The 52357-nt window shown below is 72.7% G+C and carries 50 protein-coding genes and 1 pseudogene; 15 read left to right on the top strand and 36 right to left on the bottom strand.

What is annotated here, in order from left to right; genetic code table 11:
• Positions 1 to 60: 60 nt before the first annotated feature.
• Together FRAQA3DRAFT_RS07255 and mftD are read right to left on the bottom strand one after the other, a co-directional pair.
• A complete protein-coding gene (locus tag FRAQA3DRAFT_RS07255; protein WP_009738421.1) occupies positions 61 to 1290 on the bottom strand; it encodes an ABC transporter substrate-binding protein in 1230 nt (409 codons plus the stop codon).
• A 479-nt stretch (positions 1291 to 1769) separates the two neighbouring features.
• Complete coding sequence (gene mftD, locus FRAQA3DRAFT_RS07250) at positions 1770 to 2948, bottom strand: pre-mycofactocin synthase MftD (RefSeq protein WP_009738420.1); 1179 nt, start codon at positions 2946 to 2948, stop codon at positions 1770 to 1772.
• A gap of 192 nt (positions 2949 to 3140) precedes the next feature.
• On the opposite strand from mftD, the gene FRAQA3DRAFT_RS07245 reads away from it, so the two are divergent.
• Together FRAQA3DRAFT_RS07245 and FRAQA3DRAFT_RS07240 are read left to right on the top strand one after the other, a co-directional pair.
• Entirely contained in the window at positions 3141 to 3548 is a 408-nt protein-coding gene (locus FRAQA3DRAFT_RS07245) for a hypothetical protein (RefSeq protein ID WP_232291948.1), read from the top strand.
• Positions 3549 to 4386: 838 nt separating this feature from the next.
• On the top strand, positions 4387 to 4950 hold the full coding sequence (locus tag FRAQA3DRAFT_RS07240) for a YceI family protein (RefSeq protein WP_009738418.1): 564 nt from the start codon (positions 4387 to 4389) through the stop codon (positions 4948 to 4950).
• A 195-nt stretch (positions 4951 to 5145) separates the two neighbouring features.
• Here the strand turns inward: FRAQA3DRAFT_RS07240 and FRAQA3DRAFT_RS07235 are convergent, their stop codons facing one another.
• The 10 genes from FRAQA3DRAFT_RS07235 to FRAQA3DRAFT_RS07195 form a co-directional block, all read right to left on the bottom strand.
• Positions 5146 to 5502: a helix-turn-helix domain-containing protein gene (locus FRAQA3DRAFT_RS07235; RefSeq protein ID WP_009738417.1), complete on the bottom strand. Its 357-nt coding sequence runs from the start codon at positions 5500 to 5502 to the stop codon at positions 5146 to 5148.
• Between the two features lie 53 nt (positions 5503 to 5555).
• On the bottom strand, positions 5556 to 6803 hold the full coding sequence (gene mftC / locus FRAQA3DRAFT_RS07230; RefSeq protein WP_009738416.1) for a mycofactocin radical SAM maturase: 1248 nt from the start codon (positions 6801 to 6803) through the stop codon (positions 5556 to 5558).
• Positions 6800 to 7117 (bottom strand): mycofactocin biosynthesis chaperone MftB, encoded by a 318-nt coding sequence (mftB, locus tag FRAQA3DRAFT_RS07225; RefSeq protein WP_009738415.1) that lies wholly within the window; start codon positions 7115 to 7117, stop codon positions 6800 to 6802. Before mftB ends, mftC begins: the two co-directional genes overlap by 4 nt.
• A gap of 8 nt (positions 7118 to 7125) precedes the next feature.
• Positions 7126 to 7242: a mycofactocin precursor MftA gene (gene mftA, locus FRAQA3DRAFT_RS07220; RefSeq protein WP_009738414.1), complete on the bottom strand. Its 117-nt coding sequence runs from the start codon at positions 7240 to 7242 to the stop codon at positions 7126 to 7128.
• A gap of 119 nt (positions 7243 to 7361) precedes the next feature.
• Positions 7362 to 8633 (bottom strand): LLM class flavin-dependent oxidoreductase, encoded by a 1272-nt coding sequence (locus FRAQA3DRAFT_RS07215; protein WP_009738413.1) that lies wholly within the window; start codon positions 8631 to 8633, stop codon positions 7362 to 7364.
• The gene (locus tag FRAQA3DRAFT_RS07210; RefSeq protein ID WP_009738412.1) at positions 8630 to 9454 is read right to left on the bottom strand and encodes a DUF1684 domain-containing protein; all 825 of its coding nucleotides are present in this window, start codon (positions 9452 to 9454) and stop codon (positions 8630 to 8632) included. The genes FRAQA3DRAFT_RS07215 and FRAQA3DRAFT_RS07210 overlap by 4 nt, the downstream gene beginning before the upstream one ends.
• Positions 9384 to 9701, bottom strand: a complete 318-nt coding sequence (locus FRAQA3DRAFT_RS32565) for a hypothetical protein (protein ID WP_035920647.1) — start codon at positions 9699 to 9701, stop codon at positions 9384 to 9386. Before FRAQA3DRAFT_RS32565 ends, FRAQA3DRAFT_RS07210 begins: the two co-directional genes overlap by 71 nt.
• Before the next feature lie 314 nt (positions 9702 to 10015).
• The gene (locus FRAQA3DRAFT_RS34685; RefSeq protein WP_009738411.1) at positions 10016 to 10156 is read right to left on the bottom strand and encodes a putative leader peptide; all 141 of its coding nucleotides are present in this window, start codon (positions 10154 to 10156) and stop codon (positions 10016 to 10018) included.
• A 382-nt stretch (positions 10157 to 10538) separates the two neighbouring features.
• A complete protein-coding gene (gene uppS / locus FRAQA3DRAFT_RS07200) occupies positions 10539 to 11315 on the bottom strand; it encodes a polyprenyl diphosphate synthase (RefSeq protein WP_009738410.1) in 777 nt (258 codons plus the stop codon).
• A 127-nt stretch (positions 11316 to 11442) separates the two neighbouring features.
• A complete protein-coding gene (locus FRAQA3DRAFT_RS07195; protein WP_009738409.1) occupies positions 11443 to 12066 on the bottom strand; it encodes a TetR/AcrR family transcriptional regulator in 624 nt (207 codons plus the stop codon).
• Positions 12067 to 12359: 293 nt separating this feature from the next.
• Between FRAQA3DRAFT_RS07195 and FRAQA3DRAFT_RS07190 the strand changes: the two genes are divergently transcribed.
• A complete protein-coding gene (locus FRAQA3DRAFT_RS07190) occupies positions 12360 to 13037 on the top strand; it encodes a TetR/AcrR family transcriptional regulator (protein ID WP_009738408.1) in 678 nt (225 codons plus the stop codon).
• 90 nt (positions 13038 to 13127) lie between these two features.
• On the opposite strand, the gene FRAQA3DRAFT_RS07185 is transcribed toward FRAQA3DRAFT_RS07190, so the two are convergent.
• The 3 genes from FRAQA3DRAFT_RS07185 to FRAQA3DRAFT_RS07175 all read right to left on the bottom strand — a co-directional run bounded on the left by FRAQA3DRAFT_RS07185 (position 13128) and on the right by FRAQA3DRAFT_RS07175 (position 16404).
• Positions 13128 to 14444 (bottom strand): acyl-CoA dehydrogenase family protein, encoded by a 1317-nt coding sequence (locus tag FRAQA3DRAFT_RS07185; protein ID WP_009738407.1) that lies wholly within the window; start codon positions 14442 to 14444, stop codon positions 13128 to 13130.
• A gap of 104 nt (positions 14445 to 14548) precedes the next feature.
• Positions 14549 to 15310, bottom strand: a complete 762-nt coding sequence (locus FRAQA3DRAFT_RS07180; RefSeq protein WP_009738406.1) for an SDR family NAD(P)-dependent oxidoreductase — start codon at positions 15308 to 15310, stop codon at positions 14549 to 14551.
• 2 nt (positions 15311 to 15312) lie between these two features.
• Complete coding sequence (locus FRAQA3DRAFT_RS07175; protein WP_009738405.1) at positions 15313 to 16404, bottom strand: phosphotransferase family protein; 1092 nt, start codon at positions 16402 to 16404, stop codon at positions 15313 to 15315.
• 78 nt (positions 16405 to 16482) lie between these two features.
• On the opposite strand from FRAQA3DRAFT_RS07175, the gene FRAQA3DRAFT_RS07170 reads away from it, so the two are divergent.
• Positions 16483 to 17175, top strand: a complete 693-nt coding sequence (locus FRAQA3DRAFT_RS07170; RefSeq protein WP_009738404.1) for a TetR/AcrR family transcriptional regulator — start codon at positions 16483 to 16485, stop codon at positions 17173 to 17175.
• A gap of 28 nt (positions 17176 to 17203) precedes the next feature.
• On the opposite strand, the gene FRAQA3DRAFT_RS07165 is transcribed toward FRAQA3DRAFT_RS07170, so the two are convergent.
• From FRAQA3DRAFT_RS07165 to FRAQA3DRAFT_RS07150, 4 genes are all read right to left on the bottom strand, one after another.
• Entirely contained in the window at positions 17204 to 18616 is a 1413-nt protein-coding gene (locus FRAQA3DRAFT_RS07165) for a TetR/AcrR family transcriptional regulator (RefSeq protein ID WP_009738403.1), read from the bottom strand.
• A gap of 153 nt (positions 18617 to 18769) precedes the next feature.
• Entirely contained in the window at positions 18770 to 19678 is a 909-nt protein-coding gene (locus FRAQA3DRAFT_RS07160; protein ID WP_009738402.1) for an NAD(P)-dependent oxidoreductase, read from the bottom strand.
• Positions 19679 to 19747: 69 nt separating this feature from the next.
• Positions 19748 to 20563, bottom strand: coding sequence for a mycofactocin-coupled SDR family oxidoreductase (locus FRAQA3DRAFT_RS07155; protein WP_009738401.1), 816 nt, complete (start codon positions 20561 to 20563; stop codon positions 19748 to 19750).
• Positions 20564 to 20606: 43 nt separating this feature from the next.
• Positions 20607 to 21866 carry a cytochrome P450 gene (locus FRAQA3DRAFT_RS07150; RefSeq protein ID WP_009738400.1) on the bottom strand — a complete coding sequence of 420 codons (1260 nt, stop codon included), beginning with the start codon at positions 21864 to 21866 and terminating at the stop codon, positions 20607 to 20609.
• Positions 21867 to 22973: 1107 nt separating this feature from the next.
• Between FRAQA3DRAFT_RS07150 and FRAQA3DRAFT_RS07145 the strand changes: the two genes are divergently transcribed.
• Positions 22974 to 23783 (top strand): DUF3050 domain-containing protein, encoded by an 810-nt coding sequence (locus tag FRAQA3DRAFT_RS07145; RefSeq protein WP_009738399.1) that lies wholly within the window; start codon positions 22974 to 22976, stop codon positions 23781 to 23783.
• A 124-nt stretch (positions 23784 to 23907) separates the two neighbouring features.
• Here FRAQA3DRAFT_RS07145 and FRAQA3DRAFT_RS07140 read toward each other — a convergent pair whose 3' ends face one another.
• A complete protein-coding gene (locus FRAQA3DRAFT_RS07140) occupies positions 23908 to 24828 on the bottom strand; it encodes an AraC family transcriptional regulator (protein ID WP_009738398.1) in 921 nt (306 codons plus the stop codon).
• 380 nt (positions 24829 to 25208) lie between these two features.
• Between FRAQA3DRAFT_RS07140 and FRAQA3DRAFT_RS07135 the strand changes: the two genes are divergently transcribed.
• From FRAQA3DRAFT_RS07135 to FRAQA3DRAFT_RS07120, 4 genes are read left to right on the top strand one after another with little or no spacing between them, the layout of a single operon-like run.
• Positions 25209 to 26048 (top strand): PAS domain-containing protein, encoded by an 840-nt coding sequence (locus FRAQA3DRAFT_RS07135; protein WP_009738397.1) that lies wholly within the window; start codon positions 25209 to 25211, stop codon positions 26046 to 26048.
• Positions 26049 to 26060: 12 nt separating this feature from the next.
• Positions 26061 to 26789 carry a carboxymuconolactone decarboxylase family protein gene (locus FRAQA3DRAFT_RS07130; RefSeq protein WP_009738396.1) on the top strand — a complete coding sequence of 243 codons (729 nt, stop codon included), beginning with the start codon at positions 26061 to 26063 and terminating at the stop codon, positions 26787 to 26789.
• A gap of 35 nt (positions 26790 to 26824) precedes the next feature.
• Entirely contained in the window at positions 26825 to 28024 is a 1200-nt protein-coding gene (locus FRAQA3DRAFT_RS07125) for an SDR family oxidoreductase (protein WP_198287042.1), read from the top strand.
• A 53-nt stretch (positions 28025 to 28077) separates the two neighbouring features.
• Positions 28078 to 30015, top strand: coding sequence for a class I adenylate-forming enzyme family protein (locus tag FRAQA3DRAFT_RS07120; RefSeq protein WP_009738394.1), 1938 nt, complete (start codon positions 28078 to 28080; stop codon positions 30013 to 30015).
• A 75-nt stretch (positions 30016 to 30090) separates the two neighbouring features.
• Here FRAQA3DRAFT_RS07120 and FRAQA3DRAFT_RS07115 read toward each other — a convergent pair whose 3' ends face one another.
• The gene (locus FRAQA3DRAFT_RS07115; protein ID WP_009738393.1) at positions 30091 to 30771 is read right to left on the bottom strand and encodes a TetR/AcrR family transcriptional regulator; all 681 of its coding nucleotides are present in this window, start codon (positions 30769 to 30771) and stop codon (positions 30091 to 30093) included.
• Positions 30772 to 30871: 100 nt separating this feature from the next.
• Between FRAQA3DRAFT_RS07115 and FRAQA3DRAFT_RS07110 the strand changes: the two genes are divergently transcribed.
• The 5 genes from FRAQA3DRAFT_RS07110 (at position 30872) to FRAQA3DRAFT_RS07090 (ending at position 36000) form a co-directional block, all read left to right on the top strand.
• A complete protein-coding gene (locus FRAQA3DRAFT_RS07110; protein WP_009738392.1) occupies positions 30872 to 31873 on the top strand; it encodes a daunorubicin resistance protein DrrA family ABC transporter ATP-binding protein in 1002 nt (333 codons plus the stop codon).
• Positions 31870 to 32715 (top strand): ABC transporter permease, encoded by an 846-nt coding sequence (locus tag FRAQA3DRAFT_RS07105; protein ID WP_009738391.1) that lies wholly within the window; start codon positions 31870 to 31872, stop codon positions 32713 to 32715. The genes FRAQA3DRAFT_RS07110 and FRAQA3DRAFT_RS07105 overlap by 4 nt, the downstream gene beginning before the upstream one ends.
• Positions 32716 to 33072: 357 nt before the next feature.
• Complete coding sequence (locus FRAQA3DRAFT_RS07100; RefSeq protein WP_009738390.1) at positions 33073 to 34155, top strand: Gfo/Idh/MocA family protein; 1083 nt, start codon at positions 33073 to 33075, stop codon at positions 34153 to 34155.
• A gap of 135 nt (positions 34156 to 34290) precedes the next feature.
• Positions 34291 to 34587 (top strand): hypothetical protein, encoded by a 297-nt coding sequence (locus FRAQA3DRAFT_RS07095; RefSeq protein ID WP_009738389.1) that lies wholly within the window; start codon positions 34291 to 34293, stop codon positions 34585 to 34587.
• A 177-nt stretch (positions 34588 to 34764) separates the two neighbouring features.
• A complete protein-coding gene (locus FRAQA3DRAFT_RS07090) occupies positions 34765 to 36000 on the top strand; it encodes an ABC transporter substrate-binding protein (protein WP_009738388.1) in 1236 nt (411 codons plus the stop codon).
• Positions 36001 to 36029: 29 nt separating this feature from the next.
• Here FRAQA3DRAFT_RS07090 and FRAQA3DRAFT_RS07085 read toward each other — a convergent pair whose 3' ends face one another.
• The 3 genes from FRAQA3DRAFT_RS07085 to FRAQA3DRAFT_RS07075 all read right to left on the bottom strand — a co-directional run bounded on the left by FRAQA3DRAFT_RS07085 (position 36030) and on the right by FRAQA3DRAFT_RS07075 (position 39927).
• Positions 36030 to 37505, bottom strand: a complete 1476-nt coding sequence (locus tag FRAQA3DRAFT_RS07085; RefSeq protein WP_009738387.1) for a class I adenylate-forming enzyme family protein — start codon at positions 37503 to 37505, stop codon at positions 36030 to 36032.
• Complete coding sequence (locus FRAQA3DRAFT_RS07080; RefSeq protein ID WP_009738386.1) at positions 37498 to 39012, bottom strand: aldehyde dehydrogenase family protein; 1515 nt, start codon at positions 39010 to 39012, stop codon at positions 37498 to 37500. The genes FRAQA3DRAFT_RS07085 and FRAQA3DRAFT_RS07080 overlap by 8 nt, the downstream gene beginning before the upstream one ends.
• A gap of 87 nt (positions 39013 to 39099) precedes the next feature.
• Positions 39100 to 39927 carry a mycofactocin-coupled SDR family oxidoreductase gene (locus FRAQA3DRAFT_RS07075; RefSeq protein ID WP_009738385.1) on the bottom strand — a complete coding sequence of 276 codons (828 nt, stop codon included), beginning with the start codon at positions 39925 to 39927 and terminating at the stop codon, positions 39100 to 39102.
• Between the two features lie 319 nt (positions 39928 to 40246).
• Between FRAQA3DRAFT_RS07075 and FRAQA3DRAFT_RS38215 the strand changes: the two genes are divergently transcribed.
• On the top strand, positions 40247 to 41866 hold the full coding sequence (locus FRAQA3DRAFT_RS38215) for a TetR/AcrR family transcriptional regulator (protein ID WP_009738384.1): 1620 nt from the start codon (positions 40247 to 40249) through the stop codon (positions 41864 to 41866).
• 91 nt (positions 41867 to 41957) lie between these two features.
• Here the strand turns inward: FRAQA3DRAFT_RS38215 and FRAQA3DRAFT_RS07065 are convergent, their stop codons facing one another.
• From FRAQA3DRAFT_RS07065 to FRAQA3DRAFT_RS35805, 12 genes and pseudogenes are all read right to left on the bottom strand, one after another.
• Positions 41958 to 42920 carry a thiopeptide-type bacteriocin biosynthesis protein gene (locus tag FRAQA3DRAFT_RS07065; RefSeq protein WP_009738383.1) on the bottom strand — a complete coding sequence of 321 codons (963 nt, stop codon included), beginning with the start codon at positions 42918 to 42920 and terminating at the stop codon, positions 41958 to 41960.
• Positions 42902 to 44068 carry a lanthionine synthetase C family protein gene (locus tag FRAQA3DRAFT_RS07060; protein WP_009738382.1) on the bottom strand — a complete coding sequence of 389 codons (1167 nt, stop codon included), beginning with the start codon at positions 44066 to 44068 and terminating at the stop codon, positions 42902 to 42904. Before FRAQA3DRAFT_RS07060 ends, FRAQA3DRAFT_RS07065 begins: the two co-directional genes overlap by 19 nt.
• Complete coding sequence (locus tag FRAQA3DRAFT_RS07055; protein ID WP_009738381.1) at positions 44065 to 47139, bottom strand: lantibiotic dehydratase; 3075 nt, start codon at positions 47137 to 47139, stop codon at positions 44065 to 44067. Before FRAQA3DRAFT_RS07055 ends, FRAQA3DRAFT_RS07060 begins: the two co-directional genes overlap by 4 nt.
• A gap of 84 nt (positions 47140 to 47223) precedes the next feature.
• Positions 47224 to 47415, bottom strand: coding sequence for an FxLD family lanthipeptide (locus FRAQA3DRAFT_RS07050; protein ID WP_009738380.1), 192 nt, complete (start codon positions 47413 to 47415; stop codon positions 47224 to 47226).
• Between the two features lie 75 nt (positions 47416 to 47490).
• Positions 47491 to 48744: a methyltransferase, FxLD system gene (gene fxlM, locus FRAQA3DRAFT_RS07045; protein ID WP_009738379.1), complete on the bottom strand. Its 1254-nt coding sequence runs from the start codon at positions 48742 to 48744 to the stop codon at positions 47491 to 47493.
• A gap of 94 nt (positions 48745 to 48838) precedes the next feature.
• A complete protein-coding gene (locus tag FRAQA3DRAFT_RS07040; protein ID WP_009738378.1) occupies positions 48839 to 49684 on the bottom strand; it encodes a helix-turn-helix transcriptional regulator in 846 nt (281 codons plus the stop codon).
• A gap of 37 nt (positions 49685 to 49721) precedes the next feature.
• The gene (locus FRAQA3DRAFT_RS07035) at positions 49722 to 50243 is read right to left on the bottom strand and encodes a DUF6879 family protein (RefSeq protein WP_009738377.1); all 522 of its coding nucleotides are present in this window, start codon (positions 50241 to 50243) and stop codon (positions 49722 to 49724) included.
• Positions 50236 to 50508, bottom strand: coding sequence for a hypothetical protein (locus FRAQA3DRAFT_RS07030; protein ID WP_009738376.1), 273 nt, complete (start codon positions 50506 to 50508; stop codon positions 50236 to 50238). Before FRAQA3DRAFT_RS07030 ends, FRAQA3DRAFT_RS07035 begins: the two co-directional genes overlap by 8 nt.
• Positions 50509 to 50684: 176 nt before the next feature.
• Positions 50685 to 51287, bottom strand: coding sequence for a hypothetical protein (locus FRAQA3DRAFT_RS07025; RefSeq protein ID WP_051054184.1), 603 nt, complete (start codon positions 51285 to 51287; stop codon positions 50685 to 50687).
• Positions 51232 to 51372 carry a hypothetical protein gene (locus FRAQA3DRAFT_RS38470; protein WP_157467176.1) on the bottom strand — a complete coding sequence of 47 codons (141 nt, stop codon included), beginning with the start codon at positions 51370 to 51372 and terminating at the stop codon, positions 51232 to 51234. The genes FRAQA3DRAFT_RS07025 and FRAQA3DRAFT_RS38470 overlap by 56 nt, the downstream gene beginning before the upstream one ends.
• Positions 51373 to 51494: 122 nt before the next feature.
• A complete protein-coding gene (locus tag FRAQA3DRAFT_RS31310; protein WP_009738375.1) occupies positions 51495 to 51899 on the bottom strand; it encodes a hypothetical protein in 405 nt (134 codons plus the stop codon).
• A gap of 88 nt (positions 51900 to 51987) precedes the next feature.
• A pseudogene (locus FRAQA3DRAFT_RS35805) lies at positions 51988 to 52357 on the bottom strand (IS701 family transposase); the annotation flags it as partial.

The following is a 52357-nucleotide window of genomic DNA, read 5'->3' as shown; positions in this document are numbered from 1 at the left end:
CCCCCCGCCGGACGGGGGTGGCCCGCGCGGCGGCCGGGGCCGGGCCGCCGCGCGGGGCCGTCAGAGGGCCGGGCCGAGCTCCCGGCCGCACAGGTTGTTCTGGGCGACTCCGAAGGCGCTGCCCGACGGGTCGACCTGCATCAGCGCCAAGCAGGTCGGCTGGCGGCCCTGGCTCGCGCCGATGTTGGTCGGTTGGATGAGCCCGCCGGCGTCGTAGTGGGTCAGGGTGCGCATCCCGGCGAGGAACGACTGCCGGGTGGGGCAGGGCCCCGCGGCCTGCAACCCGCGCAGGAACAGATCGGTGTCGATGTAGCTGATCAGGCCGAACTCCTGCTCGGGGCTGTCAGTCTGCGGCGAGTAGCGCGCCATCGCGTCGAGGTAGTGCGCGATCGGGGCGCCGCCGGCCTCGAACGGCCGGTAGAACACCGGGATGAACACCCCGGCCAGGTCCGGGCCGTAGCGACGCAGCAGGCTGTGGTCGTAGCCGCTCATCGACAGCACCACCTTCGGGCTCCCCCCGGCCTCGCGGATCGCGCGCAGCACCGGCGGCAGGGCCGCGGGGGTGAGCATGGTGACGATGGTGTCCGCGCCGGAGTCGACGATCTGGCGGGCGACGTCGCTCACGCTGTCCGCGTCGGGTGTGTAGGCGAGGCTGCCGACGACCTGGACGCCGAGGGCCTGCATGCTCTGCCCGACCCGCAGGGTCGCACCGGAGACCCCCGCGGACATCGCGTTGCGCAGCAGGAAGGCCGACGTGCCGCCGCGTTCATGGACGAACCGGCCGTAGGTGTCGATCGGCGCGGCGAGGGTGTTGGAGAACGAGAACATGTTCCGGTATCTCGTCCAGACGTCCTCGGCGGCGAGGCCCACCGTGGGGATCCCCCGGTCGGCGAGGTACTGCGCGCTGCCGGCGGCGGCAACGGTGAACTCCAGCATGCCGAACACGCCGCGCTGCTCGACCAGCTCCCGGGCGCCGTTCAGGTTCGCCTCGGCGGTCCCGGCGTCGTCGCGCCATTCGTAGACGACTTTCCGCCCGTGTATCCCGCCGGCGGCGTTGGCCTCGCCGAGGCGTGCGTCGACGCCGGCCCGCAGCGCCGGAAACGCGCCGGCGAGCAGGCCCGAGTCGGGGTAGAGCAGACCGACTCTGACCTCGTCGGGCGTCACCCCCGGTGCCGCCCTTCCGCCGGTGCAGGACGCAGCCGACGCGGTCGTCCCGGAGCATCCCCCGGTCCCGACGACCAGTCCCAGCAGGATCGTCGACATTCCCAGTTTCACGGCACAGCGACGCATTCGAAGGTGACCCCCATGCTGACGCGGCGCACCGCCGCCACAAACGGCTCCGCAAAACGGTTCGGAATCATTCAGCCGGGATAATCACTGCGGCCGGGCGCTATCGGCGCGGCACCACTGACAGCGCCCCGAGAACGCCGCCGGGGGGCAGTCCGACCCGGCCCGGAGAAGACGACCACCGAACGCGTTTCCCTGTCCAGGCTGCCCGGCACGTCTCGGTCGGGCCGCCGCCGGCCGGAACCTGATTCGGTTTCCGGTCGGTGAAACAACAGTACTCAGCCATCCAGCACAAGGGGTCACATTGCGATGACGACACGGCATGGCACGATGGTGCACGCCACCGGTGGCCCAAAGCAATATGCAAGAGAAACGCGGTTCGGGGTGCAATCAGAAGTTGCACCCCGAACCGCGTTATCGGTATTCCGTTTCCAGTTTGTATCCGGAGGGTTTCTTTGCCCCGTCCGACCGACCGTGGACGGTCAGACTTTCTGATCGATCGCGAAGCCGGCCGGGACGAGGATGTCCTCGGGCGACAGTTCGTGGACCGACGAATGACCGAGCCCCAGCAGCGTCTCGCTCACGCCCTGGCGGAGGATCTCCAGCACGTTCGTCACCCCGTGCTCGCCGCCGGCGGCCATGCCGAACAGGTAGGCCCGGCCGATCATCACCGCGCGGGCGCCGAGCGCGAGCGCCTTGACGACGTCGCTGCCGCGACGGATCCCGCCGTCGAGCAGCACCTCGACCTGGTCGCCCACCGCGTCGACGACGCCGGGCAGGCAGCGGATCGCCGCCGGGGTGGAGTCGAGGTTGTTGCCGCCGTGGTTGGACACCGAGATCGCGCTCGCCCCGACGTCCACCGCCCGGCGGGCGTCGTCCGGCCGGGTGATCCCCTTGATCATGAAGGGGCCGTCCCACTGCTCACGCAGCCAGGCCAGGTCCGCCCAGCTCGGCGGGGGCGTCCCGATCCACTGGCCGTAGGCGCCGAAGAAGGTCGGGGGCGTCGCCTCACGCGGGCCGAGGTTGGGCACGCCGAGGTCGGGCAGCGAGCGGCTGCGCAGCCAGCGGGCGAGGTAGCCCGGGCGCAGGGCGACCTGCGGGGCATAGCGGGCCATCGCCTTGAGGTTCAGCTTCTCCGGGATGAACGGGCTGCCCCAGTCGCGGCGCGAATCGAACACCCAGTCCAGCGTCACGATCAGACCCTTGGCACCCGCCGCCCGGGCGCGCTCGGCGCGGGCGAGGATCTCCTCGCGCGACCCCACCCAGTAGGTCTGGAACAGCAGCTTGTCGGTGACTGCGCCGACCTCCTCCACCGGCTTGGAGGCGAACGAGGACAGACTCATCGCCGTGCCCGCGCCGGCGGCGGCCCGGGCAACGGCGACCTCGCCGTCGGGATGCACCGCCTGCACCCCGGTCGGCGAGATGAGCACGGGGAAGCTGATCTGCTGCCCCATCACCGTCGTGGACAGGTCACGGGTCGCCGGCAGGTCGGCCACCCGGGGCCGGACCTTCAGCTCGCCGAACGCGTCGACGTTGTCGTTCATCGTCACCCCGGCCTCGGCCCCGGCGACGAGCGCCTGGTACACCCCCCGCGGCAGCCGCCGGCGCGCCCTGCGCTGGGCCTCGGCGATCGTCTCGAACCACGTCCTCGTGCTGGCCATCGCACTCCCACCTCGTCGTGTCCGCCCGCCACCGACCGACGATCGGCGGGCCCCGGATGCCTCGCCCGGCCGGGCGCCGGCCGCACGCCACAGGTAACGGACGGCCAGGTCGGGCACGATTTGGCACCGAGTGCCACTATAGCGATGCCGGTGACTGTGTGCACCGGTCGCCCGGCCGGCATAATCCGGAATGTGCGCCGGCCGTTCGCCCACGAGTTCGTCCTGGTCCTGGCGCCCGGCGGCGACGAGCGCGCGCCGGGCGCGGCGATCACGGCGGCGCTGTGCGGGCACTGGGAGCATCCGCCGCCCTGCCCGCTGGCGGCCCATCACACCGCGACCGCACGCGAGCGCGGGATGCTGCGGCTGCGCACCCTGTTCGCCACCGAACCGGACCGGGCCGGCGAGGTCCGCGCGCGCATGGCGGTCGCCCTGACCGCGGGTCACCTGCCCGGCGAGCCGCCCGCTCCGGCCCCCTTGACGCCGGACCTCGCAGCGCCGGCTCCCCCGGCGCCGGGCACGCGGTGGCGGCTTGTGTCGAGCCGGCCCGACGAGGTCCGCCCGGACGAAGCCGAGCATGCCCGACGCCTCGCCGCCGGCTGACCGCCGCGGGCTCCGGGATGACCGCGGCGAGGTGGCGTTTTCCGCCGGTAGGTGCGGTCACCGCGGGACGGGTACGCCAGCCTCGGCCCGGTGCCGGCGACGCAGGGGGAAAGCGCGTGTCTGACGGCGCGATGGCTGACCCATGCTCGCCGGGCGGGCCTCCGCGTGGCGAGCACGGAACCGCCCCACGCGCCCGAGCCCCGACCCTGACGATCACGGTGTTCCGCGGAACCGCACCGCACGCCCTGCGTCCGGCTCCGGCTCCGGCTCCGGCGATCATGGTGTTCCGCGGAACCGCGCCATACCGCCCGACCCCAGCGGAACAGGTCGACGACGGCCTCGACGGAGCCGATCTCGGCCCAGGGGCGGGCTGCACCGAAGGAGGCGTTCCAGAAGCCGGCGGGCAGGCTCGGTGGCGGCAGCGGCGGGCCGACGTAGGCGTAGGGAGCCGCGACCGCCTCGTCCCCCGGCGACACCCCGTAGTTGATCTGCCCGGCGCGGATCGCGATGTCGAAGTGCTCCGGCCACAAGGTGGGCGCGCTCGGCGCGTCGGCGGCGGTCTCGGCCGACCAGCGGCGCAGCGCCGCGTCGCCCAGGGCGTACCAGTCGGCGAGGCGGCGGGCGGCGGCGGGGTCGATGTCCAGCGGCTCGTCCGGACGGCAGGGGTGCTCAGCCGGTAGACCGCCGCGGGGCCGCCCGGGGCGTGGCGAACCGCCGGGGGTGACGGCCAGGCCAGGCCAGGCCCCCCGGTGACTTGCATTTCGTTAGCCACTATCGTTTCGTACGCCCACCGTTGCAGCCGCAACGGTGTCCCGGCCCGACCGCCCCTGGAGGTCCCGTGACCGCCCCCTCGTCCGAGCTCGCACCGCTGCCGCTCGTCCCCGGTACCTGGACGCTCGACACGGCCCACTCCGGTGTCAACTTCCAGATCCGCCACCTCGGCGTCACCAACGTCCGCGGCCGCTTCGACACGTTCTCGGCGACCCTCGCCGTCGGCGAGACGCTCCAGTCCGTCGCCGTCGAGGCCAACGTCGACCTGGCCTCGATCAACACCAACCAGGCCGACCGGGACGCGCACCTGCGCTCCACCGACTTCTTCGACCTGGCCGCGCACCCCGCGATGACCTTCGTGTCGAGCTCCATCTCCGGCAGCGGCGAGGAGTACGAGCTCGCCGGCGACCTGACCATCAACGGCGTGACCAAGCCGGTGACGTTCGCGGTGGAGTTCTACGGCGTCGACACCCACCCGGCCGACGGGCGGGTCCGCTCCGGGTTCTCGGCGACCGGCGAGATCCGCCGCAGCGACTACGGCATCAACTTCAACCTGCCGCTGGGCGCCGGCAAGCTCGCCCTGGCCGACAAGGTGAAGGTCGAGCTCGACCTGCAGTTCATCGCTCCCTGACCCACCGCACAGCCACGCACCACAGCTCCACTGCGCGAAGCGGCCTCACGACACGGCCGCACCGCACGCCATGCGCGCGCCGTCGGGGCGGGCCGGGACGTCCTGGCCCGCCCCCCGGTGTTCGCACCCTCGGCGTGCCGTCGCCATCACCGACGCACCGACCGCCGCCTGCGTGACCCGCGGCCGGTGTGGCGCTCAGCCACAGCCGGAGCCCGCCCGCGGGTCGGCGGGGGCGAGATGCTCCTGCGCCCACAGCTCCAGGGCGTGCAGCGCCGGGCGCAGCGCCTCGCCGCAGGAGGTCAGCCGGTAGCGGGTGGCCAGCGGCGGGCCGTCGAGGACCTCCCGCTCAACCAGCCCGGCCTGGGACAGCTCGGCCAGGCGCCCGGACAGCATCCGCTCGCTCACCCCGGGCACCAGCTTCGCGATCTCGGAGAAGCGGGCCGGGCCGGCCAGCAACGTGCCGATGATCAGCCCGCTCCACCGCTTGCCCAGCAGGGCGAAGACCGGGGTGAGTGCCTGGCAGCTCACCCCGTCCGGCGGCGTCGGGACCATCTGGTCATGCTAACGAGCCGGGCGCCGGCGGCCACCCGTTCGGTCAATACCCCTCAACGGCCGACGGCCGCCGGGTCGAAGCCGGCGAGCGGGTTCTCCTGGCAGGCGCTGACCGGCGGCAGGGCCGGGGACAACACGCTCGGCGCGCGGCCGATCGTCACCGGCACAGGTCCGCTCCCGCGGCGTCCCGCGGCCCTGACCGGGCGGGAGTGGTCGACCGACGGCTTCGGCGGGGCGGCGTCCCCGCGGGCGAGCAGCGCGTCGACGCCGTGGCCCACCACGCACTCCGGGTCGGGGCCGTCGAGCGGCAGGCCGGTGAAGAACTTCGCCGCCATGCACCCGCCCTGGCAGGCGTCGAAGTGCCCGCAGGACGCGCACGCCCCGGCGGACTGCGGCTCGCGCAGCGCCGCGAACAGCTCCGAGGAGCGCCACACCCCGGTGAAGCCGCCGGTGTCGCGCACGTTGCCGGCGAGGAACTCGTCGTGGATGGCGAACGGGCAGGCGTAGACGTCGCCGACCGGGTCGATGAGGCAGACCACCCGCCCGGCGCCGCACAGGTTCAGCCCCGGCAGCGCCTGACCGTAGGCGGACAGGTGGAAGAAGGAGTCGCCGGTCAGCACGTTCTCGCCGGCGGCGACGAGCCAGTCGTAGAGTTCGCGCTGCTGGGCGGCGGTCGGGTGCAGCTCGTCCCACACGTCGGCGCCACGCCCGGACGGGCGCAGCCGGGTCAGCCGCAGCTGGGCGCCGTAGCGGTCGGCCAGCGCGGCGAAGGCGTCGAGCTGGCCGACGTTCTGGCGGGTGACGACGACGGACAGCTTGAACCCGCGGAAACCCGCTTCGGCCAGGTTCGTCATCGCGCGCACCGCGGTGTCGTACGAGCCGGCCCCGCGCACCGCGTCGTTGACCTCGGCGGTCGCCCCGTCGAGGGAGATCTGCACGTCGACGTAGTCGCTGGCGGCGAGCCGGGCGGCCACCTCCGGGGTGATCCGCACCCCGTTGGTGGAGAACTTCACCCCGACGTGGTGGGCGGTGGCGTAGTCGACGAGCTCCCAGAAGTCGGCGCGCACGGTCGGCTCGCCGCCGCCGATGTTGACGTAGAAGACCTGCAGCCGCTCCAGCTCGTCGATGACCGCGCGGCACTCGGCGGTCGTCAGCTCGCGGGGGTCGCGCCGCCCGGAGCTGGACAGGCAGTGCCGGCAGGCCAGGTTGCAGGCGTAGGTCAGCTCCCACGTCAGACAGATCGGGGCGGCGAGCCCGCGGGCGAAGTGGTCGACGAGACGCGCCGGGGCGGTGGTGGTCACAGGGGACTCCCCTCGACGATCATGGAGGACGCGGCGAGGGTCGCCAGCGCCTGCTGGTAGCGGCCGAGCGACGCTGCGGGCAGCCCGACGGCGGCCGCCGCGGCCCGCGCGCTGGCATGCGCCGGCAGCGCCTCCACCAGCGCCAGCAGCGCCGGCTCCTTGAGGAACGACAGCTTGCGGGTGCCGAAGTGGTAGAGCAGCGCCCCGAACGACTCCGGCCGCACGGACACCTGGGGATGCAGCCGCCAGGGGCGGTCCAGGTCGAACCCGGCGACGGCCGGCACCAGGCCGGCCGCGCCGCGCTCGTCCGGCACGTCGGCGCTCAGTAGACGCCGCACATGCCGTCGATGGAGACCTCCTCGACGAGCAGGTCCGCCACGACCGGCTCCGCGGGCGCCTCGACGGCCTGGTCGACCTGCACGAGCCCTGACTCCTCCATGAGCACTCCCGATCGCTAGAGCTGACTGGGTCCGGAACCGGTCGTGCCTGGTCCCGCTGCGGGAACGACTGTAGTGGCACCGAGTGCCAAAGGGAAGATGTCAGGCCGGAACGGGCAGGTCAGGCCGGCGGTGCCGGTTGGGTCGGTTGGGTCGGCTGGGTCGGCGCGGGACGCCAGCCCAGGGCCGGGGCGATGGTGTGCGCCACGTCGCGCAGGATCTGCTCGTAGTCGCGGCGGTCGAACTCGTACGGCAGCTCCACCCGCAGCTCGCTCACCTCCCCCACCGCCGCGTCGGCCCGTAGCCCGTCGAGGATCTGCTGCGCATCGCCGACGAGGTCGGGGGCGAACAGGGTCCGCCGCTCGCCATGCGGGCGCAGGGTACGCTCGTGGCGGGAGGCGGCGTACACCCGGTAGCGCTCCCGGGTGGCCCGATCGGCACTGTCGAAGGGCACGATGACCCGGCCGAGGGCCACCCGCGCGGGCCGGTCGGGGCCGATCAGGCGGCGGTACTCGCGGATGAGGGCGCGCTGCGCGGTCACGAAGTCGGCGATCCCCTCCCCCGCGGCGATCCCCTCCCCGGCGGCGATCCCCTCCCCGGCGGCGATCCCCTCCCCTGAGACGATGTTGCCCGTGAGCAGGTTCAGGCCGTTCTCGCCGGTCCAGCGCACCGAGCGCAGGCTGCCCCCGCCGTACCAGAGCCGGTCGGCGAGGCCGGCCGAGTGCGGCTGCAGGCGGGGGCGCTGGGTGTTGCCCGGCGAGTGGATGACGGTGTCGGCGTCGCCGAGGTAGTCGCCGAGCAGGTTGTCGCGCAGCCGGGCGATGCGGCCGTAGGACAGGTCGAAGCTGCGCCAGTCGCCGTCGAAGACGAGGTCGCCGAGCAGCTCGGCGTGCGGCGGGGTGCCCGCGCTGAGCCCCACCTGCAGCCGCCCGCCGGACAGCACGTCGGCGACGGAGAGGTCCTCGGCCAGCCGGAACGGGCTTTCGTACCCGATGGGGATGACCGCGGTGCCGAGCTGGATCCGCCGGGTCCGCTGGCCGGCGGCGGCGAGGAACACCGCCGCCGAGGACACCCCGTGCTCCAGGTGCCGCTGGCGGATCCATGCACCGTCGAAACCGAGCCGCTCGCCGAGCTCGAACAGCCGCAGGGTGTCCTCCAGCCCCGTGAGCGGGTCGGCGTCGGGATAGTTGCCCGGCGTGAGGAACGACAGCGACGTGATGGTGGGGCCGTCGCCGGGCGCGGCGGTCGGGGCGGGTGCCGGCCGCGGGGACTGCGGCGCGGTCTGAGCCGGCGCGGTCTGAGCCGGCCCGGTCTGAGCCGGCCCGGTCTGAGCCGGCCCGGTCTGGGTCAGGGCGGTCTGGGCCGGTGCGGGCGGAGATGGCGGGGCGCTCATGGACGCGGGCCGCGCTCGTGCGGGATGCGGTGACCGGCCTCGACCGCGACGGGCAGCCGGTTCTCCGCCGGCGGCAGCGGGCAGGTCGCCAGGTCCGTGTACGCGCAGGGCAGGTTGCCGGCCCGGTTGAAGTCCAGGGTCACGGTGCCGTCAGCGGCAGGCGCGTCGACGGCCAGCGCCCGGTTCGCCGCGTACGTCGTCACCCCGCTGGTCGCGTCGGTGAACAGCAGCAGCAGGCCGCCCGCGGCGTGGCCGGGGAAGGCGGTCAGCGCCAGCGGCTGTCCGTCGACGGTGAACTCGACGCGCCCGGGTGCGTCGTAGACGTGGGCGAGGCCCTCCACGGCGGCGCCGACCGTGACGGGCCGCGGCGCGTCGAACGGCACGTACCGTCCGGTGAGCACCCAGCGGGGATCCGGCGGGTAGGCCGGGGTCGGGGCGTGGTCCAGGCGCAGCCGGTTGCCGGGATGGCGGGGGCGGACGATGTCCTGCCCGCCGCGGCGGGCGACCTCGACGACCGCGTCGCCGGCGGTGGCGTACACGCTGCCCCGCTCCGCGATGGGCGCGAAGGTGTATCGGCCGGCGCGACGCTCGCCGCCGACGGTGAGCTCCTCGCCGTCGGCGAGCTCGACCGTCACCCCCGCCTCGCCCGTCGACCAGGCGCCGGGGGCGTCGTCGAAGCGGGTCGGCTCGGCGTCGAGCCAGTGCAGGGCGGTGACGGCGAGGAAGCCGTGCGGCTCGGTGAGCGACCGCTCACGCCCTTCGTACCACTCCCGCCACCGTTGCTCGAACGTCGCGCGGTCTTCGATCTGCTGCTTCGTCATGAGGACTCCTTGTCGGCTGGTCGTCGGTGGGATGGGCGAACAGGTCCGCGGTCGGCGCCGTCTCGACGATCCGCCCGCCGTGCAGCACCACGACGCGGTGGGCGATTCGGCGGACCACGGCCAGGTCGGGCGAGATGAACGGGTAGGCCACGCCGGTGTCGGCCTGCAGCTCGGCGAGCAGGTCGAGCACCTGGGCCTGCACGGACCCGTCGAGGGCGGGGGCCCGGGCCTGGTCGACGCCGCGCATCCGACGCCGCGCATCCGACGCCGCCACCCGGCGAAGCCCACCCGGCGCGCGGCGTTCGGGCGTAGGACCCGGGGCATCGCCGAGGCGCGGCAGGACATCCCGGCCGGCCGGGCCCACGAGGAGCCTGGCCGCACCTGGCTCGACGGGCTGGTTCCGGCCGCGGCCGCGAAGGCGGGTGCGGTTCGGCGGAGGCAGGGCAGCGGAGGCAGGGCGGGGGAGGCAGGGCGGGGGACGCAGAGGGGGTGGCGGGAGGGGTGGCGCGGGAAGGGTGGCCGGCGGATCCGGGACGGCCGTCACGAGGACGGCCGGTCGGCTCAGGCGCCGGGCCGCTCCTCGCGACACCCGCCGGGACACAGGCAGCTCGTGACCCGTTGCAGGTCGATGTGCCGGCGCGAGAACGTCATGAGCGTGCGGCGGCGTGCGGTGGCGAGGGGGCGGCGGGACGGCTGCGCCACGCTGCCTCCTTCACCGCGATCAGGGGCCCGGCCCTTCGGATGGACGCCGCAAGGGCACGCAGAGACAACCATGGGCCCCGGAAGCCTGTCAACGGCTCGAACGTCGCACGGTCCGCCGTCGCGGCCCGCGGCCCGTCCTGGCCTGCGGCCCGGCTTGTTACCGTCGCTGCCTACCAGGCACGGTCGCCGCCCACCGCGCGATGACGACCCGAACGCCGCCCGACGAGCCGGTACCGACCTCGCTGGTGCGCGTCTGGGCCAGTTCCTGGGCGGCCACCCATGTGGAACAGCTACGGAAGCTGTACCGGATCCTGCGGGAGTCGGAGGGTTTCCGGGCTCAACGGCCTTCGCCGCGGCGCCGCTCGCCGGCGCGGCCGATTGCTCAGGCGCCGTGGCGCCGCCCGCGCGCGGCGAAACTGCGCAGGGCGCGCAGGAAGTCGATCTCGCGGAACGCGGGCCAGTAGGCCTCGCAGAAGTACAGCTCCGAGTAGGCGCTCTGCCAGAGCAGGAAGTTCGACATCCGCTGCTCGCCGGAGGTCCGGATCACCAGGTCCGGGTCGGGCTGCCCGGCGGTGTAGAGGTGGCGGGCGATGTCGTCCATGGTCAGCGAGGCGGCGGTGTCGGCGAGGGAGTCGCCGGCCTCGGCACGTTCGTACAGGTGCTCGCGCAGCGCCTCGATGACCTCCTGCCGCCCGCCGTAGCCGACGGCGAGGGTGACGTGGAAGCCGGTCGTGACGGTGCGGGTCGTCTCGACCGCGTCCTTGAGGACCCGCGCGGTGCTGTCGGGCAGCGCGTCGAGCATGCCGGCGAGGTGGACCTGCCAGCGGGCGTCGGGCCGGGCGAGCCGGTCGCTGACGACCTGCTCGATGACCTGCATCAGGAAGGCGACCTCGGCGTCGCCGCGGCGCTGCAGGTTCTCGGTCGAGCAGACGAACACGGTGACGTGGCGGATGCCGACGGCCTCACACCAGGACAGCACGTCCTCGGCATGCTCGGCGCCGTAGCGGTGGCCGAGGCTGGGGTTGGCCAAGCCCATCTCGCGGGCCCAGCGGCGGTTGCCGTCCATGACCAGGCCGACGTGCGCCGGCAGCGGACCGGCCATGACCTGCCGGCGCAGCCGCCGGGTGTAGAGCGCGTAGAGAAGAGGACCCGGCGTCATGATGTGCTCCCCTACGGTCGACGCCCGCGCGCGGCGCGGCTCGACTCCCGGCCGGTACCGACCGGGATGGTGACGATACCCGCCCAACGTGACCATCGTCCGAGCCGGGTTCGCGACCAGTAGATGATCAGCCCGGCCCCGCCGGGGGGAGGAACCGGCGGACGACGTCGTCCACCACCGCGGCGTAGGGCCGATCGAGTCGCCCGCGCGCCCGCATCTCCAGGTAGCGCACGACGACGGCGTGGATGGCCAGCGCGTCCCACTCCGGCTGCGCGGCGGGCAGGCTGCCGTCGGTGCGCCCGGCGGCGAGGACCTCCGCGAGGATGCCCCGGTGCTCGGCGTAGATGTCCTCCAGGGCATCGGCGATGCCGACGACGAGACCGACCTCCGGGGTCATGAACGTCCGCCCGTCCCGGCTGGCGCGCTCGTCCCAGCCGATCGCGAGCAGCTCCTCGATCCACGCCACGGCGGCGGCCCGGGCGTCGCCGGCCTGGCGCACCACCGCCCGCAGGCTGTCGCGCACCCCGGCGGCGGCCTCCCGCTGCATGGTCAGGACCAGCGCGTCCTTGGACGGGAAGTGCCGGTAGAAGGTGCGCCTGTTCACCCCGGCGCCGCGCAGGATGTCCTCCAGCGGCGTCGCCACGCGACCCTCCCGGCCGATCAGCCGGTGGGCGGCGCGGATGATCGCGCGACGCTCCCGCTCGGCGCGGTCCGGGTCGTCGGCGGCAAGCCGCAGCGACGCCTCAGCCACTGGGGCCCATCCCGCCGACACACCCCTTCGCGCTCGCCCTGACCGGATGCCCGCACCGGCCACCGCACGACGGCGTCGACGGGTCGGCGGCGCAGCCCGCTCAGGTCGGATGATACGGGAGCACCGGACTCGCTGATCGCCGGCCGGGCGCCGGACCGCGCACCCGAGCGCGTCTGTGCCCAACCCACGCGTGTGTGCCCAACCCACGCGTGTGTGCCCAACCCGCGTGTGTGAGCAACCTCTGACGCGTCCGTCACTGTTGCGCCGGCCCGCTCTCCTACACTGGGCTGACGATGGGCGACTCCACCTCCGCGGAGATCGTCGACGAGGGCTCGGCTCCCGACGGCGGTCACCGGGTCCTGCAGGTCGAGCCGGCCGGCACCGAGACCGCGGCCGGCCGGTTGGGTTGGCGCGCGGCGCGCACCCGTAACGCGATCCTCGACGCCTCCAAGAAGCTCTTCCTGGAACGCGGGTACGCCGGCACCCGCATCAACAACATCACCGACGCCTGCGGCATCTCCCGCGCCGGCTTCTACACCTACTTCCGCGACAAGCGGGAGATCTTCGACACCCTGGGCCAGGCCACCTTCCAGGAGATCCTCCAGGTCGTAGCGGAGTGGGAGTCCATCCCGCGGCCCTGCACGCAGGCCGACGTCGTGGCCTGGGTGTGGAGGTACTTCGCGTTCATGGACCAGCACGGCGCGTTCATCCTCTCGGCGCAGTCCGGCCCGGCCGACGAGAGCGTCGGCGCGGCGAGCAACAAGATGCAGATGCGGGTGGCCTGGCTGCTCGGTGTGCACCTGCGGGGTCGCCAGCGCACGCCCACCGACGCGCCCGAGGCGCTGGGCCTGGCGGTGCAGTCGATGATGGACCGCACCTGGTACCACTGCCACGCCCAGCACCTGCCGGTCGAGGATGCCGACGTCGTCAACACGATCGGGGGGTTCATCACCGCGGTGCTCGACGCCTGAGCCGGCACGCCCTTCCGATCGGCGGTCTGCCCGGCCGGCGTCCGCGCGGCCCGGATCTCCCCGGGCGGCGAGCGGACGCCGGCCCCGTTGTCACCCCCCCGGCGGCCCGGCGGGCACCGACGGGACGGCGGTGACGAGGTCGCCGTACTTCTCGCGGACCGCGGCGAGGCGGCGGCCGAGGAACTCCTCGGGCCACGCCGGGTCGTCGGCCTCGTAGTGCCGCAGGAGCTGGCGGGCCAGGTTGACCTTGTGCGCCTCGGTGGGCCCGTCGGCGAGGCCCAGGGCGAGCCCCGTGGTGAACATGTCGACGAGGGGAAGCTGCTCGGTGATGCCGAGCCCGCCGTGGACCTGGATCGCCCGCAGCACGATGGACTGGATGACCTTCGGGGTGAGCACCTTCAGGGCCGCGATCTCGGTGCGGGCGGCGTGCTCGCCTTGCGTGTCGATGAGCCAGGCGGCGTGCAGCACGGCGAGGCGGAACGGCATCAGCTCGGTGTAGGAGTCGGCGATGAACCCCTGCACGAACTGCTTGTCGGCCAGTGAGCTGCCCTGGGTGAATCGGCTCCTGGCGCGCTGTCCCATCATGTCGATGGCTCGCTGGGCGACGCCGATCGCGCGCATGGCGTGGTGCAGCCGGCCGCCGGCCAAGCGGGACTGGGCCACCTCGAAGCCGCGCCCCTCCTGGCCGAGCAGCGCGTCCGCCGGCACCCGCACCCCCTCGTAGCGGACGAGGGAGTGGCCCGGCTCGTGGCGGTGCGCGCCGAACACGTGGTGGCTGTCCTCGATCACCACCCCGGGGGTGTCCCGCGGCACGAGGAAGGTCGACGCGCCGTGGTGCACCGGGACGTCGGGGTTGGTGATCGCGACGATGATGAGGAACGAGGCCACCGCGGCGTTGGACGACCAGTACTTACGGCCGTCGATCACCCACTCGTCGCCCTCGCGCCGCGCCCGGGTGGTGAACACCCGCGGGTCGGCGCCGCCCTGCGGCTCCGTCATCGAGAAACAGGAGAAGATCTCGCCGGCCAGCAGGGGCGCCAGGTAGCGCTCCTTCTGTTCCGGGGTGCCGAAACGGGCGATGATCTCGGCGTTGCCGGTGTCGGGCGCCTGGGTGCCGAACACGATCGGCCCCCAGTCCGTGCGGCCGAGGATCTCGTTGAGCAGGGTCAGCTTCACCGCGCCGAAGCCCTGCCCGCCAAGCTCCGGACCCAGGTGCGGCGCCCACAGGCCGGCGTCGCGCACCCGCTGCTTGAGCGGGTCGACGATCTTGCGGCGCTCGTCGTCGAGGGGCAGGTACTCGCAGCCGGGGAACAGCACGTCGAGCGGTGCCACCTCGTCGCGCACGAACGCGCGGACCCAGTCCAGCTTGGCCTCGAACTCGGCATCGGTCGAGAAGTCCCATGCCATGGTTTTTCTCCTCCCAGCACTCGTGCCGGTGTCGACCCAGGGGCGGTGTCGACCCAGGGGCGGTGTCGACTCAGGGGCGGTGTCGACCCAGGGGCGGTGTCGACTCAGGGGATGCCGCCGTCGACCCGCAGGGTCGCGCCGGAGGTGTAGCTGGACGCATCCGAGATCAGGTACAGCGCGGAACCGACGATCTCGGGCGGGTCACCGGCGCGCTGCAGCGCGTGCGACTTCGCCGCCTCGGCGACGGCGTCGAGGTCCCAGTGCCGGCTGACGTCGGTGTAGAACGGGCCGGACATGAGGGTGTTGACGCGCACCTGCGGGCCGAGGGCGAGCGCGAGGCCCTCGGTGAGCGCGTTGAGACCGGCCTTGGCCGCGGCGTACGGCAGGATCGCCGGCGTCGGCCGGATGGAGCCGGTGGAGCTGACGTTGACGATGGCGCCGCGGCCCGCGGCCACCATGCGCTCCCCGACCAGCACCGACAGCCGGAAGGGACCCTTGAGGTTCAGGTTGACGACCGCGTCGAACAGCTTCTCGTTGACGCTGCCGAGCGTGTCGTACAACGGCGACATCCCGGCGTTGTTGATCAGTGCGTCGACCTTGCCGAAACGATCGTAGGCGGCGTCGACGAGGCCGGGCAGCTCGTCCCAGCGCCCGACGTGCACCGCGTACGGCAGGGCCTTGCGGCCGGTCTCGGCCTCGATCTCCGCGGCGGTGGCCGTGCAGGAGTCGAGGTCCCGGCTGGCGATGACGACGTCGGCCCCGCAGCGCGCCGCGCCGAAGGCCATCTCCCGGCCGAGCCCGCGGCTGCCGCCGGTGACGATCACGACGCGGTCGGTCAGGTCGAACAGGGTGTCCGCGTATCCCATGGTCAGCCTCTCCGGGCCGGCAGCGAGCGGGCGAGGTCGGCGGCGGTGGCCAGCAGCTGCAGCACCAGCGGCCCGAACGTCTCGACCTTGGGGTCGACCGTCCCACCGCTGGTGAAGGCCGCGTAGCTCTTCTCCAGCACCACGCCGAGCTTCCAGTTGGCCAGCACCAGGTAGTAGTCGATGTCCGCGGTCGAGCGTCCGCTCACCCGCTCGTAGTGCTCCAGCAGTTCGGCGCGGCGCGGCATGCCGGAGACGTCGAGGTAGAAGCCCTCGGTGCGGGGTTCCTCCCCGTCCCAGCCGAGCAGCGCCCAGCCCAGGTCGAGCAGCGGGTCGCCGATCGTGGTCATCTCCCAGTCGATGATGGCGGCGAGCCGGGCCGGGGTGCCGTGGCGGAACATCACGTTGGCGAACTGGTAGTCGCCGTGCATGATCCCCGGTTCGAAGCTGGCCGGCCGGTTCGCCCGCAGCCAGGCGGCCGCGGAGTCGAGGCCGGGCAGCTCGCGGAAGCGGTAGGCGCCGAGGAAGTTCAGCCAGCGGTCGACCTGGCGGTCGTGGAAGTTCTCCGGGCGGCCGAACCCCTCCAGCCCGCGGGCCCGCCAGTCGACCCGGGACAGCTTCGCGATGCCGTCGACGAGCTCGAACGCCAGCCCGCGGCGGGCGGCCGGGTCGGTGTCGAACGGGGCCGGCCAGGTGGCGGTCGGGCTCCAGCCGTCGATGGCGCGCATGACGTAGAACGGCATTCCCAGCACGTCGCCGGTGGGGTCGCCGGCGACGAGCTCGGCGTGCGGCACGTCCGTTCCGCGCAGCGCGCGCAGCAGCCGCAGTTCCCGGCGCAGCCCGTCGACGCGGGACGTGCTCGCGGCCGCCGGGGGCATCCGCAGCACCGTGCGCTCGCCGCCCCGGGTCAGCGAGTACAGCTCGTTCTGCGAGCCGCCGGTGAGCCGGTCGATGACGGGCAGCTCGCCGGCGCCGGGCACCTGCTCGGCGTCGAGCCAGCGGGCCAGGCGGGCGGCGTCGAGCCCCACGCCCGGCGCTGCCGCGCCCGCGCTCACCGCGGGCCCCGGCTCAGGTTGGCTGGCTGGATCGGGTTCCACATCCGGACCTCCTCGTCGACGGGAGCGGGACGAGGGAGAGAATAGCATTCTGCCCAATTCAGAACCAGATTCTGCGCCATGGCCGGATCCGGCCCCGCTCCGCCCGCCCCGCACGGCACACTGGCATCCATGGAGTCGACCCGCCTGGAGTGGGACGCAGCGCCCGCGTCCGTACGCGCCGCAGTCGATCGAGCGCTGCGTCGTCACCAGCGCGACGCCCTCGACGAACTCGAGCAGATCCTCGACGCCGCCCTGCGGGTGGCGGTGCGGGTGGCGCCGGCGGAGCCACGGGTGAGCGACATCGTCGCCGAAGCCGGCTCCTCGAACCAGACCTTCTACCGCTACTTCGCCGGCAAGAGCGAGCTGCTGCACGCCGTGATGGAGCGCGGCGTCCTGCGGGTCCGCTCCTACCTGGGCCACCAGATGGCCAAGCAGACCAGCCCCGCCGATCAGGTCGCCGCCTGGGTACAGGGCCTGCTGACGCAGCTCACCCGCCCCGAGATCGCCACCCAGAGCATCGCGATCAGCCGGCTCACGCTGCGCTCGGGCGGCCCCGAACCGGGGCGCTCCACCCTCGACAACCAGCTCGGCGAGCTGCTGGTCGCGCCCCTGGCCGCGGCCGGGCGCCCCCACCCGGAGCTGGACGCCCGCGCGATCCTGGACGTGGTGCTCGGCGCGCTCGAACGTCACGTCGCCACCGGCACGGGGCCCGACGCCGTGGAACGCGAGCACCTCGTCACGTTCTGCACGGCCGTCGCCGGGCCGACCTGACCCCACCCCGCCGCCGCGCCGCGCCCTCTCAGTGCGGCGGGCCGCCGGTGGGCAGGGGTGTGCGCGCGCCGAGCAGACCTCCGACGAGCAGGAGCGCGAGCGAACGGCGCACGTCGTCGCGGTCGAGGACCGGATGGCGCTGCCAGGCGTGGTAGGGAAACTCGCCGATCAGCACCCACAGCACCACGGCGGCCGCCGACGGGTCCAGCGACCGTTCCGGCGCCCAGCGCGCCAGCAGCCGCGCGGTGACCGCGTCGAGGTGGCCGCGCAACTGGCGGCTCAGCCGCTGCACCGGGGTGCTCGGCAGCACCTCGGTCGTCCACACGTGCAAGGTGGGGCCGCGCTGTCGCAGGACGTCCAGCCAGCGGTCGATCCAGGCCAGGATGGCGGCGTCGTCCTCGGCACGCAGCAGGTCGTCAAGGTGAATGCAGATGTCGACCGCCGCCTGGTGGGCCAGCGTCGCGAAGATCGCGTAGCGATCCTCCCAGTACTGGTAGAACGTGCCGTGGGCGACGCCGGCCTCGGTGGTGATGTCGTCGACGCTCGTGCCGGCCAGCCCGCCGCGCTCGAACGCCTGGTTCGCGGCGGCGAGGATGCGCCGGATCGTCGGTTCGGACCGCCGGGTGACGCGGCGGCGCAGACCGAGCGGGGCCGTCTCGCGCCAGGCGCCGAGCGGATCCCCGCGATCCGTGCTGCTGTCCAGCAGAAGCTCCGGCCAGGGCGGGGGATCGGCGTCGACGTCCCGGGGGACCGCCGCGCCCGGCGGGCCGGCCTCCCGCGGGAACAGCGAGGAGTGGATGATCGTCGCGAGGGTGGCATGCACGGAGGACTCGGGCGGCAGGACGCCGGGGCGGCGTGGATCCAGCACGACGTGCGTCCACTGCATGAGACTGATGATCGCGATGGCGAGGACGCGGGTGTCCACCGGACCGGTGCCGGCGAGCGCCAGCCGCGGTCGCATCTCCTCGGCGAGCACATGCAGGTACTGCTCGGAGGGGTCCTCCGGCAGCAGGGCGTCGTCCGCGACCAGCGGCCAGGCGGCGAAGACGGGCGAGTGCCGGCGCAGGACCTCGTCGAGGCCCTCGAGCCAGACGCGGAACTCCGCCAGCCCGGCCGGGCCGGGCTCGATGACCCGCTGGCGGCGGAAGTGGCGCACGAGGTCCCGGCCGAGCTGCTCGTAGAAGAGGGCGAATAGTTTGATCTTGCTCTGGAAGTACTGGTAGAAGGCTGTGTCCGAGCGGCCGGTGGCCTCGGTGATCGCCAGGATGCTGGTGTCGTGGTAGCCGCGCCGGGCGAACAGGTCGCGGGCCGCCTCCACGATCTCGGCGCAGGCCCGCTCGCCTTCCGGGCCGATCACGGGGCTGAGCGGATACGGGTCGCGCCGCCGCGACGGCAGGACCGGTTCGCGCTCGGGCTCGACCGACACCCGCCGCCCCCTCACCTGCCCGCGCTCCTCCACCGGCCCCGGCGGGGCGTTCCGCAGGTAAGTCTAGGGCGCCGGTCGGGCAGGCGGCACGCTGCCACGATCCCGCCGCCCGATCGTGTCCGCCGGCCTGTCCCGCCCGTCGGCCTGTCCTGCCGGGGTCGCGACCGTTCAGGTGGCGACGAGCGTGGCGGGCCCCGTGTTCACGATCTCGCCGAGCAGCCCCGTGTCCAGGCCCAGGTCGGCGGCGAGCCGGACGATCAGCGCGGTGTCCTTGCGCATGTACGGCAGCGCCTTCTCGGTGAACACCTCGACGTCACCGACGGTGCGCAGCAGTTCCACGACGTAGCTGTTCCCGACGCCGGCGGCCAGCGCGTTGAGCAGTCCCGTGCCCTCCAACCCGAGAGACGCTCCCAGGTTGATCGCCTCGATCGCCGTCTGCACATGCGCCGCGAACAGCAGGTTGTTGATGAGCTTCGTGGCCGACGCGGAGCCGACGTCGCCGGTGCGGAGCACCGTCGCGGCGTAGGTGCGCAGCAGCGGCTCGACCCTGTCCGCCGCAGCCTCGTCGCCACCGATCAGGACGGCCAGCCGGCCGGCCCGCGTCGCGTCGGAGGTGCCGTTGATCGGGGCGTCGAGCACCTCGACCCCCCGCTCCCGGCCCCGCGCGGTCAGCTCCCGGATCGCCGACGGGGCGATGGTCGCGTGCTGGACGAGGACCGCCGAGGAGGGCAGATGACGCAGCGCGCCGTCCGGCCCGTCGGTGATCTCGGCAAGCTGGTCCTGGGAGAACGGGCAGAGGATCAGCGTGTCGGCCCGGGCGGCCACCGCCGCGACCGAGGGCTCGAGCGTCGCGCCCAGGGCCGAGAGGGACTCGGCGACCGCCGGGCGCCGGGCGAACAGGTGCACGGTGTGCCCGGCCGCCAGCAGCCGCTCGACCATCGGCCCACCCATCGAACCGGCACCGACGAACCCGACGACGGGCCCCGGGTCCGCGGCGCTTCGCGTCCCGCTCGGCCGGGGCACGCCCGCCGCGTCGGCGCCGGGCCCGTGCTGGCCGGGGGATGACTGGTTTTCCATGATCAGCCTCGATTCACAATGAGAGGACGACAGGACGGCGGGTGCCGACCGCACCTGAGCCGACGGGGCTCAGAACTCCGAGACGCCCGCGTCGGGGGCGATCTCGTGGGCCGTGATGTAGCGGGACTCGTCGCTCGCCAGGAAGAGCACGGCCTGCGCGACGTCCTCCGCCTCGGTCCAGGTCACCGGCAGCAGGCTGGTGAACATCGGCGCCAGCCGGTCATAGCGGGAGATGGCCGCGCCGATGGCGTCGGCCATGTCGCCGCCGCCCATCGGCGTGTTCACCGTCCCCGGGTGGACGCTGTTCACCCGGATGTGGTGCTGGCCGAGTTCGGCGGCGAACGCCTTCGCCATGCCGCGCACCGCGAACTTGCTCGCCGAGTAGGGCACCATGAACGGTTTGACCTTCAGCCCGGCGGACGAGCTGACCAGGATGATCGAGCCGCCGCCGCGGCGCACCAGGTGGGGGGCGCCGACGATCACCGTGTTCCAGACCCCGGTCACATTCGTGCTCATGGTGTCGTCGAAGATCTGCGGGGTCACCTCGTCCCACGGCGCGGGGATGCAGATGCCGGCGTTCGCCACCACGATGTCCAGGCCGCCGAGCTGGGCTACGGCGTCGTCGACGAAGCCGCGCAGGCGCTCCGCGTCGCGCACGTCGGCGATCCCGCCGATCGCCCGCCGGCCGGTCTTCTCGACCAGGCGCTCGGTCTCCTGGAGATCCTCCGGCGTCGCCGACTCGTACAGGACCCCCGGCAGTGGGGCGCAGACGTCGACGAGGATCACGTCGGCGCCCTCGCCGGCCAGGCGCACCGCATCCGCCCGGCCCTGTCCGCGGGCGGCCCCCGTGATCAGTGCCACCTTGTTCTCGACCCGACCGCTCACGGTCGTGACCTCCCGTTTTCGACGTTGTCAGGATGTGGCGGCGTCAGGATGTGGCGGTGGGGCCGGGCGACGGCGCGCCGGACGAGCCGGACGGCCTGCCGGGGGTGAAGGCGATCGGCAGACGCCGCACCGCGCGCAGCTCCCCCGCCTCCTCGAACAGCTCCGGCTCGCCCGCCAGCCGGAAGTCGGGCAGCCTGGTGAGGATCTCGTCGATCATCACGCCGAACATCCGGCGGGCCAGGGTGGAGCCCAGGCACCGGTGCGCGCCGACACCGAACGCCATGTGCCGCCGTTCGGCCCGGTCGATGTCGATCGTGTCGGGGTCGTCGAACATCGCCGGGTCCCGGTTCGCGGCCGTCCACATCAGCAGCGCGCGGTCGCCCTCGCGGAGCTGATGGCCGAAGAACTCCGCGTCCCGGCTGACGGTGCGGGCCAGGCCCAGGGTGGGCGAGTCGTGGCGCAGGAACTCCTCGGTGGCGGCCGGCAGCAGGGATCGGTCCTCGACGAGCCGGCGACGCAGCCCGTCGTCGTGCAGAAGCTGGAGCAGGGTGTTGCCGGTGAGCCCGCTGGTCGTGTCGAGCCCGCCGATCACCATGACCAGGCCGTACACGATGGACTGGAGCTCGTCGAGGGGTTCACCGTCGACGATGCCGTGCACGATGGCCGAGTAGAGATCGGCGTCGGCCGGCCGGCCCTGTCGCAGCGTGCGCTCGCGGGTCAGCTCGTCCACCAGGACGCCGCCCGCCTGCGCGGCGACCTGCGGTTGCTGTGCCCGGGCATGGACGAGGGTGTGCACCGCGTCCACCCAGACCGGCCAGCGTGACTCGTCGAAGCCGAGCATCCGCAGGATCAGCCGGGCCGGCAGCGGCGTCGTCAGCTCACGGATGATGTCGCAGCGTCCCCGCTCGATGAACGTGTCGATCTGCTCGGTCGCGATCTGGCGCATCTGCGGTTCAAGTTTCTCCACCGCCCGCGGCGAGAGCTGCGGCAGGACCAGGGCCCGCAGTTTCTGGGTGAGCGGCGGGTCGGACTCGACCGGCAGGATCGGGACGGGCATGGGCGCGGGCGGAATGGCGACGCCCGGCGTCGAGGCGAACAGGTCGTCGTCGTTCGCCGCCGCCTGCACCGTGGCGTAGTCGGTGAAGATCCAGAAGCCGCCGTAGGCCGAGGACCGGGCGATCGGGCACGCCGAGCGCAGCTCGGCCATGAGCTCGTGCACATGGTCTCGGTAGTACGCGGAATGGTGATCTATCGCGACCTCGCCGGCGTGGGCGGGGCACACGGTCGTGGCTGGATGGGTCATCGCCAGGTCTTCCCTTCGGGAGGCGTCACGCCGCGGCGGCGCAGCGGCCGCGTGGGCGCGCCGGCTGCGGTGGAGCCGGGCGGGGCGCGGCGCACCGCACGCGGGCGGCCGGACGGCGCCGGGACGGAGGCAGAGCGGGGACGGGGGCATACCGGAGCAGCCGGACACTCGTGGGGACCAGGCCGGCGAGGAGCGCACCTGCCGGCGAACACCCGCGGCGTCCGGGCGGTGGAGCTGCTGTCGGCACCGCGCGGAACCTCGCGCGGAACCGTGTGCAGGAAGCGGATGGCGCAGCCGGCCCGGCGGTCCTGCCCGGGCTCGGCGACCGGCCCCGTGGACGCTGGCTCAGCGCGGTCGGGAGGTCACTCGGCTGTCAGGGAATCAGCTAACCAACCCGACCGCCACTCGTCAACAGCCGGATCGGATCCGGGCGGAAGATGTCGCGCACCGGACACCTCTCGGCCCCCGCCACTCACCTATCCACCCTTCGTCACGGCCTGGCGATGCGAATCCGTTCCGCCCGCCGGGTGGCATCGGCTCGGGTGGGCGGTGTCGGTACACGGGCGGTCCCGACCCCGGCGGCACCCGGACAATCGCAGCTCAGGGCGAGGAACCGCGCCGCCGCGAACGGGCCGTCGCGAGCGGTCGACCCCGCGCGGCAGTTCCGCGAAGACGCATTTTTCGATTTCCGCTACCGGTCACAGCGCGTAAAGTTGTTGACAACGCCTTACGCCCCGTACATGGTGGGACCGGATCCGGGCGGGTCGCCGGCCGCAGGTCGTAACGGGTCAGCCCGACGCTGCCGTAGGATGGCAGCGAGAGCAGATCCTGTCGACCAGGACCATCGTTGCGCGGAGAACCAGATCCGCACGCGGTCCCAGGTTTTCGGCGACGGATTCCGCCAATCTCCCACCGGGTCGAGGCTGCACGCCGTCGCGGGCCGTGCCGTGATTCTGCTGGATCTGTCTCCCGTACCGTCTGCCTTCTTCCGGCGCGGGCGGAGATCCCTCGAACCCGCCGCCGCCAGTCCCTCACCGACGAGCCGCCATCAGTACCGGGCGCGCTCGTGTGTTCGATCACACCCCTCATCGGAGAGGAAACCCTGCAATGGTCGCGCGGTACCACTGGAACCGAAATGACGAGCGCATCTCGAGGCTGGAGCTCAACACCTACGAGCTGCGGTCGAAGATTGTGAACCACCCGATCTACCGTGATATCACGAACATCGAGCAGGCCCGGGGCTTCATGGGCGTGCACGTCTTCGCGGTGTGGGACTTCATGTCGATTCTGAAGGCCCTGCAGAACCGCCTGACGTGCGTCACCGTACCCTGGCGGCCGATCGGCGACGGGCTCAGCCGTCGCCTCATCAACGAAATCGTCCTCGTCGAGGAGAGTGACGAGTACGAGGAGGACTTCCTCAGCCATTTCGAGCTCTACCTGCTGGCCATGCGGCAGGCCGGTGCGGACACCCGACCCATCGAGTCCTTCCTGCGGCTCGTCGAGGACGGAGACGTCGTCCGCGCCCTGAACGGCACCGGTGTCCCGGCCCCGGCCGCCCGTTTCGTGCGCACCACCTGGGCGGCCATCGAAGGCGGCAGCTCCCACGAGCTCGCCGCCGCGTTCGCCTTCGGCCGGGAGAACCTCATCCCGGCGATGTTCGAGCAGGTCCTCGACGGGCCGTTCGACCTGGCGCTGTTCCGCGACTACCTGGACCGGCACGTCGAGGTCGACGCCGAGGAGCACACGCCGATGGCCGTCCAGATGGTCATCGAGCTGTGCGGCGACGACCCTCGGCGCTGGGCGCAGGCCGAGGCGGCGGTAAACCGGTCGCTCGCCGGCCGGCTGGCCCTGTGGGACGACGTCCATGCCCTGCTCACCGCGGGTCTCGTCACCGCCGACCCGGTGGGCAGCCGCTAACCGGGTTCCCGCCCGGCGGGGCCCCGCACGAGCGGGTCGACCCGCGAGGCCAGCAATGACCGGCCGCGTCCCGCCCCCCTGTGGGCGGACGCGGCCGGTTGTCGTGTGTCGATCGCGACGTGGCTCACGTGGCCGCGAACGCCCCCACTCCCCCGGTCGGCACCAGCGGTTCCCGGCCCGCCCGCGCCCGCTGTCGGAAGGCGCTCGGGGTCACTCCGGTCATCGCGCCGAAGGCCCGGCCGAAGGCACTGACGCTGTCGAAGCCGACCCGGACCGACGTCTCCAGGATCGTCGCGTCGTCCTGCGCCAGGATCGCCATCGCGCGCACCAGGCGCACATGCAGCCGATACCGCTGCCAGGTCATTCCGGTGTCTCGGCTGAAATGCCGCCGCAGCGAGCGTTCCGACATCCCGACCGCGGCGCACACATCCGTGATCGTCGCGTCCTGAAGATTCTCCCGCGTGTACTCCATAATCCTCGCGATGACCGGGTCCGCACTGACCGGAAGATAGATCGGCCTCTCCTCGGAGGACTGTTCCAGGCACAGGTCGCCGAGCACGCGGAAGAACGCGTCGGCCCGTGGGTCGTCCCAGGACCGGTCCACCGGCCAGCGCTCGGCGTAGGCGATCATCTCTTTGATCACCGGCACGGCACCGAGCACCCGAATTCTGTCGCCGGGTTCGGCGACGACTTCGGGCACGAAGAAGACGGAGCCGAACCGTACCGCGTCGAGCCGCGTGCGGTGGACCAGGCCGGCGGGAATCCACACCGCCTGCTGCGGTGGGAGGAAGTACAGAGCTTCCCGCGTCTCCACGGTGGCGGCGCCCTCGAACGCGTACTGGAGCTGATGCATGTCGTGGACGTGCCAGCCAGAGCCCCCCTTCGACTCGTAGAAGAGTGCTCCCGAGCGCGCGGCTCCTCCGCGGCGCAGGTCCCATGGTTCCGCCTGGTCCGGGATGGCCGATCCGGGAGAGATGTTGGCCGCTGCAGACGTGACGAGCATGGCTATAACTGTAATGCTTGGTACGAGGGAGATGCGCGGCATACAGCGCTGCCCGCCCCACCCCGCCTGTGATTACCACGACTGCGACGACAACCGTCCATCCCCACTCGTCCCCGCGGCTCGTTCATCGGGAACCTCCGGTCGAACGGCACTGCCCCAACCCGACCTTGCCCTCGTTTTGCCATGGACTCCGGGAGGTAGGATGGCCACTTTACGCGGTCGCCTGACGTCTACCCGAAGAACGGCCTATGCACACCCTGGTGCGCCGGCCGACAAGGGCTCGGGGTCCTCTTCGGGATCGCCTTCCAGACACTTCATCGGAGCGCACCGACGGAGCCTTCGAAGCGATTCTTGATCAGTTTTCTGATGCTGTATTCGTATCGGCGACGAACCGCCACTCCATCACGGACTGGAGACCTCCCATGCCTTCCGGCACCCTCGCCCCCGCATCGGTAGCCACCACCGACCTTCTTCAGGACCTCACCGACCTGTTCGAGAACGCGACCATCGGCCTGCTCCTCCTCAACGGCGACGGTACGGTCCTGCGCGCCAACCGGGCCCTGCACGTGCTCGCCGGCCTGCCCGTGGACCAGCCGGAGGCCAGCGCCGGGGTGAAGCCGACGTCGCTGTTCGCCGGGGACGGATGGACCCGGCTACGCCTGCTGCTCGACCAGGACGGCGTGAGCCGGGGGCTGCGGGTCGGGTTGGCCCGGCCGAGCGGCCAACCGCGGTCCGTCCTCGTCGACGCGAGCCTCGGTTCGGTCGGCGGGCGGGGCGTCATCCGCGCCGTCCTGCGCCCGTCACTCGTGGGGTTCACCCCGGGGGGCGCCGACGACAGCGACGCCGCCCGCTGGGACGAGGAACTCGCCGCCGCCACCAGCGCCCCGCTGGATCCGATCCTCGCCGCCGAGGAGCCGCAGTCCGCCGTCGACCAGCTCCAGGACTTCTTCGACAACGGTCCGGTGGCGGTCCACCAGGTCTCGCCGGAGGGGCTGATGGTCCGGGCGAACCAGGCCCAGCTCCGCATGCTGGGCCACGAGGCCGAGCCGGGCGGCTTCCTGGGCCAGGACGCGACCCTGTTCTATCCCGTTCCCGAGGAGCTCAACGCCATGACCGAGGCGTTCCTCACGGGCCGGTCGATCTCGAACTACCGGGCGATCGCGGTACACGCGGACGGCCGGCAGGTGCCGGTGACGGTGTTCTCGAGCCCACGGCTGGAGCCCAGCACCGTCGCCACCCGCTGCTTCCTGTTCTTCTCCTGAACGGAGGTGACCGTGACAGTGCGGCCGACCGGCTCCACCCTGCTGACCGACACCATGCTTCCCTTCCTGCGCGCGCAGGTCTGGTCCCGCCCGGAGCTCGACGACCGGGACCGCCGCTGGGTCACCCTCTCGTGCGCGGCCGCCGCCGGCACCGCGGGGCCGCTGCGTGAGGAGGTCGCGGCGGCGCTGACCGGCGGCGCCATCACGCCGGCCGAGCTGGGCGAGTTCGCCCTGCAGTTCGCGGTGCACTGCGGCTGGCCGGTGGCCTCCGTCCTCGACGAGGTCGTCCGGGCCGAGTCGGCGGCGTTCGCCCCGGGTGGGTCCGGCCAGCCCGGCGGCGGAGCGGGCCCGGCGCCCGACCGCAGCGGGGAGACCTTCGAGACGGTGATGGGACCGGGCATCGACCTGCCCGACTCGCCCTACCTGCGCGTCGGGGTCGCCGGCTTCGTCTTCGCCCAGGTGTGGTCGCGACCCGGCCTCGGCCTGCGGGACCGGCGCCTGATCGCCATCATCGGGTCGGCCCTCGCCGGACCGGTGATGCCGCTGCGCTCGCATCTGGCCGGCGCACTGGCGGCCGGGGAGCTCGACGAGGCGCAGCTACGCGCCCTCGCACTGCTGCTGGCCTGCCACGCCGGCCTGCCGCTCGGGGAGTTGGTCGACGGTCTCGTCGACGAGATCGTCGACGAGACCGTCGGATCGTCCGCGGCGGGCGACCCGGTCGCGCCGCGGTCGGTCCGCTGACCGGCCGGCCGGCGATGGTGGAGGGAGAGCACCACGTGGACGCGCGTCCCCATCTGGTGACCGGCGCGACCGGGTTCCTCGGCGCGGCCCTGGTTCTCCAGCTCCTCGAGCGAACCGACGCCGAGGTGTACTGCCTCGTCCGGGCCGCCGACCAGGCCAGCGCGACCGGGCGGCTCGACCGCGAGCTGGCCTCGGCCGCGCAGGCCTACGGTCGGGTGGCGCCCGACTCCCGCCGGCGCGTCATCGCCGTCCCGGGCGACCTGCGCACGCCGGTGGACGCGCCGCTGCCGCCCGGTGCCGCGTTCTGGCACTGTGCGGCGTCGCTGCGGTTCGACGAGGCCGGCCGGGAGGAGATCTTCCGCACCAACGTCGAGGGGACCCGGCACGCGCTGCGCTGGGCCGAACAGGTCGGCGTGGCCGAGTTCAACCACGTCAGCACCGCCTACGTGCGCGGGGTCGAGGTCGACGAGCCCGGCCGCGGCGCGGACTCGCCGTGGACGGGCGCGGCGCGCCCCGCGCGGTCGTTCCACAATGCCTACGAGCACAGCAAGGCTGCGGCGGAGGCGCTGGTCGTGCGGGCCGACCTGCCCGTCTGGCGGATCCTGCGCCCGAGCATCGTCATCGGCGACAGCGTCCGCTTCGCCACCCGCAGCGACGCGGGTCTCTACGGCGCGATCGGTGTCGTCGCCCGGGTCCTGCGGGCGTGGGCGCGACGCGCACCGGACCTCGCCGGGGGCGCGGCCTACCGGCCCACCCTCGTCGCGGACCCGGCGGCGGCGCTCGACCTGGTACCCGTGGACGCCGTGGTGGCCGACATGGTCGCCCTCGGCGCCGCGCGCGCCGCCCACGGGGTCTACCACCTGACCAATCCGGCGGGACCGTCCGTCGGGGAGGTCGCGCACGCGATCTTCGCGGCGGCCGGGCTGGCCGACCCCGCCTTCACCGACGCCGCCGGCGCCCGCCGGCTCGGCGACGTCGACCGCAGGCTGCACGACCGGCTCGACTTCTACCTGCCCTACCTGCTCGGGACCGGCCCGTTCGACCGGGCGAGCACCGATGCCGCCCTGCCCGCCGGCGGGCGCACCGGCGCCGGGCTGGGCGCCCCGGGCGTCACCCCGTACGTGCGGTCCTACGTGCGGTCCTACGTGCGGTCCTACGTGCGGTCCGGGCTGGGATCCGACCCGCGGGCGCCGCGCGAGGACGGGCCGGCGCGCCGGTTCGCCGCCGCCCGCTGAGCCGGGTCCCCGGCGCCGGGTCCACGGACCCCGAAACCCCAGGAGTGATGATCATGCTTCGCGCCCTCGCGCGCACCGCCGTCCTGCCCGCCGCCTACCTGGCCTACGCCGCCCACTCGGTCGGCCTGCACGAACGCCTCGCACTCGCCGCCGGCCCGATCTCGCTGGAACAGATCCCCGACCGTGCCGCGCGCCGCCACGGCGACCGGCCGCTGTTCACCTCCGCCACGCCGATCACCTGGTCGGTGCCGGCGTTGCCCGCGACGGTCGGCGCGACCTCGTGGAGCGCGGTGCTGGTCCGCGACACCGCCGGCCACGTCGCCGCGGCGCTGCGCCACCGGCTGGGGGTCGGTCACGGCGACCGCGTGGCGATCCTCAAGGCCAACCACTTCGACTACCACCTGTTGCATCTCGCCGTGGTGCGGGCCGGCGGCATCGCCTGCCCGATGAACGGGATGTTCGCGGCGGAGAAGGTCGGCCCGTATCTGACCAACGTCGACGCCCGCGTTCTCGTCACCGACCCCGCGACGCTGCGCCGGGTGCTCTCCGAGGGCGGGGATCTCGGCGGCGTCGCGTCGGTCGTCCTCACCGCCCGCCGCGCTGACGCCGACGCCAAGGCCAAGTCGGGCGGGAAGGCGGGCGGACACACCGAGGTGAGCGGGGACGACCTCGGCCGACGGCTGCAGGCCGTGCACGGCGACGCCGTGGCGCTGCACTGGATCGAGGAGCTGCTGGCCACCGTCGACGGGCCCGTCGACGCGATCGCACGCGGGAAGCAGGAGCCGCTCTACCTCGTGCACTCCTCGGGCACCACCGGATTCCCCAAGGCCGTGATCCTGCAGAACGGCCGGCAGTCCCACGCCGTGCGCGGCTGGCTGTCCTACGTGCACGCCTCGCGCCACCGTGACCGCGGCCTGTTCGCCCTGCCCAACAACCACCAGGCGGTGATCCTCAGCTTCAACGCGACGCTGCTCGCCGGGATCAGCGTGCACTGGTACGAGGGGTACGGGCGGGAGGGCTTCAACGCCGCCGAGGTCGTCCGGGAGCTGTCGACCGGCCGCTACACCGGGTTCTTCGGCTTCCCGATCACCTACACCCAGCTCAAGGAGCAGGAGCTCGACCCGGCGAAGCTACGGCAGATGCGCTACTGGGCGAGCACCGCCGACGCCTCCCACGAGGCGATCATCAGGACGTTCACCCAGTTCGGCAGCGCGTTCCGGCGTCTCGGCCTGCCGGTGGCGGGCTCGGTCTTCCTCGACGCGCAGGGTTCCAGCGAGGTCGGCACCCCGTCGGTGCTGCGCTACTACACGACGTTGACCCGCCGGTACCAGCGGCGGATCGGGCGGCTGCACTCCACCCCGTTCGGGCCGAAGGTCCGGGTGACCCGCGACGGCGTGCCCGTGCCGCGGGAGACGGTGGGCCGGCTGGAGGTGCGCGGCCGTACCGTCTTCGAGGCGTACTGGAACAACCACTCGCTGACCTACAAGGCGCACCGGGACGGCTGGTTCTTCACCGGGGACGTGGCCCGCATCGGCGCGGACGGGCATGTCGTGCAGCTCGACCGGGAGGTGGACGTGATCGCCACCCGCGACGGCGACGTCCACAGCCTGCCGATCGAGGAGGTGCTGCACCACCATCCCGCCGTCTACGACGTCTGCGTCTACGGCGCCCGGCAGGACGACGGCAGCCAGCGCCCGGCCGCCGCCGTCGCCGTGCGCCCGCAGTGGCGGGGCAGCGCCGGGGCGCTCGCCGACGAACTCAACGCGCTGCTCGACCCGGCTGCGCGGCTGTGCCGGGTCGACATCCTCGACTGGGCGCAGTTCCCGATCGGCGTGACCGGCAAGACGCTCAAGCGGGTGTTCCGCGAGCGGACGGAGCCGGTGCCGACCGCCGAGGCCAACCGGCCGATCGTGCTCGCCCAGGCCCGCCGCCCGCGCGAGGCCGAGGCCCCGGCGCAGCGGCCGAACGTCACCCAGGGGGCGGCGGGCTGAGATCCACGGGCCACGGACGCCGCTGCCGCCCAGTCAACGACGCACCCTCAACGACGCACCCTCAACGACGCACCGTCATGCCGGCTCCGCCGCCGGCGTGGCGGTGCGTTGGCGCGTCCGCTTCCCGGCGGCGGCCGCGCTCTGACCGGCCGCGCCCTCACCGGCCGCCGTCGGGCCGCCGGCGATCAGCTCGCCCACCACGGTGCGCACGATGGCCTGCAGATCGGCGGCCGGCACGTCCCCGATCTGGTCCCCGGCGAACAACAGGCCGCCCGCTACGGCGCCGAGGGCGCACGCGAGGCGCACCCGCGCCTCCAGCGGGACATCCGTGTTGCGCAGGGTCCGGCGGGCCCATTCCTCGAAGTCCGCCTTGTGCTCGTCGTGCTCGACGTCGTGGACCTTCTCGATCGCGGCGTGCTCCCGCAGGTGCAGCACGAACAGCGACCGGTACTCGAGGAGCCGGTCGCACATCGCGTCGATGAGCGACGGCCAGCGCGCCGGCGGGACCGAGTCGGGTTCGACCTCGCCGAAGACCTCATGGCCCACCTCGTGCAGGCGCAGGTGCAACGCGAGCAGGATGTCCGACTTGCTGGCGAAGTGATAGTACAGAGCCGCTTTCGAGAAGCCCATCCGCTCGGCGATCTCCCGCAGCGAGGTCTGCTCGTAGCCGCCGGCGTCGAAGAGCTCCAGCGCGACGTCGAGGATCTGCTCGCGGGTTCCGCGCTCCCCCGTCGCACGCGTCGTCGATGAGGTCATGGTTCGCACACTACTTGACGGCCGGCCGGTAAGTTACTTACCGTGCGGCAGGTAGATTCGTGATCTGGCGGCCACGGGATGTCCCGTGGAGGGAGAACCGATGGAAACATTGATGATCGAGGCCGAGGGCCTGACCAAGCGCTACGGCGAAACCCAGGCGCTGGGCGGGATCGACCTGGCCGTCCCGGCCGGGACGGTGCTCGGACTGCTGGGCCCCAACGGCGCCGGCAAGACGACCGCCGTGCGCATCCTGACGACGCTGGCCACCCCGGACGGTGGCGGGGCCCGCATCGCCGGGCACGACGTGGTGCGCGAGGCCCGCCAGGTGCGGCGGTCGATCGGCGTCACCGCCCAGGACACCACCCTTGACGAGGCACTCACCGGCCGGCAGAACCTGCGGATGGTGGCCGAGCTCAGCGGGCTGCGCCGGAGCGCCGCAGTCGCCCGCACCCGGGAACTGCTGGACCGCTTCGAGCTCACCTACGCCGCCGACCGGCTCGTCAAGGGTTACTCGGGCGGCATGCGCCGGCGCCTCGATCTCGCCGCCGGCCTGGTGACCCATCCCCCGGTGCTCTTCCTCGACGAGCCGACCACCGGGCTCGACCCGGCCAGCCGGGCCCGGATGTGGGAGGTCATCCAGGAGCTCATCGCGCAGGGCACCACCCTCCTGCTGACGACGCAGTACCTGGAGGAGGCCGACGCCCTGGCCGACCAGATCGTGGTGGTCAACCACGGCCGGATCATCGCCAGCGGCACCGCCAGCGAGCTCAAGGCCGCCACCGGCGGCGCCCGGCTGGAGGTCACGCTCACCCATCCGCACCCGGGTGCGCTCGCCGCGCTGCGGCCGCTGACGGAGAGCCAGGTCGACGTCAGCCGGGACGGCCGCCGGCTGCGCGCCAGCGTCGCCACCGGCGCCAGCGTCGCCACCGCCGTCATCCGGGCGCTGGACGCCGCCGGCGCCCTCGTCGACGACGTGGTGGTGCATCCGCCGTCGCTCGACGACGTGTTCTTCGCCCTCACCGGCGCGTCGGCGCAGGCCGCCGACGCCGCCGCCTCGGCCGAAGACGTCGGCTCCGACCAGTTGCAGGGAGTCTCCCGATGACCGCCCTCGCGCCCGCGGCCGTGACCCGGCCCGCGCCAAGCGACAGCCTGCGCCAGCGCCTGCACGAGGTCACCGTGCTGACCCGGCGCAACCTCCTGCACATCCGCCGGGAGCCGTTGCAGCTCTCCGACGTCACCATCCAGCCGGTGCTGTTCAGCCTGCTGTTCGTCTACGTCTTCGGCAGCGGTGTGGCGCTGCCCGGCGGCGGCAGCTACAAGGACTTCGCCCTGTCCGGGCTGCTCGCGCTCAATCTCACCACCGCCGCGAGCGGCACGGCGGTGGGCCTGGCCACCGACATCAACACCGGCACCATCGACCGGTTCCGGACCCTGCCGATGTGGCGGGCCTCGATGCTGGTCGGCCGGTCGTTTTCGGACATCCTCACCGCCGTGCTGTGCCTGCTGTTCGTCGCCGGCACCGGTCTGGCCATCGGCTGGCGTCCCGACGCGTCGGCCGGCGGCGTCGTCGTCGGTTTCGCCCTTCCCCTGCTGTTCGCCTACGCCCTGACCTGGGTGACCGCCTGCCTGGGCATCCTCAGCGCGGATCCGGAGAGCTCGCAGGGCCTCGGCCTGGTGCTGCTGTTCCCGCTGGCGATCGTGTCCAACGCGATGGTGCCCACCCAGGGCATGCCCGACGTGCTGCAGGCCATCGCCGACTGGAACCCGGTCAGCGCGGTCGTCGCCGCCTCCCGCGACCAGTTCGGCAACCCGAACCCGTCGGCCTCGCTGGACTCCTGGCCGATGCAGCATCCCCTGGCCGCGTCGCTGATCTGGTCACTCGGCATCATCGCCGTCTTCGCCCCGCTCGCGGCGACGCTCTACACCCGGCGCACCCGGGACTGACGCGAGAGATCCGGGCGTCCCTCGACGGAAGCGGGACGCCCGGCCGCGGCAGCGGCCGGGCCCGAGGCCGACCCTGAGGCCCCCTCACCCAGCCCGCCTCACCCAGCCCGCCTCACCCAGCCCGCCCGCCCTGACCCGTCGGCGCGGCTCACGACCCCGCTGGTCAGCACCCGACCAGCGGGGTCGTGGCTGTCCGGCGCGCCCGCGTCGCCGCCGCCCGCCGAGCCTGCGTTGCCCCTCGTGGTGCTCCCGCACTAGTGTCTAGCGAATTAGCCTTGATTTTTGGGTAACGCGATGATGCGGCAGGGCGGCCGGCGGCCGTCCCCTGGGAGGCGACATGACGGCGCGGGTGGTCCGATGACGCTGCGGGTGGGCATCGTGGGGGTCGGCTGGGGGGCGATCGTCCAGGCTCCGGCCTACCGGGCGGCTCAGGGGTACGAGCCGGTGGCGCTGTGCGCGCGCACGCCGGAGCGGCTCGGGAAGGTGGCCGCCCGGCTGGGCATCGACGACACCTCGACCGACTGGCGCTCGTTCGTGCGCCGCGACGACCTTGACCTGATCTCCGTCGCCACCCCGACCGCGCTGCACCACGAGATCACCCTCGCCGCGCTGGAGGCGGGCAAGGCGGTGCTGTGCGAGAAGCCCCTGGCCGCCGATCCCGCGCAGGCCCGGGAGATGGTCACCGCGGCACAGGAGTCGGACCGACCGACCGGCTGCTGCTTCGAGAACCGCTGGAACCCGGAGTGGCTGGCCATCACCGACCAGGTGCGGGCCGGGCTGCTCGGTACCCCGCACGTGGCCCGGGTCAGCCGCAGCGCCTCCTACTGGCATCCCAGCCGGCCCCTGCAGGCCGCCTGGATGTACGACCGCGCCCAGGGCGGCGGCTACCTCGCCGGCATGCTCGTCCACGACCTGGACTTCGTCTGCTCGCTGCTGGGGCCGCCGGTGGCGGTGTGCGCCGACGTGCGCAGCTCGGTGCCGACGCGGGCGCTGCCCGACGGCGGGGAACTGGCCGTGACCGCGGACGACACCTCCGCGCTGCTGCTGCGCCTCGCCTCCGGCGCGATCGCGATCCTGAGCCTGTCCACGATCGGCGCGAACGTCGACCACTTCCGCCTCGAACTGCTGGGCGGCGACGGCACCATCGTCGCCGACGGCAGCCTGCGCCACACCACCTACCAGGCGGGCCCGGCACGTGTGAAGGGGCTGGCCCCGCTGGCCCCGATCGAGCGCGAGCCCGCCTTCCCACAGCACCTGCCCGAGGGCCTGGCCGGGCACGGCAGCCGGGCGATGGCGCTGATGCTCGAGGACTGGCTGCCCGCCTTCGACGGCCAGCCCACCCCGGTCCCCACGTTCACCGACGGGCTGCTGAGCCTGGAGATCATCGACGCGGCGCACCGGTCGTCCGAGGGCGCCGGCTGGGTCCCCATCGAGCTCTGAGGATCGGCGAGCTTCCGAGGATCGGCGAGCTCCGAAGGCCGGCGCGAGTACGAAGGCCGGCGAGTACGAGGTGAAGCTCCACCGGCGCGTAGGGAAACAGTCCCCCGTGAGGACCGCAGGAAGGACGGTGTACACATGACCGACGCAGGGACCAACCCCGCCGCCGTCCCGCAACGCGAGGACGATGACGACCAGGACCTGCTCACCTACGGCGAGGTGGCGGTACGCCTGGCCGAGGAGATCGAGGCGCAGAGCGCCCTGGTCGCCGAGCTGGAAGGCGCCGAGCCGGTGGACGCCGAGCGCGTCGAACGGGAACGCGCGCGGCTCGCCGCGTTGCGCGACGCCCGGGAGCGCAACAAGCGGCGGCCGATCAACGACGAGAACTTCGAACGGTTCTTCGGCTACCGGGGCACACCCCGCTACGAGAGCTGAGACCGCGCCGGGTCCGCCCGGCCGGCGGTGACACCGCCCACCGGCGCTCGACGCCGGGGGCGGGCGAAGCATTCCCTCGTTCCCCGGCGTCCCGCGGCGCCGGGGAACGACCTTTTCTTCCCCTTTTCCGATAGTTTCCTCCCCTCCCTTTCCTGACCGTTCCCACGGGGGTTCACGATGCGTCGCCGATCCGTCTCCTTATCGTTATCCAGCGCCGCCGCGATGCTGGCGTTACTCGCCGCCGGGACGAGCGCGTGCTCGTCCGCGACGGCATCGTCGGCGGCCTCCTGTGACAGCCCGGGCGTGACCTCGTCGGAGGTCAGGCTCGGGCTTCTTTATCCCGACTCCGGGCCGACGGCGGCCTCGCTGGCCGCCACCCGCGCCGGGGTCGACGCCCGCATCGGCCTGGCGAACGCCGCCGGCGGCATCCACGGACGCAAGATCGTCTACGACTGGCGGGACGACCAGGGCGACCCGGCGGCCAACGGCGTCGCCGCCCGGGACCTGGTCGAGCGACAGAAGGTCTTCGGCGTCCTGGAGTACTCCCTGGCCGCCGACGGCAGCGCCCAGTACCTCGCCGACCACGGCGTCCCGGTCGGCGGGCTGGCCACCGGCGACGTCTGGGCGAAGTACCGCAGCATGTTCTCGTTCTCCTCCACCACCGGCGCCGCGGCCGACACCTACGGCACGTTCCTGCGCTCGCAGGGCGGGACGAAGGCGATCCTGCTGCGGACCGCGCTGTCGGCCGGGGTCGGCAACACCAGCGCCAAGATGACCCAGAGCGCCCAGGCCGCCGGCATCCCGGTCGTCAGCGAGATCGCCTACACCGCGAACGCGGACAGCCCGGCGGCCGTCGCCCGGCGCATCGCCGACAGCGGCGCCGACACCCTGCTCACCGTCATCAACGCCCCCGATCTGCCCGCGGTCCTGAACGCCGTGCGCGCAGCCGGGGTGAACCTGCGCGTGGTCCTGTCGGTCAGCGGCTACGACACCCAGCTCCTGCACGACTCCGCCGGCGCGCTGGCCGGCGTGACCATCCCGGTGTTCTACCGCCCGTTCGAGGCCGGCGGCCCGGCGATCGCGAACTACCGCACGGCGATGGCGCGCTACGCCCCGCAGGTCCCCAACCCGCAGCAGGAACTGGCGATGATCGCCTACATCGACACCGACCTGTTCCTGCGCGGGCTGACCGAGGCCGGTCCCTGCCCGACCCGCGAGGGCTTCGTCAACGGCCTCAACGCGGTGCGCGACTACGACGCCGGCGGGCTGATCCAGCCGATGGACCTGGCCCGCGACCGGGGCAAGCAGACCACCTGCTGGTCGTTCGTCCAGGCGAACCAGGCCGGGGACGCCTTCAGCGTCGTCCGCGAGAACCTCTGCGGCCACGAGCTGCCCGCCACCACCGGCTCCTGACCGGCGCGCACTCGCACCCGGCGGGCCCGCTACGGCGACACGCTGCCGGCGGCAGCGGCGTCGTGGCGGGCGCGCAGGGCGGGGCGGGTGAGCTTGCCGGCGGCGTTGAGCGGCAGCGCGTCGACGACGTACCAGTAGGCGGGCACCTTGAACCCGGCCAGCCGGTCGCGCACGAACCGCCGCAGCTCCTCCTCCGGCGGCGGGCGGTCGGGGTCGGCGGGGACGATGAACGCGGCCAGGGTTTCCCCCAGCCGGGCGTCGGGCACCCCGACGATCCCGGCGTCGGCGACCCCGGGATGTTCGACGAGCGCGTGCTCGATCTCCAGCGGGTAGACGTTCTCCCCACCGCGCACGATCATGTCGTTGCGCCGGCCGACCAGGTGCAGGTAGCCGTCGGCGTCGAGGAAACCGAGGTCGCCGCTGTGCAGCCAGCCGTCGGCGGCGTGCACGCTCAGGTGCGCCGCGGCGGCGAGCACCTCGCCGACCCCGGCGTCGTCCGGGTCGTCGATGCGCAGCCGCAGCCCCGGCACGGGCCGCCCGACGGTGGCGAGCAGGTCGGGGGCGCTTGCCGCGGCCCGGTCGTGGTCGGCCGGGGTCAGGCAGGTCAGCGGGCTGCCCTCGGTCTGGCCGAACAGGTTGACCAGGCGCACCCCGGGCAGCACGGCCTGCACCCGGCGCAGCGTCTCCGGGCTGATCGGCGACGCGCCGTAGACCAGGGTGCGCAGCGGCACCGCGTCGAGCGTCCCCTCGGCCAGCAGCATCTCGATCATCGTCGGGACGAGCTGGCAGTGCGTGGCACCCTGCTCCCGCAGGCCGGCCCACCACTGGTGGCTGAAACGCGCCGTCGGCAGCACGGTCGCGCCGACGGTCACCGCGACGAGCGTGTTGCCGAGCCCGCCGATGTGGTGCAGCGGCGAGCCGGTGGCGTAGCGGCTGTCCGGGCCGAGCTCGAGCAGGGCGGACAGCAGCTCGGTGCGCGCGGCGAGCACCTCCTGGGTGACCGGCACCCGCTTGGCCGCCCCGGTGGTGCCCGAGGTGTGCAGATGGAGCGCGACCGGCCCGCTCGGCACGGGCAGGGGCGCGCCCGACGCCCGCAGCGCCGGCACGGGTACCACCCGCGCCCCGGCCAGCGCGGCGGCCTGCGCCGCGACGGCGGCCCAGGCGGGTTCGGTGAGCAGGACGTCGGCGCCGCTGGCACGCACCGGCCCGGCGAGCTCGGCGGCGGTCAGCCGCGGGCCGAGCGGGGCCACCGGACGGTCGGCCGCCGCCCCGCCGAGCAGCAGCGCCAGCGCGTCGGGGTTGCTGGTGAGCAGCGCCGGCACCGGTGTGCCCGCCGGCACGCCGAGCCCGGTGAGGAACTCGGCGGCGTACGTCGCCCGCCCGACGAGCTCGGCGCCGCTGACCGGCCCGGCGGCGTCGAGCACCGCCGGGCGGGCACTGCCCGCGTGCACGGCGAGGACCCGCTCCAGCCAGCTCACCGCGCCGGCGCCCCGGAAATCAGGCACCGACGTAGCCGACGGTCTTGGCCTCGGTGTAGCAGGCGAAGCCCTCCAGGCCGCCCTGGCGGCCCAGACCGGACATCTTGTACCCGCCGTACGGGCCGTCCGAGCCGTAGAACATCCCGCCGTTGACGTTGATGCTGCCGGTGCGGATACGCCGGGCGACGCCCAGGCCCCGTTCGACCGACGCCGAGTACACCCCGCCGGACAGGCCGTACGGGCTGTCGTTGGCGATGCGCACCGCGTCGGCCTCGTCGTCGAACGGGATCGCGCACACCACCGGCCCGAAGATCTCCTCCCGGGCGACGGTCATCGTGTTGTCCACGTCGGCGAGCAGCGTCGGCTGCACGTAGTAGCCGCGCGGCAGGTGCTCGGGCCGCCCACCGCCGACGACGACCCGCGCCCCCTGCGCCCGGCCGGCCTCGACGTAGCCGAGGACCCGCTCGCGCTGGCGGGCGTTGATGAGCGGGCCGGCGAGGTTCGCGGGATCGGTCGGGTCGCCGTAGGGCAGGGCGCCGATCACCCCGGCGAGGATCTCCACGCCCTCCGCGTAGCGGTCACGGGGCAGCAGCACCCGGGTGAGCAGCGCGCAGCCCTGCCCGGAGTGCAGGCAGGCGCCGAACCCGGCCAGCGGCAGCACCGCGGCGAGGTCGGCGTCGTCGAGGACGATCATCGCCGACTTGCCGCCGAGTTCGAGCAGGGTGCGCTTCATCGTCGCCGCGGACTTCTCCACGACGAGCCGGCCCACCCCCGTCGACCCGGTGAACGACACCAGGTCGACCCGCGGGTCGACGAGGAGCTGGCCGGCGACGGCGTTGTCCGAGCAGGGCACCACGTTGACCACGCCCGGCGGGATGTCGGTCTGCTCGGCGATGAGCCGGCCGATGCGGGTGGCGTTCCACGGCGTGTCCGGCGCGGGCTTGAGCACGACCGTGTTCCCGGTCGCCAACGCCGGGCCCAGCTTGTTGATCGTGACCTCGAACGGGAAGTTCCACGGCACGATCGCCGCGACCACCCCGACCGGCTCCCGCCAGACGGCCCGGTGGCTGGGGCCCATCAGGTGGGTGTCGGGCAGGGAGCGCTCCCAGGGGAAGCTGTCCATCAGCTCCAGCGGACCGCGCAGCCCGTCGGCCAGCGGCCAGTCGAGCTGGGCGATGGCGGTGACGGCGACGGGCGCGCCGGCCTCGGCGACGAGCTCGGCGCGCAGCTGCTCGCGCTCGCCCTCCAGCGCCTGCTGCAGCTGCGTCAGGCAGCGGCGGCGCAGGTCACGGTCGGTCGACCAGGCCGACTCGTCGAAGGCGCGCCGCGCCGCGGCGATCGCGGCGTCCAGGTCGACGGCCGCGGCGTCGCTGGTCTGGCCCAGCACTCCCTCGGTGGCCGGGTTGACGTTGTCGTAGACGGCGCCGCCGGTGGCCTCGACCAGCCGGCCATCGATGAGCATCCGAGCCTCGCCGACCACGGTCGCACCGGCCGCCGTGTCGGTGGGGGTGTCGGTGGGGGTCGTACTCGTCACGGGTCCTCCTTCGTACGCCGCCTCCACCACGCCGGGGGGCGGTGATCCGGTCGGGTGAGCGGGCTACCGGGCCTGGCCGTCGCCGTGCTAGCGGCGGACGTCCATGCCGGCGTCGACCTTGAGCAGGCTGCCGGTGAAGGAGCGCGCGGCGTCGGAGATGAGGAACAGGATGGCCTGGCTGACGTCGCCGGGCTCGATGATGGGGAGGTCGGGCAGCATCGTCTGCATCGCGTTGACGAGGTTGGGGTTCGCCTCGATGACGCCGAACAGCGCCGGGTTCTCGGTGACCATCGGCGTCGCGCAGTTCGTCGGCGCCACCGCGTTGACCCGGATGCGGTGCGGGGCCAGCCAGTTCGCGTACGAGCGGACCAGCGCGATGACGGCGTTCTTGGCCATCCCGTAGGCGTCGGAGCCGCCGCGGCCGTCGGTGAGCGGCAGCAGCGCCGCCATGGAGCTGGTGGCGACGAGGTTGCCGCCCTGGCCGCGCTCGATCAGGTGCGGGATGGCGACCTGGAAGGTGTTCCACACGCCGATCTGCATGATGTCGATGCCCAGGCGCAGCGCCTCGTCGGCGTCGCGCTCGTCGCTGTTGCTGAGGATGACCCCGGCGTTGGCCAGGACGGTGTCGATGTGGCCGAAGCGCTCGACCCCGGCGTCGAACGCGGCCTGCAGCGCGGCCCTGTCGCGCACGTCGGCCTCGGCGGTGAGCATCTGCCCGCCGGCCTTCTCCACCAGCTGGGCCGTCTCGGCCAGGTCGTCGGCGGTGCCGAGCTTGTAGGGCACGGCTTCGAGGTCGCGACAGATGTCGACGCCGACGATGTTCGCCCCCTGCTCGGCGAACGTCACCGCGTGCGAGCGGCCCTGCCCGCGCGCCGCTCCGGTGATGAACACGACCCGGTCGTCCAACAAGCCCATGGATGCTCTCTTCTCGCCTCGGTCGGCCGACGACCGGCGGCCCACCTGGGGCGGTCCGGTCGGGCGGCGCGGATGGTCCGGCCAGCGGGCCGCGCGCTCCCCCGAGCACCGGCCGCCTGTGAGCCACCACACTAGTAAGACACCTGTCACATTGGAAGCCCGGGTTGCCCGGGTTGGGATTCCGATCGGTGATGCCAGCCGGCGCGTGCCTCCCGACCTGGCGGAATGCGCACCCGCATACACTCGTTGCACACGCAACGCGATGCCGGAATCACCGTCCGGGACCCGCTCGTTGCGACGAGGCCCGAGGGAGGCCGGGTTGCCGACGCCCGATCCGCTTCCCACGCTCCGCCCGCGCCAGGGCGCCGACTCCCCCACCCCCGGCGGGGGCTCGTGGCTGCCGCGGCACCGGCGTGCGCCGTATCCGGCCAGCCAGGTGATCGGCGCGGAGGGCGCCCGCGCCTGCCAGGAGATCATCGACGCGGCGCGGCGGCTGTTCGTCGAACGCGGCTACCACGGCACGAGCGTCCAGGCGGTCGCCGAGGCCACTGGCCGCTCCGACGCCGCCTTCTACCAGTACTTCCGCGGAAAGCTGGAGGTCTTCCGGATCTTCTTCGAGGAGCTCGGCGTCGACCTGGTCGACCACTTCCAGCGGCTGCCGGTACTCACCGAGGGACCGGCGGGGTTGGCGGTGTTCCGGGCCTGGCTGGGCGAGCTCGGCGCCGTGCTGCGCCGGCACTCACCGGTGTTCGCGGAATGGCCGCTGTCCATCCCGGAGGCGGCCCTCGTCGACAACGCGTCCGTCGACAGCCCGGCACTCGACAACGCGTCCGTCGACAACCCGTCCGACGTTGACAACCCGTCCGAGGAGTACCTGCAGGTGCTCGCCGCGAGCCTGCCGCCGCGGCTGGCCCGCGCCGACACCGGCGGGGTGGACACCCGGGTGCTCTCCGTCGCCGTGATCTGCATCGTCGAGTGGACGCACATCGTCTCCGACGCCCGCGGCAAGATCGCGCGACACCCCGACGAGGACGACGCGCTGCACGACGCCCTCGCCGGCATGATCCACCGCTCGTTCTTCCCCGCCCCCGAACCGACCCCCCGCTCCTGCGAGCCAATCCCGCGCTCCCCCGGCCCGTCCCCCACCGGCCCCATCCCCCGCCCGGATCTCGCCGCTCTGGCCCGCGCCGCACACACCGCCAGACCTGGCGACTCCGACGGCACCGACGGACCTAACGATTCCGCCGGCACTGACGGCGCCACCGGCCCGTCACCCAGCAAGGTCCCCGCGCAGCGGGACGCGCCGCTGCCGCCGGGGCTGCGCAGATCCGTCACCGGTCGGGGGCGCTCCACCGTGGAGACGATCACCGAGGCCGCGGTCGCGGCCTTCGAGCAGCGCGGGCTCGCCGGCACCAGCGTCAACGACATCATCGCCCGCTCCGGCGTCGCACACGGAACCTTCTACCGCTACTGGACGGACCGCACCGCCATCTTCACGACGCTGGCGCACCGCGCCGCGGTGCACATCTGCGACCACTTCGACGCGCTGCTCGCCGTGGGCACCGTCGACGAGCTGACCCGCTGGCTCGACGACTGGCTGCGCATCGTCGAGCGGCACGGCACCGTGTTCCACATCTGGACCTGCGAGATCCTGGACAACCCGCCGCTGTGGCCGCTGGCCCGCGCGGTGCGCCTCCACCTCGAGGACGTCACCGCCCGCCTGCCGCCCCACTGGCCCGCCACGACGACGCCGACCGCCACGGAGCCCACCAGCACGACGCCGACCACCATGACGATCGTGCTGTGGACGGTGCTCACCGAGTTCCCCTACAACGCCTGGCTGCGCCATCCGGTACTCACCCGCGAGCAGGTGCTGCACTGCCTGACCCTGCTGATGGCCCGCGGCGTCCTCGGCCTGCGGGACGAGTTCGACGCCTGAAGCAGCTGCGAGCACAGCGGATGATCCAGTCTTCCGCCAACCGGATCGCACCTGGCAAATAGGCCAGTTCACAGCCTCCCAGGTCCATAGGTCATTCCTCGGGAAAGCACGCGCCTGCCGCTGCGTGGGCGAGGACGGCCTGTGTGAGGGCGGGCAGCCCGAGCCTGTTCCAGTGAAAGATCACGGTGTGGGCGAGGACGGCGCGCAGGCCGCGGCTCAGGGTGCCGGCGGCGGCAGCCGCACCGAGGCGTACGCCTGCCGTCTCGAAAGCATCACGCCACGGGACGGCGAATGCGGCCGGCCCGTCAGAGGTGAACAGCGATGATCCTTTCTGGGCAGGCGCCGCGAGCAGGGTGCGGAGCTGGGCGGCTAGCGTGGTCCGCGCCGTGGACGGGGGCGGGTCGGGTCGCATAGCCGCGACGCGGGTGAAGACGTCGCCGCGTTCGTACCAGTCGAGGCCGGCGCCGGCGCACATGGAACTGATCAGCAGGACGGACAGCTCTCTGCGGCCCAGCGGCAGATTGTCCCGCCGGACGAAGCCGAGGACCCCGGCGGAGTCGGCGCAGAAGAGTGCATGGGCGATCCCCATACCGGCCTGTCCGCCGAACGCGGCCGTTTCCGGCTCGTAGAGGGCGGGCCTCCACGCGGCGATGGTCCCGGCGGCGGTCAGGTCGTCGAGCAGGTTGCGGACCGCATCCGGGTCGGCGTCGAGAAGGCGTACCCGCCAGCCGGGAGGCTTGTTCACATGCCACCACCCGGAGGCCGCGCCGCCTGCCAGGAGTGCGTCGAGCCGGGGGCCGACGAGCGTCGCGAGAGCGTGGTCGGCTGGGGCGTCGTCGGCGGGGCGGAGATGGACCTGGTGCCATCGGGCGGTGGCCCGCTGTTCGAGCGCGGCCATGCCGGCCAGGTGGTACGCGTCGGCTGCGTCGGCGAGGTCGGTCGGATGCAGGCCCACCTCGGCCGCGGCGACGGCGATGTCGCGCCCGCCGAGGAGGGCGTGGATGGCGTCGGCGACCCGTCCGGCGGTCGGCGCGGTCAGCTGAGCAGCAGGCATGAGTCCCATCCGGACAGAGGCGGGGCGGCGGCGCGGCGGGCGGATTCGAGCACGAGTTGGACACCCGTGTCGCCGGTGAGCAGCGCGGTGGACCCGTCGGTGGCGCCGGCCTGCGCGGTGAGGGTGGCGGCGAGTTCGGGAAGGTGGGTGCCGATTGCGGGGGTGATCGCGTCGGCGGCGACGCGGGTTGCTGCCTGGTAGATGCCGGCGAGGCCGTGGCACAGGCCGGCGTCCGGAAGTGTGGCGAGGCGGGGTCCGGTCAGGCAGGTGGCGAAGGCGTGCTCGGCGTCGGCCTGGCGCGCGGGGTCGGCGGTGGCGATCGCGGCGAGTTGGAGAGCGCGGGCGATCCCGGGTGTCCCGTAGCACAGAGATGGTCGTCCTGGACCCGGCTGGGCGGGGTGCCCGGCACGTAGATCGTCGCGGGTGAGCCACTGGGGCCACCACGGCCCGTCGTCGGAGTCCTGGCGCCACTGGTCGAACCAGGCGCACAGGCTTGTGATCGCGTCGTGGTGGCCGTCCACGGTGTGGCCGGCGCGGGCGGCGAGGGCGAGGAACGCGAGGATGCCGGCCGCGCCGTGGGCCAGGCCCAGGTTCGCGTGGCCGCCCGGGGTCGGGGACAGCGGGTCGGGGTCGCGGGCTGCCCACCAGCCCGGTGCCGGCAGCCCGTCGAGCGTGAGGGGCTGGGTTGCGAGCCGGCTCAGGTAAGTGAGGACGGCGGCGAGGGTGTCACTGGCCGGGGCGGTGCGCAGGAGGATGAGTCCGAGTCCGGTGAGTCCGTAGAACAGGTCGTACTCGTCGAACGTGCCTGGGGTTTCGTGGGCGATGCGGGCCTGGGCCGTGTCGAGCCGCGAGCGGGTGATGCGATGCAGGTGACGGTCGAGCGTTCGGGCTGCGTGCTGGTAGCGAGGCTCCCCGTCCGCGGTGGCGGTGTGGAGCACGAAGCGCAGGGCAGGCGCGCCGTGTACCAGGCAGCCGCTCGGGCTGCCGTCCACCGGTCCGGACGTCGCGAGGACGAGGGCAACATGTGCGTCCTGCCAGGTTCCGGCGGCGGTGAGCGCGCGTTCGATGCGCAACAACGCGGTTCCGGCCGTGCCCTGGGAGAGCGACTGGGCTGCCGCGTGCTGGGCGCTGATCGTCGAGGTGGTCACAGGTGGCCCGTTCTACCGAGGTGGCGCAGCGCAGCGGCGCGGGCGAGTCGCCCGGTCTGTTTTTCGAAGGTGGGGTCGAGGCCGAGTGCTCGCATGTGGTGCTCGTGCAGGAGGGTCCGCAGAGCGGTGCGGGGGTCGCGCTGCGCGGACAGCTGCTCGTGGTAGGTGGCGAGCGCGGTGTCGCGGTCGGCCCACGCGCGGGCGACCGTGTCATCGCCCTGCAGCATGGCCAGTGCGCGCGGTCCGCCGTCGAGGTCGGCCAGGTCGCAGGTCAGATCGCGCAGGCTGCGGTCCAGCGGGCCGCTGCCCTGGTCCAGGCAGTGGATCAGAGCCCGGTACCCGGTGACGGGGTCGGGGGCGAACGCGGCGGCGATCCGGGTCATCGAGGCGGCGGCGAGCGCCTGGGCTGTCACGCTTCCGGCGGCGGTGGCGAGTTGGGCGACCGCCGAGGCCGTGTCTGCTGCCCAGACGTCCTCGGCCGCGGTGAGGGCGCCGCCCGTCCCGTATCGGCCGGGCTGTTCGTAGTACGGGACGAGGCTCAGTGCGGCGGGCAGGCCGCGTGTTTCCAGGTCAGCGGCGAACTGGGCGAGTCGGGCGGCCAGCGGACCGAAGTCGTCCGGGTCGGCGAGGCGCAGGTACACGTCGATGTGCTGCGGGATCTCCGCGTTAATCATGTCGCGGTGGCGGCGTAACCACCATCGGGTGGTCATCGAGTGCAGACGGTCGGCGAGGCGGGGAAGGTGGGCGGCGATGAGATCGTCGAACCGTGCCGGGTTGCCGGTGATCCGGGCACACACGACTCGGCCCGTTCCGGGGCGATGCACGGCGCCCGGCGCAGTCGTGACCGGGAGAGGCCGCGGCGGGGCGCTGGCCAGGGTCAGCGGGATGAGCAGTTCGGCGGGCCGGCCGAGCCAGTCGTCGGCCCCGGCCGGGCTGTCCTCGCGGAGCTCGGTGTGCGGGGCGCGGCTCAGGTGGGCCCGCAGGAGTTCCCGATCGAGTGGGTGCTCCAGGTCCAGGGGGAGCCGCTGCTCACCGTCGCAGAGCACGACGCGGTCGGGGACCCGCCACCTGTGCTGCCAGGCGGCCAGCCGCGCGTCGAAGTCGACGACGGGTAGGGCGGGGAGCGTGTGTTCCGCGAGGTGCCAGCGGGCGGGAAACAGGACCGTCCTGCGGTAGCGGATGCGGGGCACGTAGGGCAGGACGCGGGCCGCGCCGACGTCGAACGGGCGCAGGTCGGCACACCGTGCGCCGGCGACCTCGGCGATGAACCGGGCAAGCGGCGGGGTGTGTGCGGTCATCTCCAGCGCGTGCGGGATATGCGGCACCACGCGGCGTCCCGTGGGGAGGTGGACGAGGTACAGCTGCGCCCCGTCCGCGGTCACGGCCAGGTCGTCGACGCCGATGACCGCGGCGGCGCCGGCTGGCTGTTCACCGAGGGGAACGACCGTGTCGGTCAGGGGCGCGACCCGGGTCATGTGCTCGGTGCGCGGCACGCGCGGCCGGAACGACACCTGCACTGCCAGGGTGTTCTCCTGCTGGTCCGCGGTGCGGAAGGTGATGGCGAGCGCGTCGCGTTCCACGGCGGTGAGCAGGTGGCTGAACCGGCCGGCCATGCTGCCGGGGACACGCGCCGCCCCGGTCATCCACAGCTCGAAGTGCCCGGCGTTGATCGCCGCGGTGGATCGGGCGTGCAGGGACACGGCGATCTCGACGCGGGGTGGCGGGACGACCGCGTCAGGATCACCGATCGTGAGTGCGCGCATGTCGCCGCTGGTCAGGCGGATTTCGTCGCTGCCGTCGAGCGCGGCCCGCTGGATCAGCGTCAGCAGTGTCGCGTCGCGTTCTGTCAACGTCCGCCACACGGGGCGCGGGGCCGGGGTGCCCAGGTAGCCGTCCGGGTAGCCGAGGCCGGAGTCGGCGACCAGTTCCCGAACCGGCACCAGTGCCCCGGGGCCGTAGCGTTCTTTGAACCGTGCCTGGTACTCCAGCCAGGACATCGCGCCGAACGGCCAGGTCGTCAGCCGAACAAGCGCGTCGGCTGCCGCGACGGCCTCGTCCAGAACCGTGTCGGGGATCGTGACGTGCCCGTCGAGCCGCACGTCCATCGCCAGAGGGCGGTCCACGGTGGGCGTCAACGCAGCCATCCGCGCGCCGGCGGCGACGCGCAGCGCCCCGGCGTCGGAGGGGCGGAGGCAGTCGTTGTGCGCGGCGAGGATGCAGGCGATGTCCGCCAGCTCGCCCAGCACCGCGGCGGCGTCCGGCGCCTCGTCCGCGCCGGCGGCACGCAGCACGGCGCACAGGTGTTCCAACGGGTCACCTGCCGTCATCGGCGGATGCAGGTTGGTGATCAGAAACTCCTCGTCGAGGAGGTCCCCGAGGAGCGCCCGGACGCGATCCGGTGCCGCCCCGGGGAACCGGTCCGCGAGTGCGGCGGCGAGCACCATGACGCTGACCGGTGATGCGGCCAGGTCCATCGCGGCCCGCACGGGCTCGGTCGCGCGGATCGAGGCCTCGGCAACGGCGCCCGGTGTCCGCGCGCCGATGGCAGCGCGGCGGGTCAGGATCAGCCGGCCGTCCCGCACGATCGCGGTGGAATCCGCCGCGACGATGAGCCGGTCCCGTAGGGCAGGGGTGCGGCCGAGATCCCGGGCCAGGATCGCGATCCACTCGACATCGGGACGGACGATCACCCGGTGCGCGCCACCGATCGCCGCCCCGGCAGGTCCCACTGCGGCGGGAACGACCCCGGCGAACAGGCCGAACGGAGTGACCCGCCGCTGCCACCGCAGCAGGTAGGCCGCGAGCGCCAGCACCGTGCGGCGCAGATCACGGGTGGTGGGATGCCCGGTGCCGACGACGATGTCCCCGACCCGGGCGGCAAGGTCGGAGCTCGCCGCGGTCACCGCGTCGCGTATGTCCTGGCGCGACCAGGCTTTCGCGAGCCACGCGCTGCCCTCGACCTCGACCGCCGCCGGATCGGCGACGTCCAGCTCGCACGGCAGGTCAAGATCGCCGGGATCCGTCGTCGACCGCAGCAAAACCACGCGGTGGTGCCGGTACCGCACGACCATCCCGGGCTCCTCGCTCCGACGGCAACAAGGGGTGATCCGGCCACGACGACCGAGGGCGAGGCGCCGGCGGCGCGGACCGGGGAGTCAGAACGGGTCGGCGGAGTTGCTGGCGCAGGCACTCGGCTTGCAGGTCGACCCGCAGTTGTCGTCGGTGGAGCACATCGTGATGACGAGCGGGCCGGCCGCCTCGATCACTCGCAGGTCGAGGTCGACGTCGAACGGGTCAGGCTCGCTGGACACGGGCGCGGGCGCGAGCACTGCGGTGGATGGAGTCATGGCTGGCTTTCCTTCCCATGGGTGGATTACCGGGATGTGCCTGAGCAGACGTGCCGCGAGGCCGGCGATGGTGAGCTAGCCGGCCGCAGGCCAGGTGATGGTGGCGGTGCCGTGGGTCTTCCGGAACCGGCACACGGGAGCGTCCCCGGCCGAGGGGATGGCGGTACCTGCGGGCCAGTAGGCGAAGGCGTCGCCGGGAATCGTCCGGCCGTGGGCGTCCCAGGCCCTGATCTGGGCGACCAGCGCCTCGGCGGCTTCGGCGGCGTGCGGCCCGTATCCCCGCGCGCCGAACTCGCGCTGCGCGCCGGGCAGCCCGCTGTCGCGGAGCTCCATCACGCAGAACGAATCACCGATCACGCTGCCGAACGGGAACCAGGTTCTGCACACGCCCTCGGCCGCCATCGGCGTGCCGGGCCCCGCCTCGACCCGGCAGAAGCCGGGCAGGAATCCGGCGAGCCAGAGATGCAGGTCGGCGAAGTCGACCTGGACCGGAATCGTGCACCCGGACCAGGCCTGGGCCGGGCCGTGGTCCAGCGCGCCCGTCAGCAGACGCGGGTCGTCGACCTCGGTCTCGTCGAACAGGAGCGTCACGAGCCCGCCGGCGGGGTGGCGCAGCCGAAGCCCACGGTTCGCCCGCTCCCCCACGCCCTGCATCGGCACGAACCCACACAGCTGCGCGGACGTGCTCGCCCAGTGCTCCCCCGAGCGGCGCAACGCCAGCGAGCGGGTGAACGTGTTCATCCGCAGCGGCACGACGATCACCCCGCCGCCGGCCAGCTGCTCCAGCCACGCCGGCGCCAGGTCCCACGCCCCGACTGTCACCACGACCGCGTCGTAATCCGCATGCTCAGGGACGCCGTGCTCCGCATCCGCGGTGACGACGACGACCCGGTCGCCGTAGCCGGCAGCGTCCAGTCCCGCGGTCGCGCGGGCGGTCACCTCCGGATCGATGTCCACGGTCACCGCCTGACCGTTCTTACCGACGATCTCAGCGAGCAGGGCCGCGTTGTAGCCGCCGCTGCCCACCTCCAGGACCCGCATCCCCGGCGCGATACCCGCCTGCGCGATCATCCGGGCCTGAAGCCACGGCGCCGACACCGATGACATGCTCGCGCCGCCTGCACCTACCTTCGTGACCACGGACTGGTCGGCGTCATAGATCGTTTCCAGCGGCGTGCCGTCCGGTACGAACAGGTGCCGCGGGACGGTCCGAAACGCGGCTTCCATCTCCGGGCCGCCGATCCAGCCGTCGGCGACAAGCCGGTCGGTCATCGCCGCGCGCATCTCGTCCGCCTGGTCGAAACTGGCCACGCTGGGGGCCTGGGTCACGTCACGCTCCTACGGGGTCATTGGATGACGCGGTTCACCGTAGGGCCGGTGAGATCATCAGGGCCAGGAGTGTGCCCGAGTGTGGCCACTCGGACTACGGGCGCGGACTTGCGGAGGCGAGGAGGTCGCGGGCTCGGGCGCCGTAGACGGCGATCTCACTGAAACGCGCGAACATCTGCGCGTAAGCGGCGATCTCGGTCGGCTGGGTGACCGTCAGGTACCCGGAGACCAACTCGACGTTCGCCTGCTCGTTGTCAAAGATCCAGAAGTCTTCGGCTGGGCCGGCCACGCCGCGGTCGGGAGACGCGGGAATGACGCCCAGGGACACGGCGGGCCACGTCGTGATCTCGGCCAGGTGTGCGCACTGGCTGCGCATGACCGCCGGGCCGCCGAAGCCGTTACGCAGCACGGACTCCTCGACGAGGAACGCGGCGGTGCGCTGGTTGCGGCGCAGGACGCGCTGGCGCTTCATCCGCGCCGCGACCGCCGCCTCGACGTCGTCGTGGACTCCGCGCCGCTGCTGGTAGGCGCGCAGCACGGCGCGGGTGTAGTCCTCGGTCTGGATGAGTCCGGGAACGATCCAGCAGCTGTAGGCACGAAACTGACGGGTCCGCTCGTAGAGGGGCAGCCGCGCCTCCTGAGCATGGCGCAGCCCGGAACGTTCCATCCGCCGCCACTCGACCCACATCCCCTCCGCCGTGTGCAGGGACGCGATCAGATCCGCTGTCTCGCTCTCGGCGCCGCAGATCTGGCACCACGCGCGGACGTCCGCCGCGGACGGGGGTCGGGAGGCATGCTCGATCTTGGAGACCTTCGTGCGCTCCCAGCCGGCGTGCACAGCCAGCTCGATCGCGGTAAGACCGGCGTCGCGGCGGAGCTCACGAAGCCGGTCCGCGAGGAGCTGGCGGGCCTGCCGGGCGCTGGAGGAAGACGGCTGCACGGGAGAAAGACTGCCTCGACGGCGGGAAGATCGGCGCTCAGACCAGCTCGTACTCCTGGTGCGGAACAGCCCGCTCCCACGCGGCCTCGAACGCCGCCGCACACTGCGTGGCGATCGCCGGATCGGGTGAGAGACGGGTGTCGAGGAGCTCTCCGCGGCCGGAGAAGTAGTTGAACTGTGCCTGCCGGCCGTCGAAAACCCAGAAGTCGTTCGCGGGGAGCAACAGGCCGGTGGCCAGGTGCCGGGGCAGCCAGCGGATCTGCTCCCCCGCGGTGACGTTCGACGCGGTCGTCGCGTGTTCGAACCTGATGTAGTCGGTCACCGGCTCCGACACGATCCGGATCCGGCGGACCTCGACCCCCCGTCCGGTCACCTCGGCGATCAGATCCAGCCAGGGCCGGGGAGTCAGCCGCCGGCGGAACTCCTCCTGGTCACCGACGCGCCACGCCTGAAACCACGGATCCCCGCCGTCGTAGGAATCCCGCATCTCCAGATGCACGGCGGAAGACGAACACGCCCGCAGCAGCTCGCCGAACGGCGGATCGGGCTCCTCAGCCACGCCCGGGATGCGGGCCAGGTCCCTGCCTGTCTCGGTCGTAGGTCCCATCGGCCGCCTCCATGATGAACGCCTTCATGACCGCCGGAAGCCGGACCACGGCCTCGGTCGAGCCGAGCGGGCTGTGCCGCGAGACTTCCGCGAGCTCCTCCGGACCGGTCACCGCCTCGCCCTGGAACCACAGGTCGCCGGTGTCCTCATCGACGAACACCGCCGGGCAGCCGTTGTCAGGCGACTTCGGATCAATACCCACGAAACTTAGCCGCATCAAGGTCTCCCAACTCAGGAGTGTGCCGAAGTGGGCCGCTCACGCACGATCCACCAACGGGCACCCGCCGTCAAGATCTGACTACGCCACGACAGGTGCCTCTATGTCTCATGGCTCCCTTTCCGGATGACGGCGATCGATGGGTACGAGTCCCGGCCTTGGCGCCGGGGCTCCGGTCAGGGCCAGGAGATCGTGATCCGGCGGTGCCGTTTGTCGATCACTCGGCCGGTGGGAAGCTCGTCGTCGGGTGCGGTGAGCGGATACGCCTCGATGCGGGCCTGGTCGCGGCGGTGGTCGCGGTCCCAGACGCGGATCTGGTCGACCAGGCAGTCCGCGAGGGCGTCGGCGTTCGGCCCGTGGCCGTAGACCCCGAACTCGAACAGGGTCCGTTCCTCGCTGGTCGGCCGTACCATGCGGTACGCGAAACTGTCGTCGTCGGCCAGCGTCGCGACCCCCAGCGGGGAGACGGACGCGACCAGGCCCCGTTCACGGGCCTGCACTGTCCCGGTCAGCAGAACGAAGCCGTCCAGGACGGTGGCCAGCCACAGATCGAGGTTGTCGAACGGCTCGAAACCACCCACGGTCACCCCCGACCAGCGCTCAACCCGAGGCTGACGCAGGGCCCTGTCCAGCGCGGTGGAATTCACCCGCTGCCCGTCGTCGAGGCGCAGGCCCACCTCCTCACCGACGACATCGTGCAGCAGCACCAGGTCCGTGCGGCTCTCACCGGCGCCCTGCATCGGCACGAAGCCACACAACTGGTAGTCCCGGGCAACCACCGTCGAGGTCGAAGGCGACGGTCCTCGTCAGGCCCCGCATCCGCAGCGGGACGACGATCCGCCCACCGTCGGCCAGCTGCTCCACCCACGCCGGCGGAATGTCCCACGCCCCGACTTAACTGGAATTTGATCTTGATCGTGGGTGCAACTGGTCAAGCTCGATGTCGAGGCATAGCCGAGACGGACTGACTTCCGATATCGATTCTTTCAGATCATGCTGGCCAGGTATGCCAGTTCGTTCTGGTAGCGCGTCACGGACCGGTTGACCTGCAAGCGCTTTCCCTGGACCGTGTGGAACTGGCCAACCTTGAGACGAGCTACTGGGATGCTCTGGGCGCCGCCGATCCGACCGGAGGACATGAAGTCGTCGGTCACCACGATCGCGTCCACCGGGTCGGTGTCGAACAGCGCCGGGTATTGCACGGCGATTTCGATCGCGCGTTCGATATACATCCGAGAGGCGCGGTCGGGGGTCGAACGAAGTGTGCTCTTGGAGCCGACCATGGTCATGACGATCGCTGCGACTCGCGGTGCGCCCCGCCCGCCGGCCCGGTCGTTCCAAACCTGGAAGTCTTTCGTCGGGTCAGACAGCAGGTTGAGCGTGAGTCTCAACGAGTCCAGCGAATGCTCGTCGACGCGGACTGGGATGATGATCCCATCGGCCGCGCACCAGGCTAGTACTCCAACCCGACTTTTGTGATCAGTTGAGTTGTAGTTTCACGGTCTGGCGGTGGTAGTGACAGTGTTTGGCGAGGAGTTGTCGGTGGCGCCGCCACCAGGACCAGGCCAGTAGGAAGGCTTTCGTCACGGAAGGTCGTCGCATGGCTACCTCGACGAACGGGTGGCGGACCTCGTTGACGGTCAGCGGGATCAGACCCTCGGCTGGCTCGATCTTGCGAGCACGGGCCGTCGTCACGGCGAGGAACGCGTAGGCCAGCATCGCGATCATGGTCCAGCGATGCCAGGGGGTCCAGCGCCTGACCTGGTGTTCGTCGAGCGCCGCGAGTTCTTTGCACGACTGAAAATCATCTTCGACGGACCAACGGATACCAGCTACCCGCACCAACGTG

The organism is Frankia sp. QA3, assembly GCF_000262465.1.
In the GTDB taxonomy this organism is placed as follows: domain Bacteria; phylum Actinomycetota; class Actinomycetes; order Frankiales; family Frankiaceae; genus Frankia.
This window is presented reverse-complemented; position numbering and strand designations above follow the sequence as displayed.

Coding starts and splice junctions, on each gene's coding strand:
- FRAQA3DRAFT_RS07140 (WP_009738398.1), bottom strand. CDS start 24,828: ATGCCGCGCATCTCCCTCGTACCAAGCATTACAGTTATAGCCATGCTC.
- FRAQA3DRAFT_RS07180 (WP_009738406.1), bottom strand. CDS start 15,310: ATGGGATACGCGGACACCCTGTTCGACCTGACCGACCGCGTCGTGATC.
- FRAQA3DRAFT_RS07190 (WP_009738408.1), top strand. CDS start 12,360: ATGGGCGACTCCACCTCCGCGGAGATCGTCGACGAGGGCTCGGCTCCC.
- FRAQA3DRAFT_RS07095 (WP_009738389.1), top strand. CDS start 34,291: ATGACCGACGCAGGGACCAACCCCGCCGCCGTCCCGCAACGCGAGGAC.
- FRAQA3DRAFT_RS07210 (WP_009738412.1), bottom strand. CDS start 9,454: ATGACGAAGCAGCAGATCGAAGACCGCGCGACGTTCGAGCAACGGTGG.
- FRAQA3DRAFT_RS07055 (WP_009738381.1), bottom strand. CDS start 47,139: ATGGTCGTGCGGTACCGGCACCACCGCGTGGTTTTGCTGCGGTCGACG.
- FRAQA3DRAFT_RS07110 (WP_009738392.1), top strand. CDS start 30,872: ATGGAAACATTGATGATCGAGGCCGAGGGCCTGACCAAGCGCTACGGC.
- FRAQA3DRAFT_RS07100 (WP_009738390.1), top strand. CDS start 33,073: ATGACGCTGCGGGTGGGCATCGTGGGGGTCGGCTGGGGGGCGATCGTC.
- FRAQA3DRAFT_RS07135 (WP_009738397.1), top strand. CDS start 25,209: ATGCCTTCCGGCACCCTCGCCCCCGCATCGGTAGCCACCACCGACCTT.
- mftA (WP_009738414.1), bottom strand. CDS start 7,242: ATGGAGGAGTCAGGGCTCGTGCAGGTCGACCAGGCCGTCGAGGCGCCC.
- mftD (WP_009738420.1), bottom strand. CDS start 2,948: ATGGCCAGCACGAGGACGTGGTTCGAGACGATCGCCGAGGCCCAGCGC.
- FRAQA3DRAFT_RS07170 (WP_009738404.1), top strand. CDS start 16,483: ATGGCCGGATCCGGCCCCGCTCCGCCCGCCCCGCACGGCACACTGGCA.
- FRAQA3DRAFT_RS07105 (WP_009738391.1), top strand. CDS start 31,870: ATGACCGCCCTCGCGCCCGCGGCCGTGACCCGGCCCGCGCCAAGCGAC.
- FRAQA3DRAFT_RS07050 (WP_009738380.1), bottom strand. CDS start 47,415: ATGACTCCATCCACCGCAGTGCTCGCGCCCGCGCCCGTGTCCAGCGAG.
- FRAQA3DRAFT_RS07160 (WP_009738402.1), bottom strand. CDS start 19,678: ATGGAAAACCAGTCATCCCCCGGCCAGCACGGGCCCGGCGCCGACGCG.
- FRAQA3DRAFT_RS07065 (WP_009738383.1), bottom strand. CDS start 42,920: ATGCCTGCTGCTCAGCTGACCGCGCCGACCGCCGGACGGGTCGCCGAC.
- FRAQA3DRAFT_RS07150 (WP_009738400.1), bottom strand. CDS start 21,866: ATGACCCATCCAGCCACGACCGTGTGCCCCGCCCACGCCGGCGAGGTC.
- FRAQA3DRAFT_RS07090 (WP_009738388.1), top strand. CDS start 34,765: ATGCGTCGCCGATCCGTCTCCTTATCGTTATCCAGCGCCGCCGCGATG.
- FRAQA3DRAFT_RS07185 (WP_009738407.1), bottom strand. CDS start 14,444: ATGGCATGGGACTTCTCGACCGATGCCGAGTTCGAGGCCAAGCTGGAC.
- FRAQA3DRAFT_RS07075 (WP_009738385.1), bottom strand. CDS start 39,927: ATGGGCTTGTTGGACGACCGGGTCGTGTTCATCACCGGAGCGGCGCGC.
- FRAQA3DRAFT_RS07215 (WP_009738413.1), bottom strand. CDS start 8,633: ATGAGCGCCCCGCCATCTCCGCCCGCACCGGCCCAGACCGCCCTGACC.
- FRAQA3DRAFT_RS07030 (WP_009738376.1), bottom strand. CDS start 50,508: ATGCGGCTAAGTTTCGTGGGTATTGATCCGAAGTCGCCTGACAACGGC.
- uppS (WP_009738410.1), bottom strand. CDS start 11,315: ATGACGCCGGGTCCTCTTCTCTACGCGCTCTACACCCGGCGGCTGCGC.
- FRAQA3DRAFT_RS07255 (WP_009738421.1), bottom strand. CDS start 1,290: ATGCGTCGCTGTGCCGTGAAACTGGGAATGTCGACGATCCTGCTGGGA.
- FRAQA3DRAFT_RS07235 (WP_009738417.1), bottom strand. CDS start 5,502: ATGGTCCCGACGCCGCCGGACGGGGTGAGCTGCCAGGCACTCACCCCG.
- FRAQA3DRAFT_RS32565 (WP_035920647.1), bottom strand. CDS start 9,701: ATGCGCGGCGTCGACCAGGCCCGGGCCCCCGCCCTCGACGGGTCCGTG.
- FRAQA3DRAFT_RS07120 (WP_009738394.1), top strand. CDS start 28,078: ATGCTTCGCGCCCTCGCGCGCACCGCCGTCCTGCCCGCCGCCTACCTG.
- FRAQA3DRAFT_RS07145 (WP_009738399.1), top strand. CDS start 22,974: ATGGTCGCGCGGTACCACTGGAACCGAAATGACGAGCGCATCTCGAGG.
- FRAQA3DRAFT_RS07115 (WP_009738393.1), bottom strand. CDS start 30,771: ATGACCTCATCGACGACGCGTGCGACGGGGGAGCGCGGAACCCGCGAG.